We start from the raw sequence: 56,413 nt of genomic DNA, 5'->3' as shown, positions 1-56,413 counted from the left end.
CGGTGTTGGAGCCGCGCATGCCGAGCTTGTCGAGCTTCTGGGCGCAGGAGAAGCCGGGCATGCCTTTCTCGATCAGGAAGGCGGTGATGCCGCGCGGGCCGGCTTCGGGGTCGGTTTTGGCGTAGACCACCAGCGTGTCGGCCTCGGGGCCGTTGGTGATCCACATCTTCGATCCGTTCAGCACGTAGGTTGTGCCGCGCTTGTCGGCGCGCAGGCGCATCGACACCACGTCCGACCCGGCATTGGGCTCGGACATCGCGAGCGCGCCGACCTTGCGGCCGGAGACGAGGTCCGGCAGGTAGCGCGCGCGCTGGGCGTCGGTGCCGTTGAGGCGGATCTGGTTGACGCAGAGATTGGAATGCGCGCCGTAGGACAGGCCGACCGAGGCCGAGGCGCGGGAGATTTCCTCCATCGCCACGCAATGGGCGAGATAGCCCATGCCCGCACCGCCATATTGCTCCGGCACGGTGATGCCGAGCAGGCCGATGTCGCCCAGTTTCGCCCAGAGATCGGCCGGGAAATCGTTGTCGCGGTCGATCGCGGCGGCGCGGGGGGCGATTTCGGCCGCGGCGAAGCGGCGGACCGTCTCGCGCAGGGCGTCGATCTCCTCGCCGAGATCGAAATCGAGCATGGTGTGGCTATTCGCGCGCATGGATTTGTCCTTCTCCCCGGTCGAGGCGTGCCGGCATCGCGGCTTCGAGCCAGCCCAGAGGCCGAGGGCGGCGCCGACGATGCCTTCGGTGCCGTTGTAGTTGATGACGGCGAGGATGCCGAGGGCGGCACCCGCGATGCCGAGCGGGCGGCGCGCGAAGGCGAAGCCGAGCAGGCCGAGCAGCAGGGCGGGAAAGCCGAACAGGCGTTCGTATTGCAGCCAGAGCACGGCGTGGCGTGGGGCGCAGACCAGCGGGGCGTGGGCGCTCGCACAGAGGCCGACATAGGCGCGGGGCGCGATCGTCGCCATGCGGAAGCCGATCGCGGCGGCGGCGAGCGCGATCACCACCGCGATTCCGATCAGGTCGGCCCGTGCGAATCTTGCCCTCATGCCCCTTGCCTCGTAATGGTGCGTCGCGAAAACGACTGCGACAGACCCGGCTGCATATCACGGACCCATGCAAGACCAGAAACACGCCCTGAGCTTCCAGGATATCATTCTCGCGCTGCACCGGTTCTGGGCCCGGCAGGGCTGCGTGACCCTGCAGCCTTACGACATGGAAATGGGGGCGGGAACCTTCCACCCGGCGACCACGCTGCGCTCGCTCGGGCCGAAACCGTGGGCGGCGGCCTATGTGCAGCCCTCGCGCCGGCCCTCGGACGGGCGGTATGGCGAGAATCCGAACCGGTTGCAGCATTATTACCAGTATCAGGTGATCATGAAGCCCTCGCCGGCGGAGGCGCAGGAACTGCTGCTGGCGAGCTACCGGGAGATCGGGCTCGATCCGCTGCGGCACGATTTCCGCTTCGTCGAGGATGACTGGGAGAGCCCGACGCTGGGCGCCTGGGGGCTCGGCTGGGAGATCTGGTGCGACGGGATGGAGGTGGGGCAGTTCACCTATTTCCAGCAGGTCGGCGGGATCGCGGTGGATGTGCCGAGCTTCGAGATGACCTACGGGCTGGAGCGGCTGGCGATGTATGTGCAGGGGGTGGAGAACGTCTATTCGCTCCGCTTCAACGACGCCGAGGGGCCGCGCGCGCTGAGCTATGGCGATGTGTTCCTCCGGGCGGAGAAGGACTATTCGGCGCATAATTTCGAAGTCGCCGATACCGCGATGCTGATGCGGCATTTCGGGGACGCGGAGAAAGAATGCGGGGCGCTGGTGGGGCGGGGGCTGGCGCAGCCGGCCTATGACCAGTGCATCAAGGCGAGCCATCTCTTCAACCTGCTGGACGCGCGGGGGGTGATTTCGGTGACCGAGCGCGCCGCCTATATCGGCCGGGTGCGGGCGCTGGCGAAGGCGTGTGCGGAAGCGTGGGTGGCGGGGGAGAAGGAACATGGCTGAGTTCTTTCTGGAGCTTTTCTCCGAGGAGATTCCGGCGCGGATGCAGGCGGCGGCGGCGGAGCAGCTCGCCAAGCTGGTGGGCGCGCAGCTCGCGCCATTGTCGCCGCGGGATGTGGTTGCCTTTGGCGCGGCGCGGCGGATCGCGGTGACGGCGACGATCGCGGCCGAGGTGCCGGCATCGGCGAGCGAAGTGCGGGGGCCGAAGCTCGCCGCACCGCCGCAGGCGCTGGAGGGGTTCCTGCGCAAGAACGGGGCGGCGCGGGAAGACCTCGTCGAGGAGGACGGGTATTTCCTGCTCCGGCGGAACCTGCCGTCGCGGCCGGCGGGCGAGCTGATCGCCGAGGAATTCGCGCAGGCGCTGGCCGGGTTCGGCTGGCCGAAATCGATGCGCTGGGGGCAGAGCGGGGCGTTCACCTGGGTGCGGCCGCTGCGGCGGGTGGTGTGTCTGCTCGATGGCGCGGTGGTGCCGTTCACGCTTGGGCCGGTTGCGAGCGGCGATGAGAGCGAGGGGCACCGGTTTCTGGCGCCGGGCGCGTTCAGGGTGGCCTCCGCCGCGCAATGGCGGGAGGAGCTGCGGGCGCGGTTCGTGATCGTCGATGCCGATGAGCGGCGGGAACGGATCAGGGCGGGGCTGCGCGCGGCGGCCGGAGACAAAGGGCTCGGCGTTGCCGAGGATGCGGGGCTGCTGGACGAGGTCGCGGGGCTGGTGGAGTGGCCGGTCTGCCTGATCGGGGCGATCGATCCGGGGCAGATGGCGCTGCCGCCGGAGGTGCGCGAACTGTCGATGAAGGTGAACCAGCGCTATTTCGCGACGCGGGACGCGGCGGGGACTCCGGCGCCCTATTTCGCCTTCGTCGCCAATATCGCCGCGAATGATGGCGGGGCGGCGATCATCGCCGGCAATGAGCGGGTGCTGCGGGCGCGGCTCGCGGATGCGGAGCATTTCTGGGCGCAGGATCGCAAGCAGAGGCTGGAGTCGTGGCTGCCGAAGCTCGATGCGGTAACGTTCCATGCGAAGCTCGGCACCCAGCATGCGCGGGCCGGGCGGATCGAGGCGCTGGCGCGGGAGATTGCGCTGGCGCTGGGCGCGGATGCGGCGGCGGCGGATGCGGCGGCGCGGGCCGGGCTTCTGTGCAAGGCCGATCTGGTGAGCGGGATGGTCGGCGAGTTTCCCGAATTGCAGGGGATCATGGGCGGGTATTACGCCGAGGCGTCCGGCGAGGGCGACGCGATTGCCGGGGCGATCCGCACGCATTACCAGCCGAAAGGCCCGTCGGACGAGGTGCCTTCGGGGGTTGTGTCCGCCGCCGTGGCGCTGGCGGACAAGATCGATACGTTGCGGGAGTTCTTCCGTATCGGCGAGACGCCGACCGGGTCGGGCGACCCGTTCGCGCTGCGGCGGGCAGCGCTGGGGGTGATCCGCATCGTGCTGGAGACCGGGCTCAGGCTGAACCTGATGCCGCTGGTGGGTGCCGAGGTGTTCGACTTCCTGATCGAGCGGCTGCGGGTGAAGCTGCGCGGCGAGGGCAAGCGGTTCGACGTGCTGAACGCCGTTCTGGATGCGGCGCGGGATGACGACCTGACCCGGCTGATCGCGCGGACCGAGGCGCTGGGGGCGTTTCTCGCCAGCGAGGACGGGGCGAACCTGCTCGCGGCGTATCGGCGGAGTACAAACATCCTCAGGATCGAGGATGCGAAGGACGGGCCGCACGAGGGCACGATCGATCCCGGCTTGCTGGCCGAGCCGGCGGAGATCGCGCTCGCGGATGCGCTGGAGGCGGTGGACCTCGAAGCGCGGCGCCGGCTGGAAGACGAGGATTTCGCCGGCGCAATGCGGGGTTTCGCGGCGCTGCGCGCGCCGGTCGATGCGTTTTTCGATCATGTGACGGTGAATGCGGCGGGTGCGGAATTGCGCCGCAATCGTCTGCGACTTCTCGCCCGCCTGCGCGACGTGATGCATCGCGTCGCCGATTTCTCGAAACTGGAAGGGTAACGCCCCGATGAGCAAATACGTCTACAGCTTCGGCCCCGGCGCCAGCGACGGTTCGGCCGCGATGCGCAACCTGCTCGGCGGCAAGGGCGCCAACCTTGCGGAGATGGCGAGCATCGGCCTGCCGGTGCCGCCCGGGTTCACCATCACCACCGAGGTGTGCACCGCGTTCTATGACAATGACCGCGCCTATCCCGAGGGGCTGCGCGCGCAGGTGGACGCGGCGCTGGCGAAGGTCGAGGGCGAGGTGGGGCGGCGCTTCGGCGACAAGCACAACCCGCTGCTGGTTTCGGTGCGCTCGGGCGCGCGGGTGTCGATGCCCGGCATGATGGATACCGTGCTCAATCTCGGGCTCAACGATGTGACGGTGCAGGGGCTGGCCGAGGGGGCGGGGGATTCGCGCTTCGCCTGGGATTCGTATCGGCGGTTCATCCAGATGTATGGCTCGGTGGTGCTGGGTGTGGCGCATCACCGCTTCGAGGAGATCATCGAGAACGTGAAGCTCGATGAAGGGGCGACCGAGGACACCCAGCTTTCGGCGCAGGACTGGCACCGCGTGGTCGAGGCCTACAAGGAGGTGGTGCAGGCCGAGACCGGCAAGCCCTTCCCGCAGGACCCGCACGATCAGCTCTGGGGCGCGGTGGGCGCGGTGTTCGGCTCGTGGATGAACCAGCGGGCGATCACCTATCGGCGGTTGCACGAAATTCCGGCCGACTGGGGCACCGCGGTGAACGTGCAGGCGATGGTGTTCGGCAATATGGGCGAGGATTGCGCGACCGGGGTGTGCTTCACCCGCGACCCCTCGACCGGGGCGAACGAGTTCTACGGCGAATATCTGCCGAACGCGCAGGGCGAGGACGTGGTGGCGGGCATTCGCACGCCGCGCCCGCTGTCGAACGCCTATGCGAAGCCGGGCGAGATCAGCCTCGAACAGTCGATGCCGGCGGCCTATGCCGAGCTGGTGCGGGTGCGCGAGACGCTGGAGCGGCATTACCGCGACATGCAGGACATCGAATTCACCATCCAGCAGCAGAAGCTGTATATGTTGCAGACACGCAACGGCAAGCGGACGGCGCCGGCGAGCGTGCGGATCGCGGTGGAGATGGCGGAGCAGGGGCTGATCGACCGGCGCGAAGCGGTGACGCGGGTGAACCCGCAATCGCTCGACCAGCTGCTGCATCCGACCCTCGATCCGAAGGCGAAGAAGACGCTGCTGGCGCGCGGGCTGCCGGCCTCGCCGGGGGCGGCCTCGGGCATCGTCGTGTTCTCGGCCGACGAGGCGGAGATGCGCGCACAGAAGGGCGAGGCGGTGATCCTGGTGCGGATCGAGACCAGCCCGGAGGATATTCACGGCATGCACGCGGCGCGCGGCATTCTGACCACGCGCGGCGGCATGACCAGCCACGCCGCGGTGGTGGCGCGCGGCATGGGCCGGCCCTGCGTGGCCGGGGCGGGCGGCATTCATGTCGATTACGGCGCGAAGACGCTCGCCGCCGGTGGGGTGACGCTGCGGGCGGGCGACACGATCACGCTGGATGGCGCGACGGGCGAGATTTTCACCGGCTTCGTGCCGATGATCGAGCCGCAGCTTTCGGGCGATTTCGCCAGGCTGATGGGCTGGGCCGACGAGGTGCGCCGGCTGCGGGTGCGGGCGAACGCGGAGACGCCGCTGGATGCCGAGACGGCGCGCAAGTTCGGCGCCGAGGGGATCGGCCTGTCGCGCACCGAACACATGTTCTTCGATCCCGAGCGCATCGGCGCGGTGCGGCAGATGATCATGGCGCATGACGAGGCCGGGCGGCGGGCGGCGTTGGAGAAGTTGCTGCCCTATCAGCGGCAGGATTTCGTGGCGCTGTTCCGCATCATGGCGGGGCTGCCGGTGACGATCCGCCTGCTCGACCCGCCGCTGCACGAATTCCTGCCGCATGGCGAGGCGGAGCTGGAGGAGGTGGCGGCGGCGCTCGGCATGGGCGTCGAGGCGATGCGCCAGCGCGCGGCCGAGCTTTCCGAGGCGAACCCGATGCTCGGCCATCGCGGCTGCCGCCTCGGCATTTCGTTCCCCGAAATCTATGAGATGCAGGCGCGGGCGATTTTCGAGGCGGCGCTGGAGGTGGAGACCGAGACCGGCAAGGCGCCGGTGCCGGAGATCATGATTCCGCTGGTGGGGATGAAGCGCGAGCTGGACATCACCCGCGGGCAGGTGGAGCGGGTGGCCGCCGCCGTGTTCGACGAGGCGGGGCGGGTGCTGGATTACAGCATCGGCACGATGATCGAGCTGCCGCGCGCGGCGCTGACGGCGGACACGATCGCGCAGTCGGCCGATTTCTTCTCCTTCGGCACCAACGACCTGACGCAGACGGTGTTCGGCCTGTCGCGCGACGATGCCGGCAAGTTCCTGCCGAAATATGTCGAGAGCGGGATTCTGCCGAAGGACCCGTTCGTCTCGATCGATATCGAGGGGGTTGGCGGGATGATCCGCATCGCCGCCGAGCGCGGGCGGAGCACCAAGGGTGGGCTCAAGCTCGGGATTTGCGGCGAGCATGGCGGCGATCCGGCTTCGATCGCGTTCTGCGAGGAGATCGGGCTCGATTACGTCTCGTGCAGCCCGTATCGGGTGCCGGTGGCGCGGCTGGCGGCGGCGCAGGCGGCGATTGGCGCGGGCGGCGACCGGACGGCATAGCCGGACGGATTTTTGCTCCGGCCGACGGGCGCCGGGGCAAAAATCCGGGGCGAAAAGCCTGGCGGGTCAGGTGGCGATGCTGGCGAGGATGCGGCGGACTTCCGCGTTGAATTGGGCGCGGTCGTTTTCCGCGCCGAGGCGTCGCAGCCCGGCGTTTCGCATCGCGGTCCATTGCGTTTCGTTGCGGTAGAGCGACGCGATCTGTGACGCGAAGGCCTTGGCGTCGTTGCGGGGGACCGCGGCGATTTCCTTGCCCTGTTTCCAGCCGAGCTGGCGGCAGAGCAGTTCGGTGGCGACGCAGGGCAGGCCGTAGGAGACGGTTTCGTAGACCTTGTAGGGCGTGCCGGCGGCGAAGCGGGTGGGGGCGATGAACAGGCGGTGTTCGTCGAAGGCAGGGCGGAGATCGGCGACCATGCCGCGCAGCGCGAGTCCGGGGATGTCGTCGAGTTCGGCGAGGTCGAGATCCGGCGCGGTGTAGCCGATGAAGGTGAGGGTCGGCGGGTTGTCCATCACCTTGCGCAGGGCGGGGAGGATCTCGTCGCGATACCAGCGGAGGCTGTCGAGATTCGGGCTGTCCTCGCGGTGGATGCTGCCGATGAAGAGCAGGCCTTCGCGTTCGGCGAAGGGGCGGGGCGTGGGGTCGAGGTCGCGGATGGTGCCGAGCACGGAGACGCTCGGCAGCCCGACGCCGCGCAGCAAGGCGGCTTCGGCCTCGTTCACGGCGGTGAGGTGGCGGCAGACCCTGGCCTCGCCGATTTCGGCGTTGATGGCCGCGGTGAGGTCGAAGTCATTGTCGCCGCGCAGGGCGGCGGCCTCGGCCTCGCGCGTGGCGGCGACGGCCTCGGTGTCGAGCACGAAGGGGATTTTTGTCGGGTCGATCCCGGCTTCGGCGAGGATGGGGGCGATGCGGGTGAGGTTGTGGGCGCGGGAGATCCAGAGCGCGTCGTAGAAGCCGGGCCGGTCGGCGAGGAGGTCGGGCAGGGTCAGGATGGTCTGGTCGTGCAGCACCTCGGCGGTTTCGGGCAGGTCGCCGAACTGGCTCATCAGGTCGTGCCGGGCGCCGTTGATCGGCAGGACGGAGACCTGCCAGCCGGCGGCGGCGATGGCGTGGACGACATCGTTGGCGCGGACGAAGCCGGAGCCGAGATGGCGGACGGGCACGGTGTCCTCGATGAAGAGCAGGTGCTTGCCGGCGCCGTTGCGCGCGCGGGCGCGGACCTCGCTGCCGGGGGTTCCGGCGGTGAGCTGACGGCGCATGAATTCGGCGTGTTTGCCGACGAACACGCGGCGGCCGCGGCGCATCAGCCGGGAGGCCGCTTCGGTGTTGGCGGAGCTGCCGTATTCGAGGTGATGGATCGTCACGTCCGGATCGTAGATGATGCGGAAGCCGGCCTCGATCATCCGCACGCAGAGATCGACTTCCTCGTAATAGGCGGGCTTGTAGTCTTCGTCGAACCCGCCGAGGCGCTGGACCAGGTCGGTGCGGCAGAGGAGGAAGACGCCGGAGCAGAAATCGACGTCGCGGACGAAATTGGCTTCCGGGGCCAGCGGCGAGGCGTCGCGCAGATAGCCCTGGGTTGAGCCGTCCGCCCAGATGATGGAGCCGGCTTCCTGCAACCGCCCGTGGGTGCGGATGACCTTGCCGCCGACGGCGCCGATATCGGGGGCGGTGGCGAGGCGGCGCAGCGCGGTGGCGATGGCGGCGTAGCCGAGTTCGATGTCGTTGTTGAGATAGAGCACGGCCGGGGCGGTGACGTGGGCGAGGGCGCGGTTGCAGGCGAGCAGGAAGCCGGGATTTTCGGGATCGTGGATGACGTGCGCGCCGTGGATGAAGGTTTCGATCCGCGTGGTGGCGTCGGTCGAGCCGTTGTCGACCAGCACCAGCTCGATATTGCCGGCGAAATTGGCGCGCAGCGAGGCGAGGGCCTGCATGGTGAGGTCGAACTTGCCGTGCACCACCATGATCACCGAGACGTCCGGCGTGCCGGAGACGGTGAAATCGATCCGCTGGCGGGCGAAGAGGGCGGAGTGGTTGCGGGCGCGCAGCTCGAAGAGCTGGCGGGTGGCGCGCTCCGGCAGGTCGGGCACGCGCTCGGGCGGGCAGTGGCCGAGCCCCTCTTTCAGCCCGATCAGGCGCAGATGGGCGAAGGCGTCACGCACCGCGCCGGTTTCGAGGTCGCTGCGGACGCGGGCATGGGTGTCGCGGTAATAGACGAGGTCGATATCGGCGCGGGGGCGGCGCAGCTCGAGCGCGCCGTAGCGGAGGAAGTGGTGAAAGCCGCTGCGCAGCGCGCCGGCCTGCACGGCGGCGGCGATGTCGTCATAGGTGTCGAGATGGTAGCTCTCGGAGAATTCGGCGACCGGATCGAGACCGGCGGCCTCGCCCCTGGTGATGTAGTGGTGCAGCGCGTTGAGGGCGTGGCCCTGGGCGATGTCGTCGCGGGCGGTTTCGTGGGCCGCGAGATACCAGGCGGGGTCGAAATAGGGCGAGGTGGGCAGCTCCGCAGAGCCGCTCCAGAGCGTGTGGAGATAGTGGGTGAAGGCGCCGATCTCGTCGAGCCGGGCGAGATCGCCGCCGGCCTCCTCGACCCGCTGGCGATAGAGGCTGCCGTCGAACAGGAAATGGCTGATCCGCTGTTCCCGCTGGCCACATTTCAGCCAGTGGTCGTAGCGGCCGCGGATTTCGAACTTGTCGAGATTATCGAGCGCCATGTCGGGGTAGAGCTCGCCATAGAGCGTGTCGTCGAACAGCCAGTGCGGGTTGAGGCCGCGATGGCCGAACTGGCAGAAATGGTCGAAGCCGGAACGATAGGTCCCCTCGGCCACGAGAACGGCGACATCGGGGTTCTGCGCCAGGTAGAACGGCTCGGCGAAGAGCGGGTTCGGGCTGTGGCCCAGCCGCGCGCCGATGGCGAGATAATAGTCGAGCAGGGCGGCGGGATCGGGTCCGCAGGGAAGCCGGGGATGGACGCGGCCATACCATTCGGCATCGAAAAATGCCCAGGCGGGTCGTTCCGCGGCGGGCAGGCGCAATAAAATATCGGCGGCCTCTGCCATTTTTGAAAGCTCTCTTGTCTTAAATAAATAAAATACTGAATTCGTAATCAGGTCATAACAAACTGCAAAACCGGCGGCGATGCAAGCCGAGGGTAATTTCAGGGGGCGAGCGGATTGTGCCGTCGCGCGGCGAGGGCGGCCCAGGCGGTCGGGGCGAGGGCGGGGACCGGGTAGTAGACGAAGGCGTGGGCGCCGCGGCCGGGGCCGGTGGTGAGGCCGGTGGCGAGCGGCGCGGCGGCGGTGGTCGTGCGCAGGAACCCCGAGACGCCGCGCGCCGCGACGAGGGTGGCGGCGAAGCGCGACGCGGCGGCCTTGTGGCCGCCGGCGCGGCGCAGGGCGAGCAGGGCGAAGGCGGTGCCCTCGGTCCAGAGCGCCCGGCTGGCGGCGCTGAAGCCGATCCCGGCCGGGTGGGTCTGCGGGCGGCCGAGGACGGCGAGGGCGGCGGTGAGGCTGGCGGCGACGCCGTCCGGCGGCGCGAGGCCGGCGAGAATCGGCCAGAGAGTGGCGTCGGCGGCGACGAGGCGGTTGATCCGGCCATCCGGCAGCAGGCCGGCGGCGAACAGGCCGGTCGCGGGATCGCGCATCGCGCGGACGAAGCCGGCGGCGTGGGCGGCCTCCGCGCGCCGGCCGAGCCGGGCGAAGGCGACCGCGAGATCGGTGTTTTGCTCCGTGCTGGTCCAGCCCAGGCGTTGCGGGTGCGGCGGGAAGCCGTAGAGCCCGCCGGTGAAGCCGCGCGGGGCGGCGCAATCGGTGGCGATCCAGTCCGCCGCGCGCATCGCCGCCTGGCGGTAGCGCGTGGCGTTCACCCCGGCGCGGGCGAGGCTGGTCCAGAGCAGGGTGGCCCAGGCGATGGGGCCGGTTTCGCTGCCGATCTGGTAGGGGTCTTCGGCCCAGTGGCCGCCCGCCGCGTCCCACCAGCCGGGCAGGGGGACGGCGCCGTGGAGCAGGCGCATGGGCCCGGCGCGATAGGCGTTGCGCAGGCGGGGGGCGGCGCGGTCGGGGTCGTGCGCCTGGGCGAGGGCGAGAGCGTCGGCGATGCGGGCGGCGCGCGGCGCATCGCCCGCGGCGAGGAGGGCGAGGCCGGCGAGGGCGTTGTCATAGACATAGGCGACGCCGTCATTGGCGGGGAAGAAGGCGGGGAAATGGCGATTGGCCGCGCTGTCGGGGTAGCTCGGCAGCAAAGCGGGGCCGGCGGGAATCGAGTCGAGGGCAGTGGCGATGGCGGCGCCGGGAGATGGCGGCGCGGCGGCGCGGGCAGTGGTGTGGGTGAAGGCCGGGCTCGTGGCGAGCCCGGCGAGAAGGGCGCGGCGGGGGATCATCCGCGCCGCGCCCCGTTGTCAGCCCAGCGCCTCGACCAGCGCCTCGGCGGTGCGGCCATTGGCGATGGTGGCGGCGCGGCGGTCGAAATGCACGCCGTTGACGCGGGCGAAGGCGTGGTGGACGGCGGGATAGACATGCGAGGAGACCAGGGCGTTGCTCTTCGTCGCCGCCATCACCGCATCGCGCGCCTCTTTCGGGGCGAACTCGTCGAGCTCGGCCATGTGCATCACCAGCTTGCGGCCGATATTGCCGAATTCGGGGATCAGCTTGTCGAGCATGACGCCGTAATAGGAGATGTTCACATCGGCGTCCGACCGTGTGGCCATCATCACCGCGAGGCGACCGCCGAGGCAGAAGCCGACGGTGCCGACCTTGCCGTTGCAGCCGGGCAGGGCGCGGGCGGTGGCGAGGGTGGTTTTCAGATCCTCGATCCCCTTGTCCTGGTCGAAGCCGTTCATCAGCTCGAAGGCGCGCTTCCACTCGGCCTCGGACTTGTCGGTGAGGTCGACGCCGGGCTCCTGGCGCCAGAACAGGTCCGGCGCGATGGCGATGAAGCCCATTTCGGCGATTTCGTGGCAGGTCGCGCGCAGCGCGTCGTTCACGCCGAAGATTTCCTGGATCACCACGACGGCGCCGGTCGGCTTCACGGAGGGGGTGACGGTGTAGGCCTTGAACGCGCCCGAACCGTCGGCGGCCTTGATGTCGATGCTGCCGATGGTGGTGGTGATCTGGTCGGTCATGAAGCTCTCCCTGAGCGCTGGTTGCAACAACGCGCCGCCCGGACACCGGGCAGCGCGGCTGGCTTACAGATAGTGCTCTTCCGGCGGGAGAAAACCGTTGAACCCCTGGCTTGCGTAACTTGTCACGTAGGCGCCGGCATCGTGGATCAGCACGCGGTCGCCGGCGGCGAGGGATGCGGGCAGCGGGCAGGGCGTGTTGCGGTACATCACATCGACGCCATCGCAGCTCGGCCCGGCGAGCACGGCCGGCGCGTCGGCGCCGGCGACGCCGGGGGCGGTGATGCGGTAGCGGATCGCCTCGCCTTCGGTTTCGGCGAGGCCGCCGAAACGGCCGAGATCGAGATAGACCCAGCGGCGGCCCTCATCCTCGTGCCTTGCGCAGGCGAGCACCACCTCGCTCACCGCCACCCCGGCATCGCCGACGATGGCGCGGCCGGGCTCGATCAGCAGGTCCGGCAGGTTGTTGCCGAACGCCTGGCGCACGGCGTCCATGATCGCGGCGCCGAAATCGCCGAGCGGCGGGATGTCGTCGCGGTAGCGGGTGGGGAAGCCGCCGCCGAGATTGAGCAGCCGCAAATCGATCCCGCGCGCGCGCAAATCGGTGAACACGGCGGCGGCCTGGCCGATAGCGGTGCGCCAGGCGCCGACGCCGGTCTGCTGGCTGCCGACATGGAAGGAGACGCCCCAGGGGATGAGGCCGAGCGCCTCGGCGCGGAGCAGCAGGTCGCGCGCATGGGTGCCGCTGGTGCCGAACTTGCGCGAGAGCGGCCAGTCCGCCCCGTCCTGGCTGACGGCGAGGCGGCAATAGACCTTTGCTCCGGGCGCGGCCGCGGCGAGCTTGTCCAGCTCCTCGTCGGAATCGAAGGCGAAGAGATCGACGCCGCTTGCATGCGCTTCGGCGATGGCGGCGCGCTTCTTGACGGTGTTGCCGAAGCTGATCGCGGCGGGGGCGGCGCCGGCGGCGAGGCAGGCGCGCACTTCCTCGATGCTGGCGGCATCGAAGCGCGAGCCGAGGCCGACCAGGCGATCGAGCACCGGGGCGGCGGGGTTGGCCTTCACCGCGTAATAGATCGCGGCGTCGGGCAGGGCGGCGCGCAGGGCGGCGAAGTTCGCCGCCACGCGATCGAGATCGACGACGATGGCCGGCGTGGACACCATGCCGGAGTCGAGAAAACGGGCGAGCCTGGGGGTCATTGCCCTCTCCCTTGCAAGTCTCGGAGCCAGGCGCGCCCGGGAGGGCGCGCGCGGCGGGTTGCGAAACGGTCGAACGAACCAGCGACCAGACGGAACCGGCGCGGAGGCCGGCAGTTGCCAGAACGCTTGACGTCGTTGCGTAACCCCCGATGGGAGGCAGAGGCACGTGCGTTGCTGCGTGAGCCGCGACATAGGGCCATCGCCGTCCGGCTGCAAGTGAAATTTCGGCCGGGGCGGGGTTGCGGATTTGCGTAAGGAAATGCAACTTGGCCCCCAAGGCGAAACGAATTCGGCTATTGTAACAGCCATGGAGACGATGCCGCATATTCTGGTGGTCGATGACGATCACGATATTCGCGAGCTGCTGGCGCGGTTTCTCGAACGCCAGCGCTTCCGGGTCACCGCGGTGCGCGATGCGCGCGAGGCGCGGCGGGCCTTTCTCAACGGGCATTACCAGCTCGTCGTGCTCGACCTGATGCTGCCGGGCGAGCCGGGGATCGATTTCGCCCGCTGGCTGCGCGCGGAATCGCAGGTGCCGATCATCATGCTCACCGCGCTCGGCGAGGAGCCGGACCGGATCATCGGGCTCGAACTCGGCGCCGACGACTATGTGACCAAGCCGTTCAACCCGCGCGAACTGGTCGCGCGCATCCGCGCCGTGCTGCGCCGGGTGGGCGAGGGCGAGGCGCACGGGCATGAGACCTCGGCGCGGCTCTACCGCTTCGCCGGCTGGATGCTGGAGACCGCACGGCGAAGGCTGGTCGACCCCAAGGGGGTCGAGGTGCCGCTGACCGGCGGGGAATATGACCTGCTGCTCGCCCTGCTCGACCGGCCCAACCGGGTGCTGACGCGCGACATGCTGCTCGACCTGCTGCGCGGGCGGCAGGCGGGGCCGTTCGACCGGGCCATCGACGTCGCGATTTCGCGGCTGCGGCGCAAGCTCGAGGATGACGGCCGGCGCGCGCAGATCATCAAGACGGTGCGCGGCGGCGGCTATGTTCTGGCCGCGACCGTCGAGCGGTCATGAAAACAGGATGGTGGCGGCCCGGCCGGTTCTGGCCGGCGAGCCTCGCCTGGCGCACCGGGCTCACGCTGCTGCTCGGCTTCTCGATCATCCAGGCGGTCGGCCTTGGCATTCACGTGCTCAACCAGATCGACGTCAACCGGGTGGTGGCGGAGCGGGCGATCGCCTCGCGGGACGGGGCGATCTATCGCCGGGTGGCGAGCGCGCCGCCGGAGCGGCGGGCGGTGATCGTCGCCGCCATCAACGGCGAGGCGGGCGACCGGGTGAGCCTCGATTCGAGCCCGCCCTTCGCCGACAGTTTCACCCTGCCGCTGCCGACGCGGCAGATGATCCAGGGCTCGCTGCTCGCCTTTCCGACGCCGGAATTCCTCCAGCCGCGGCAGGTGATGATGCGCGGCAGCATGTCGCCCTCGACCCTGATCCTGAGCTTCCAGCTTCCCGACAGCCCGGACTGGCTGACGGTGCGCAGCCCGTTCCGGCCGAGCCCGCCCTGGGCGCAGCCGGGCTTCGCCAGCGCCTTCCTGGTGATGTTCGTGCTCGGCGGGCTGCTGATCTTCTGGGGGGTGGTCCGGCTGACGGCGCCGGTGCGGACGCTGGCGGCGGCGGCGGAGCAGCTCGGCCGCGACATCGCCCACGCGCCCGCGCTGCCGGAGCGCGGGCCGGTGGAGATCGCGACCGCGGCGGTGGCGTTCAATACCATGGCCGCGCGCATCCGCCGCTTCGTCGAGGACCGGACCTTCCTGCTCACCGCGATCGGGCATGATTTGCGCACGCCGATCACGCGGCTGCGGCTGCGGGCGGAATTCCTGGAGGACGACGCCCAGCGGGAGAAGATCCTCGCCGATCTTGCCGAGCTGGAGGCGATGCTGGCCGCGACCATCGCCTTCGGCCGCGACGTGGCGCAGACCGAGGCGTCGGTTCCGGTCGATCTCGCGATCCTGCTGCGCACGGTGATCGACGAGACCGCCGATATCGCGCCGGGGGCGGCGCGGCGGATGCGCTATCAGGGGCCGGATCATGTCACGATCCGCGGGCGGCCGCTGGCGCTCAAGCGGGCCTTCGCCAACCTGATCGGCAATGCGGTGAAATATGGCCATGCCGCGCGGGTGTCGTTGCAGAAGGCGGAGCGGCACACGATGCGGATCGATATCGAGGATGACGGGCCGGGCGTGCCGCCGGGCGAGCTGGAGCGGGTGTTCGAGCCGTTCCGCCGGCTGGAGATCAGCCGCAACCGCGAGACCGGCGGCTCGGGGCTCGGCCTCGCCATCGCCCGCAACGCCATTCGCGCGCATGGCGGCGACATCACGCTGGCGAACCGGCCGGGCGGCAAGGGGCTGGTCGCCAGCGTCTATCTGCCCGAATGAGGCACGGCGCCAGGGTCTTGGAGGCGGGCGCGGGGATGTTTTGATCGCTGCGGAACGATCAAGACCAATCAAGGCATGTTCGCGATGCCGTGATAAAAATGGCATGGATGCTGCATTTATTTCTTGAAGGCCGGGCGGGTGCGGCCATATCTGACCATGGTTATCGATCCGCCGGCGCCCGTTCGGGGCGCCTGATCCATTTGTCGCCGTTCGGCCCGGTTGCGGGTGTTCGGCGGGCTGGACGCCCCGTGGGGCGACCGGCGCCGGCATGACGCAACGCCGTCATCCCGGCCGCAACATATCCCCCGCCCGGCCCGCGCCGCGCCGCCCCTGACCGGGTGTGGCGGGGCATCGGCGTCGCGGGGGCAAGACAGCGAGGCCCGACATGTCGCAACCCACATCCGCCGCCGCCACACCCGCCCCTGCATCTGGGCGGCTCAAGCAGCACCACACACTCTCGCTCGGCAATCTCGGCGCCGGGACCATCGGCAATGTGCTGGAATGGTACGATTTCGGCCTTTACGGCTATCTCGCGCCGATGATCGGCAGCCTGTTCTTTCCCTCGACCGACAAGATCGCCTCGCTGCTCGGCGCCTATGGCGGGTTCGCCATCGGGTTCATGATGCGCCCGATCGGCGGGGTGATTTTCGGCCATCTGGGCGACCGGGTGGGGCGGCAGACCGTGCTGGTGACCTCGGTGGTGATGATGGGGCTGGCGACCACGGCGGTCGGGCTGTTGCCGACCTATCAGCAGATCGGCTTCTGGGCGCCGGTGCTGCTGCTGGTGGTGCGGCTGTTTCAGGGCCTGTCGGTGGGCGGGGAGTTCACCGGCTCGGTGTCGTATCTCGTGGAAACCGCGCCGGCGAACCGGCGGGGGTTCGCCGGCAGTTTCGCGAATTTCGGTTCGACCGGCGGCTATCTGCTCGCCGCCGGCTTCGCCGCGCTGACCACGCTGTTCGCCGGGCACGGCGCGGTGCAGGGCTGGGCCTGGCGGCTGCCGTTCCTCGCCGGCGGGGTGCTCGCGGTGCTGGCCTATCTGGTGCGCTCGCGGCTGAGCGATACCGGCTATGAGCCGGACCAGGCGGCGACGGATGGCGAGCTGCCGATCCGCCAGGCGTTCCGCCGCAGCCCGAAGGTGATGGTGCTGGCGATGCTGTTCACCTGGGGCTATGGCGTGGCGGATTATCTCACCCTGGTGTTCCTGCCCACGTTCGGGGCGAAGTTCGGCGCGATTTCGGACAGTCTGGCGCTGTAGATCGTCACCGTCACGCAGCTGTTCGTGCTGTTCCTGATTCCGCTGTCGGGCTGGCTGACGGATCACTGGATCTTGCGCCGCTCCTGGCTGATCGGCAGTTTCGGGCTGCTGCTGGTGCTCGCGCTGCCGTTCTTCGCGATGGCGGAGCACGCGATGACGCCCTTCGCCATCGCGCAGGTGGTCTCGGGCCTGCTGCTGGGGGCGATCATGGGGGTGGCGCCGGCGATGCTCTCCGAGCAGTTCCGCTCGGAATACCGGCTGTCGGGCTATTCGCTGGCGTTCAATGTCGGGCTCGGGATCGGCGGCGGCACCGCGCCGCCGATCGCCACCGCGCTGATCGGGCTGACCGGGTTCAAGCTCGCGGCCGGCGCCTATCTGCTGGTCGGCTGCGCGATGTCGGTGGTGGCACTCTGGATGCTGAAGGATCGCGGCCGCCAGCCCTTGCGCTGAACGCCGCGATCGGACAGGTTTCGGGCGAGGAATGTCATGAAACCTGCTCCATTCGATTATGTCCGTGCCGGGTCGGTCGCCGAGGCGATCGGCCTGCTTGCCGCCCGTGAGGGGGCGGTGCTGCTGGCCGGCGGGCAGAGCCTGCTGCCGGCGCTCAATTTCCGGCTGTCGGCGCCGGGGCTGTTGGTCGATATCGGCCGGATCGCGGAACTGCGGCGGATCGAGGTGACGGCGACGCATCTGCGGATCGGCGCCGGCTGCACCCATGCGATGCTGCTGGAAGCACCCGAGATCGCCGCCCATGCGCCGCTGATCGCAACCGCACTCGCCCATGTCGCGCATCCGGCGATCCGCACGCGCGGGACGATCGGCGGCAGCCTCGCCAATGCCGATCCGGCGGCGGAACTGCCGGCCTGCATGCTGGCGCTCGACGCGGTGATGATCGCCGAGGGGGCGCCGGGGACGCGGCGGATCGCGGCGGCGGATTTTTTCACCGGATTGTTCGGGACGGCGCTGGAACCGGGGGAGATTCTGACCGCGGTGGAGATTCCGCTGGTGAAGGGGCGGCGGCATGGCTTCGCCGAGCTGGCGCGGCGGCATGGGGATTACGCGCTGGTCGGGCTCGCCGCCGCGGTGGAGGGGCGCATCGTGCGGCTCGGGCTTTTCGCGGTCGGCCACGCGGCGCTGCGCGCGCCGGCGGCGGAGCGGGCGCTTGCGGACGGGTTAGCGGGGCTCGAGGCGGCGTGCGCGGCGCTGGACCATGATCTGCCGCCGCATGCGGATTCGGAGATTTCGGCGCCGGTGCGGCTGCACCTGGCGCGGGTGCTGCTGCGGCGGGTGATGAAGGAATGTCTGGCTCCATGACGGCGATTTCCCTGATCGTGAATGGCGAGCGCGTCGAGGCGGAGGTGCCGGCGCGGCTGCACCTCGCCGATTTCCTGCGCGAGCGGCTGGGCCTGACCGGCACGCATCTCGGCTGTGAGCACGGCGTATGCGGCGCCTGCACGGTGCGGCTGGACGGGGCGATCGTGCGCGGCTGCCTCGTGCTCGCGGTGCAGGCGGAGGGATGCGTGGTCGAGACCATCGAGGGCGTGTCGGATTCGGGCGAGGTGGCGGATTTGCAGGAGGCGTTCTGGCGGCGCAACGCGCTGCAATGCGGCTATTGCACCCCGGGGATGGTGCTGGCGGCGGCGGATTTCCTCGCCCATGCGCCCGATGCGACCGACCGCGCGGCGATCCGCGAACATCTTTCGGGCAATTACTGCCGCTGCACCGGGTATGAGGCGATCATCGACGCGGTCGAGGCGACGGCGCGGGCGCGGAGGGGGGCATGAACGGCGCGGACCGGCCGATCGGGCGGGCGATGGCGCGGCCGGATGCGCGGCGGCTGACGCAGGGGCGCGGGCTGTTTGCCAGCGACATCGCGCTGCCGCGCATGGTTCATGCGGCGTTCCTGCGATCGCCCTACGCGCATGCGCGGATCGGGGCGATCGACCTCGCGCCGGCGCGGGAGATGAGGGGCGTCGTCGGCGTGTTCGACGCGGCGGCGCTGGAGGGGTGGTGTGCGCCCTGGGTCGGCGTGCTGATGCATCTGCAAGGGTTGAAATCGGCGCCGCAATATCCGCTGGCGCGCGGGGTTGCGCGGTTCCAGGGCGAGCCGGTGGCGATGGTGGTGGCGGCGAGCCGGGCCGAGGCGGAGGATGCGGCGGAGCGGATTGTCGTGGACTACGATCCGTTGCCGCCGGTGGTCGATCCGCTGGCCGCCCTGGCACCGGGGGCGGCGGCGATCCATCCCGAGCTTGGGGACAATCTGGCCTTCGCGCGGACGATCGAGGCGGGCGGCGGGGCGGCGGCGATCGACGCGGCGGCGGAGTGCGTGGCGCTGGAGTTCGACTTCGCCCGCCATACCGGGGTGACGCTGGAGCCGCGCGCGCTGGTGGCGGACTGGAACGAGGGCGAGCAGCGGCTGACGGTGCATCTCGGCACCCAGGTGCCGCATATGTTCCAGACCGTGCTGGCGACGCTGCTCGGCCTCGCCGAGCGGCAAATTCGGGTGATCGGGCCGGATGTCGGCGGGTCGTTCGGGATCAAGATCCATGTCTATCCCGACGAGATGGCGGCGGTGGCGGCGAGCCGCATCCTGCGCCGGCCGGTGCGGTTCGTGGCCGACCGGCTGGAGAGTTTCACCGGCGACATCCATGCGCGCGGGCATGTGGTTTCGGCGCGGATCGGGGTGGCGGAAGACGGGCGGATCGAGGGATTCGCGGTGGATGACCTGACCGGGGTGGGGCCGTATTCGGCCTATCCGCGCACCTCGGCGGTGGAGGCGAACCAGGTGATCAATCTGGTCGGCGGGCCGTATGCGTTCGCGCATTACGCGGCGCGGGCGCGGGTGGTGTTCCAGACCAAGGCGATGATGTCGCAATATCGCGCGGTGGGGCATCCGATCGCGACCGCGGTGACCGAGGCGCTGGTGGACGAGGCGGCGCGGCGGCGGGGGATCGACCCGGTCGAGATGCGCCGGCGCAACCTGATCGCCGACGACGCCTATCCCTGCGTCTCGCCGGCGGGGATGAAGTTCGAGGCGCTGTCGCACCATGCGTGCCTCGACGAGCTGGTCCGGCTGATGGACTATGACGGGCTGCGGGCGGAGCAGGCGGCGCTGCGGGCGCGCGGGGTGTGGCGGGGCATCGGGATCGCGAGTTTCATCGAGATCACCAATCCGGGGGCGGCGTTCTACGGCGTCGGCGGGGCGCGGATCGCGGCACAGGACGGGGCGACGGCGCGGCTCGATGCCGCCGGCGACGTGGTGCTGCTCTCCGGCACCACCGAGCAGGGGCAGGGGACGACGACGATGCTCGCCCAGGTGACGGCCGCGGCGATGGGGGTGGACCCGGCGCGGGTGCTGGTGAAGCTCGGCGATACCGACGCGACACCCTATGGCGGCGGCACCTGGGCCTCGCGCGGGGCGGGGGTGGGCGGCGAGGCGGCGTTCCGCGCGGCATCGGCGTTGCGGGAGGGCGTGCTGGCGCTGGCCGCGAGCATTCTGCAGGCCGCCCCGGAGGCGCTCGATATCCGGGATGGCGTGATCGTGGATGCGGCGGGCGGGGCCGCGCGGATGAGCCTCGCCGAGCTGGCGCGCATCGCCCATTTCCGGCCCGACACGCTGCCGCATGGGGTGGAGCCGGCGCTGGTGGCGAGCCGGCATTACGTGCCGCGGGACTATCCCTTCGCCTTCACCAACGGGGTGCAGGCTTCGGTGGTGGAGGTGGACGCCGAGACCGGCTTCGTGCGGCTGCTGAAGCATTTCGTGGTCGAGGATTGCGGGACGATCATCAATCCGCTGCTGGTGGACGAGCAGATTCGCGGCGGCGTGGTGCAGGGGCTGGGGGCGGCGCTGTTCGAGGAATGCCGCTACGATTCCGAGGGGCAGATGCTGAACGCGACGATGGCGGATTATCTGGTGCCGATGGCCGCCGAGATGCCGGATATCGTGATCGGCCATGTCTGCACGCCGACGAAGGAAAGCCATATCGGGGCGAAGGGCGTGGGCGAGGCCGGCACCGCGGCGGCGGCGGCGGCGGTGCTGAACGCGGTGAACGATGCGCTGTCACCGCGCGGCGCGCGGATCACCGCGCTGCCGATCACGCCCGCGCTTGTGCTGGACGCCCTCGGCATCGGCTGACCGCGGCCAGAAAGAGGCTGGCCGCGGTCAGCGGCCGGGGAGACTCTGACGCGGTCAGCGGCCGGGGAGACTCTGACGCGGTCAGCGGCCGGTGAGAATCCGTTCGACGAGCTGCTTCACGGTGGGGATGAAGCCGTTGGAGTAGAACGGGTCGGTCGCGAAGCGGTAGCCGTTATGGCCGCTGAACATCAGGTTCTGGTCGACCGATTCGGGATCGTTATGGGTGTGGGCGATGTCCTGCAGGGTTTTCTGGATGCAGAAGCTGCGCGGGTCGGACTTTTTGCCGTTGGAGAAATCGGGCTCCTCCTGCGACCAGTTGGAGAAGCGGCACTGCGAGAGGCAGCCCATGCAGTTCACCTGGTCGCGCCGGATGTCCTCGGCGGCTTCGGGGGTTTCGAAGACGAGGGTGGAATCCGGGGTGCGCATCGCCTCGGTGAAGCCTTCGCGTTCCCAGGCGTGGACGTCCCTGAGGTCGGCCGGGGTGAGCCAGACCGGGCGCTTGCGCGGGCCGACGCCGTATTCCTCGGTATGCTCGCCGACCGGCTCGGTGGTGTAGGCGACCTGGCGCTCGTTGCGGGCGCGCAGGCCCTGGATGAAGCCGTTGTTCACCGCGCTGGAATAGAAGCCGGTGGGGGAGAAGCGGTTGAGATAGACATCGCCCTGTTTCAGGGTGAGCAGTTTCTGCTTCCAGACGTCGCTGATCGGGCTTTCCTTCGTCAGCAGCGGGCGGGTGCCGAACTGGAAGGCGACGGGGCCCAGCTCGGGATTGTCGATCCAGTCTTCCCATTCCTCGAGCCACCAGACGCCGCCGGCCATGATGATCGGGGTGTCGTCGAGGCCGAAGGCGCGCATCTGCCGGCGCAGCTCGATGACGCGGGCAGCGGGCTTTCGGGCTTCGTCGGGTCTTCGGAATTGGACAGGCCGTTATGACCGCCGGCGAGCCAGGGGTCTTCGTAGACGACGCCGCCGAGCAGTTCCTGCGCCTTGTGGTAGGCGCGGCGCCAGAGCGCGTTGAAGGCGCGGGCGGAGGAGACGATGGGGTAGTAGTGGATGTTGAATTTCGAGGCGATTTCCGAGAGCCGGTAGGGCATGCCGGCGCCGCAGGTGATGCCGTTCACCAGGCCCTTCGCCCCTTCGAGAATGCCGGTGATGACGCGCTCCGCACCGCCCATTTCCCAGAGGATGTTGGCGTGGATGCGGCCGGCGCCGCCGGATTCCTCGTGGGCGCGGCGGGCCTGGGCGATGCCGCCCTCGATCGCGTAGGCGACCAGCTCGTCGTGTCGGGCGCGGCGAGTGGTGCCGCGATAGACCTGCGGGATCGGGCGGCCGGAGTCGTCGTAGCTGTCGGCATTGACGGCGCTGAACGTGCCGACGCCGCCCGCGGCGGCCCAGCTTCCGGCGGACAACCCGTTGGAGACCGCCACACCCTTGCCGCCCTCGACCAGCGGGAGAACCTCGACGCCACCCATTCTGATCGCATTGATCGTCTTCATCGTCTCGCTAACCTGTGCGCCGCCCGTGCGGCGCTTGCGTGAGTTTCAACACCAACCGACGTCTTGCCGATGTCGCGATGCGGACCGCGGGCCTGGCGGACGGCCCGGCTCCGGCGGGAGATGCCGCCGGCGCGCCGGAGCGGCGTCCTGTCCCGGCCTGCGGTGCGGCGTCGCGACCGTCTGCACCACCCGGATACGTGATCATATCATCAAATGGATGCACGAGAAACAGCCGGAGGGCCCGAGGGTATGTGAAACTGTCACGAGCCGGTCACAAAAGCCGCCCGTCCGGCGCGCCAGCGCCGCCAGCCGGCGGCGCGCAGGTCGCAGGCCGGGCAGGCGCCGCAGCCATGGCCCCAGTCGTGCAGCGTGGCGCGCTCGCCGCGATAGCAGCTATGGCTGAGGGTGCGCAGCGCCTCGACCAGCGCGGCGCCGCCGAGGCTGGCGGCGAGGTCCCAGGTGGCGGCCTTGTCGCGATACATCAGCGGGGTTTCGACCGTGACGGCGCGGTCGAGCCCGAGGGTGAGGGCGAGCTGCATGGCCTGCATCGTCGTGTTCCGGCAGTCGGGGTAGCCGGAATAGTCGGTCTCGCACATGCCGCCGACCAGGGTGGGGATGCCGCGGCGATAGGCGAGGGCGGCGGCATAGGTGAGGAAGAGCAGGTTGCGGCCGGGGACGAAGGTGTTGGGCAGGCCGGAGGCGGTGGTTTCGATCTCGATGTCGGCGGTCATCGCGGTGGCGCCGAGCGTGGCGAGGGCGGCGCTGATGTCGAGCATCGTGTCGGCGCCGAGTGTGCCGCGCCAGGGGCGCAGGGCAGCGATGGCGGCGCGCAGCGGGGCGCGGCATTCCAGCTCGACCGCGTGGCGCTGGCCGTAGAAGAAGCCGATCGTCTCGACCCGGTCGTAGCGGTCGAGCGCCCAGGCGAGGCAGGTGCCGCTGTCCTGGCCGCCGGAAAAGAGGACGAGTGCCGCGCTGGCGGCTTCCTGGGGGGGCGTGGTCATCGGGAGAGGATGCCGGGCGGGGCGGTTGCGATCAAGCGGTGATCGGCGAGGTTGGTCGGGTAGAGCGGGCGCGGTGATCCGCGCCCTTGCGAAGGGCGGCGGGCGGTGCGATTTGACGCAGCATGGATCTGGATTTTACCGAAACCGAAATCGCGCGGTATTCGCGCCACATCCTGCTGCGCGAGGTGGGCGGCACCGGGCAGGCGCGGCTGCGCGCGGCCTCGGTGCTGATCGTCGGCGCGGGCGGGCTCGGCTCGCCGGCGGCACTCTACCTGGCCGCCGCCGGGGTGGGGCGGATTTCCATCGTGGATGACGACGTGCTGGAACTCTCCAACCTGCAACGCCAGATCGCGCATGGCGTGGCGTTTCTCGGCGCGCCGAAGGTGGAGAGTGCCGCGGCGACGATGCGCGGGCTCAACCCGGAGGTCAGCGTCAACCCGATACGCGCCCGGCTGGAGGCGGGGAATGTCGGCGAACTGGTCGCCGCGCACGACATCGTGCTCGACGGGACCGACAATTTCGCGACCCGGTTTCTCGTCGCCGATGCCTGCGTGGCGGCGCGGCGGACGCTGGTTTCGGCGGCGGTGCTGCGCTTCGAGGGGCAGATCTCCACCTTCAAGCCGCATGCGGGGCCGGATTGCCCCTGTTATCGGTGTCTCTATCCCGAGGCGCCGCCGGCGGGCATGGTGCCAACCTGTTCGGAGGCTGGCGTGCTCGGCCCGGTGACGGGGGTGATGGGGACGTTGCAGGCGACCGAGGCGATGAAGGAGATTCTGGGCATTGGCACCTCGCTGGCCGGGCGGCTGTTGCTGTGGGACGCGCTGGATGCGCGGTTCCGGACGATCGCGGTGCCGCGCGCGCCGGGATGCGGCGGCTGTGGCGGCGGCTAGAGGGCGGCTGCTGCCCGGCGCGGCGCTGGTGGCGGCGGCGCTGCTGCTCGGCGCCTGGCAGGCGCCGCCGGCGGGACCCGGGCCGGGGCCGGCCAAGGGATCGGCGACCGGCTGGCCGGTGCCGCGCTTCGAGAGTTTCCGCTCGAAGGAAATCTACATGCGGGCGGGGCCGGGCTTCCAGTATCCGATCGTCTGGGTCTATCACCGTTTCGACCTGCCGGTGGAGGTGACCGGCGAGTTCAACGTGTGGCGGCGCGTGGTGGCCCCCGATGGCGGCGATGGCTGGGTGCACGAGGCGCTGCTGCACGGGGTGCGCAGCTTCATCGTCACCGCGACGCGCGGCACGCTGCGGGCGGCGCCGCGACGGGACGCGGCGGCGGTGGCCTATCTCGACAAGGGGGTGATCGGCGTGATCCGGCGCTGCCGCGCGGGGGCGACGTGGTGCCGGGTCGAGGCCGGGCACCGGACCGGCTGGCTCCGGCGCGCCGCGTTCTGGGGCAGCTTCGCCGGCGAGGCGGTGAAATAGGCCGGCGCGGCGGGTTTTCCACAGAAATCTGGCCTGGGCGTCTCAACTAGATGTTGAGAACGATACGCCGCTCGGCTACAGAATGTTGTAGCAAAAGAGAGGGACAGGACAGGCCATGGAATGGACCGACGAGATCGTTTCCCGGCTCCGCCAGCTCTGGGACGAAGGGCTTTCGACCGCAGAGATCGGCCGGCGGCTGAATATTTCGAAGAATTCGGTCGTTGGCAAGGCGCATCGGCTCGACCTGCCGGCGCGGCCATCGCCGATCCGGCGCGATCCCTCGGGGCGGCGCCCGCGCGGCCGGCGCCGGCGCGGGTGACCGGGCCGACCCTGCCCTCGCTCGCGGTGCCGGCCGAGCCGGCCCCGGCCGCGATGCCGGTGGCGGAAGCGGCGCCGCCGGTTCGCCAGGCGGCGCCCGCGCGGGCCGTGCCGGCGCGGCCGACGCTGGTGTCCTCGCGCCCGGCGCAGCCGCAACCGCGGGCCGCGGCGCGCGCGCCCTCGTGCTGCTGGCCGATCGGCGAGCCGGGGACGCCGAGCTTCCGGTTCTGCGGCGATCCGGCGCTGGTGGGCAAGCCGTATTGCCAGCCTCATGCCGAGATCGCCTATGTCCGGGTGCGGGACCGCCGCGAGGACGTCGCCTGAGGCATTTTGCGGGTCCGGGTCACGATCCGGGCTTGCGCGGACGGCGGCCTGCCGCAGTGTCGGGGCAAGGGCGTCCGGGGAGGCGCGGTGATGGGGTGTCGTGCGCTTCCGGCGGGGGCGCGCGGGGCTCGGTGCCGCGGCGATGCGGACGGCAGCAGCGACAGGAGCGGTCTGCGGGTATGAGCGAAGCATATAATGACGCGCCGGGCACCGTGGATGCGGAGGGGCTGGCGCGCGGGTCGTCGCTCGATGCGGATGCCGTGCGGGCGGCGTATCGCCGCTGGGCGGGCGTGTATGACCGGGTGTTCGGCGCGGTGTCCGCCCCGGCGCGGCGGGCGGCGGTTGCCGCGGTGAACGCGGCCGAGGGGGTCGAGGTTCTCGAAGTGGGGGTCGGCACCGGGCTGGCGCTGCCGCATTATCGCCCGGAGAAGCGGATCACCGGGATCGACCTGTCGACCGAGATGCTGGAGCGGGCGCGGGCGCGGGTGGCGCGCGAGGGGTTGGGCAATGTGCGCCAGCTGCTGGAGCTGGACGCCGAGGCGACCGGGTTCGAGGATCACCGTTTCGATATCGCGGTGGCGATGTTCGTCGCCTCGGTGGTACCGAATCCGCGCCGGCTGGCGGCCGAGCTGCGGCGGGTGGTGCGGCCGGGCGGGCTGATTCTGTTCGTCAATCATTTCGCCGCCGAATCGGGGCCGATGGCGCTGGTCGAGCGGGCGCTGGCGCCGGCCTCGCGGGCGCTGGGCTGGCACCCGGATTTCGCCATCGAGCGGCTGATTCCGGCGGAGCAGCGCAAGGCGGCGAGCGCGGTGCCGATGTGGCCGTTCGGCCTGTTCCGGCTGGTCTCGCTGAGCAACCCTGATTCTGCATCGGCGCGGCCGGGTTAATGACACGGACGGCTTGATCGCGGGGTGGGGGTGTTATATCCAGTTTGTTGAATGCGCGTGAACCGGGCGTAATCCGCTCCGTGTGCGCCATGGCTTGTTTTTGACCCAACTGACCTAGACGGTCGCGCTGAACGCGGCCCGAGCACACGGAATTGGCGGAGCTGATGAAACGATCCAATCAATATCTGTTCATGGGCCTGATCGGCCTCGCGGTGGCGATCGCCGCGACGCAGCCGGCGCTCGCTGACGCGAAGAACGCGGTGGGCTTTCCGGTCCACGCGCCGCGGCCGTGGGAGTGGTGGTTCCAGCCGGCGGGCAGCCCGATCCAGAAGAGCATCGACTGGCTGATGCAGTTCGTGCTCTGGATCATGGCGGGCGTGGTCGGGCTGGTTGGCGTGCTGCTGGTCACGGTGATGGTGCGGTTCCGCGCCTCGAAGAACCCGGTGGCCTCGACGACGACGCACAACACGCTGATCGAGGTGATCTGGACGGTGGTGCCGGCGCTGCTGCTGATCGTGATCTTCGTGCCGTCGCTCAACCTGATCTACGAGCAGTCGAACTACAAGCACGCTTACATGACGGTGAAGGTGACCGGGCACCAGTGGTATTGGGAATATGACTATCCCACCGCCAAGGGGGTCGATTTCACCTCGTATCCGGTGCCGGACAACCAGATCAAGCCGGGGCAGATCGCGCGGCTTTCGGTGGATCATCCGCTGGTGGTGCCGGCGAACGAGAAGATCGTGTTCAAGATCACCAGCGCCGACGTGCTGCACTCGTTCTTCATTCCCTCGCTCGGCGTGCAGCGCTATGCGATTCCGGGGCAGTACTGGCGGCAATGGACGCAGATCGACGCGCCGGGTGTTTATTATGGGGAATGCAACCAGATATGCGGCATGAATCACGATAACATGCCGATCGAGATCGTTGCCCTGCCGATGAAGGAATTCCAGGCGTGGCTGGCCGAGGCGAAGGCCGACGCCGCCCAGGGCAATGTGCCGCCTGTGCACAAATACGAGGTGCTGGCCATGAAGGCGGCGGCGCAGAAGGCCGCCTCGGCCGGCAATACGGGGATCGCGCTGGCGAGCGCGGCTCCGGCTGAAACCGCGCGATAAACTGTAGTCGGCGACCATCAGGAGCATATGACAATGTCCGCGACCGCACTGCACGATGCCCATGGTGAGCATGCCCACCACCAGCCCGGCTTCTTCCGCCGCTGGGTGATGAGCACGAACCACAAGGATATCGGCACTCTCTACATTACCTGGGCTGTGATCGCCGCGATCGAGGGGGGTGTCCTCTCGATGATCATGCGCGCGCAGCTCGCGCATCCGAACAACACGCTGGTCACCTCGGGCCAGGCGTGGAACGCGATCGTCACGGCGCACGGGCTGCTGATGATCTTCTTCTTCGTGATGCCGGCGCTGATCGGCGGGTTCGGCAACTGGATGGTGCCGATGATGATCGGCGCGCCGGACATGGCCTTCCCGCGGCTCAACAACATGAGCTTCTGGTTCCTGTTCATGGCGTTCATCTTCGTCAATCTGGGGCTGCTGGTCGGCGCCGGGTCGGGCGTGGGCTGGACGCTGTATCCGCCGCTGTCGGACATCACCTACCAGCCGGGGGTGGCGACGGATTTCACGCTGTTCTCGCTGCATCTGGCCGGCATTTCCTCGCTGCTGGGGGCGATCAACTTCATCGCCACCATCCTGAACATGCGCGCGCCGGGCATGACGATGCACAAGATGCCGCTGTTCGTCTGGTCGATGCTGGTGACGGCGTTCCTGCTGCTGCTGGCGATTCCGGTGCTGGCCGGCGCCATCACCATGCTGATCATGGACCGCAATTTCGGCACCTCGTTCTTCGAGCCGGCCGGCGGCGGCGACCCGGTGCTGTTCCAGCATCTGTTCTGGTTCTTCGGTCATCCGGAAGTGTACATCATGATCCTGCCGGCCTTCGGCGTGATCAGCCATGTGGTGTCGACCTTCTCGAAGAAGCCGATCTTCGGCTATCTCGGCATGGTGTACGCGATGGTGGCGATCGGGTTCGTCGGCTTCGTGGTCTGGGCGCACCACATGTTCGTCTCCGGCATTTCGGTGGACAGCAAGGTGTATTTCGAGGCGGCGACGCTGGTGATCGCGGTGCCGACCGGGGTGAAGGTGTTCTCGTGGATCGCGACGATGTGGGGCGGCTCGATCGAGCTGAAGACCCCGATGATCTGGGCGATCGGGTTCATCTTCATGTTCGTGATGGGTGGCGCGACCGGCGTGGTGCTGGCCAATGCCGGCCTCGATACCGAGCTGCACAACACGTATTTCGTGATCGCGCACTTCCATTACGTGCTGTCGATGGGTTCGGTCTTCGCGATCTTCGCCGGTTTCTACTACTGGATCGGCAAGATGTATGGCCAGCCTTATCCCGAGGCGGCGGCGAAGCTGCATTTCTGGATGTTCTTCATCGGCGTCAACCTGACCTTCTTCCCGCAGCACTTCCTCGGCCTCGCCGGGATGCCGCGCCGCTACCCGGACTATCCGGTGGCCTTCGCGGGGTGGAACTATGTGTCGTCGGTCGGCGCGATGATCTCGGGGCTGAGCACGCTGGTGTTCTTCTACATCCTGTTCAAGATCTTCACCGGCCGGCAGACCCTCGCCGCGAATTACTGGGGCGAAGGGGCGACGACCCTGGAGTGGACGGTGCCCTCGCCGGCGCCGCACCACACCTTCGAAGACGTGCCGGTGATCCGCTGACGCGGATCGCCCGGACATGGCAGGGGCGGCGGGGTGTCTCCGAGGGAGGGGCCCCGCCGCGCATGACACCGGCAATACCGGCCGCGGCGACGCCGTGCCGGCAGGATTGATGGAATGAGCGATACCATCCTGCGGACCTCCGCGTCCGCCTCGCCCGACCCCGTGCTGCTCGACCAGTCGATTCTCGGGGCGACGGCGGGCGACTGGCTGGCGCTGCTGAAGCCGCGGGTGCTGTATCTCGTGGTGTATTCGGGCGCCGCGGGGCTGCTGGTGGCGCCGGGCGGGATCAATCCGGTGCTGGGGTTCAGCGCGGTGCTGTGCATCGCCATGGCCGCGGGCGCGGCCGGCGCGATCAACATGTGGTATGACCGCGACATCGACGCGGTGATGCGGCGGACCGCGCGGCGGCCGATTCCGGCCGGGCGGATCGCGCCGGAAAGCGCGCTGGCCTATGGCGTGGCGCTGTCGGCGCTGTCGGTCCTGCTCATGTGGATGTCGACCAACCTGCTGGCGGCGATGTTGCTGGCCGGCTCGATCGGGTTCTATGTGTTCATCTACACGATGTGGCTGAAACGGCGCACGCCGCAGAACATCGTGATCGGCGGGGCGGCGGGCGCGTTTCCGCCGGTGATCGGCTGGGCGGCGGTGACCGGGCATGTCGGGCTGCTGCCGCTGGTGCTGTTCGCCATCATCTTCTTCTGGACGCCGCCGCATTTCTGGGCGCTGTCGCTGTTCGCCTCGGGCGACTACGCCAAGGCCGGCGTGCCGATGCTGCCGGTGGTGGCGGGGCAGAAGGCGACGCGGCTCGCGGTGATGCGCTACACGCTGTGGCTCGTGCCGCTCTCGCTGCTGCCCTACGTGCTGCACCTGACCGGGCCGGTCTATGGCGCGAGCGCGATGGCGCTGGGGCTGATGTTCATCTGGTATTCATGGCGGGTGCTGCGCGACCGCCAGGACGAGCAGGGCAACAGCCTGACCCGCGACGCGCCGGCCAAGGCGGCGTTCAAGTTTTCGATCCTCTACCTGTTCCTGATGTTCGGCGCTCTGGTGGTGGACCACCTGGTATGACCGAGCCGCGGCACGTGACCAGCAAGGACTGGAGTGAAGAGGAACGGCGCGAATTCTATCGCCGCCGGCGGGGCAGGAACTGGGCGCTGCTCGCCGCGCTGGTCGGGCTGTGCGGGCTGATTTACGCGGTGGCCGTCGTGAAGCTATATCACGCCGGGCAGATGTGGTGAAACATACTGGGGCCATAGCGGCCGGCTTCTATCGGGAGAGAGTGTCTCATGAGCGCTGAAAGTCATACTGCCGAAGGGCAGATCGCGGGTCGGGTGCCCCACCCGTATCATCTGGTGGAGCCGAGCGTCTGGCCGCTGACGGGTGCGATGTCCGCCATCCTGATCGCGACCGGGATCATTTTCGTCGCGCATTTCAACGATTACTGGTTCCTGATCGCCGGCTTCCTCGGCGCGGTCAGCACGATGTTCGTGTGGTGGCGCGACGTGGTGCGGGAAAGCCGCACGCCGGGGCTGCACAAGCTCGTCACCCAGATCGGCCTGCGCTACGGCATGGCGCTGTTCATCTCCTCCGAGGTGATGTTCTTCGTCTCGTTCTTCTGGGCGTATTTCAACTTCTTCTTCTACCCGCGCACCAGGGCTACATGCATCAGCCGGTGTGGCCGCCGGCGCATATCACGACGATCGATCCGTTCGCCGTGCCGCTGTTCAACACCATGGTGCTGCTGCTCTCCGGCACGACGATCACCTGGGCGCATCACGCGCTGATCGAGGGCGATCGGCGCGGGCTGATCCAGGGGCTGGGGGTGACCGTTCTGCTCGGCCTCGCCTTCCTTTGCGGGCAGACCTACGAATACACGCACTCGCCGTTCAACTTCTATCATGGCGGGATCTTCCCCTCGGTGTTCTTCATCGCCACCGGGTTCCACGGGTTCCACGTGATCGTCGGCACCACCTTCCTGATCGTGAATTTCTTCCGCGCGCTCAGGAACCAGTTCACCCAGAAGCGGCATTTCGGCTTCGAGGCGGCGGCGTGGTACTGGCACTTCGTTGACGTGGTGTGGCTGTTCCTGTTCGTCTGCATCTATTATTTCGGCCGCAGCGCCATTACCGCCGCCTGACGCATGACCGGTCAGGCTCTGCCGCGCACGCGCTGGCGGCGCCTGATCGGGATGGGCGTGTTCAGCCTGGTGATGCTGGTGCTGCTGATCGCCCTCGGCGTCTGGCAGGTGCATCGCTGGCATTACAAGGACCGCATCCAGCGGGAAATCCGCGCCGCCCAGCTGCGCGCGCCGGTGCCGCTTGGGCCGAAACCCTCGCCTTATGAGAAGGTCGCACTGCGCGGGGCCTGGATCGCCGGCAAGGCTGCGTTCTATGGCGACCAGATCCGCAATTCCCCGAAGGGCCCGTTGCAGGGCGGGCAACTGATCGTCCCGTTCCGGAGCGAGGACGGGGTTGTCGTGCTGGTCGATCTCGGCTGGGTGCGGGGGCAGGCGCCGCGCGCGGTGCCGCTGCCTGAGGGGCCGGCGGTGGTGTCGGGCTATGTGCAGGCGCCGCAGAAATTCGGGCCCTTCGCGCCGGCGCCGAACCTCGCGCGGAGGGTGTTCTACACGCTCGATCCCGCGGCGATCGGGGCGGCGCTGGGGTTTCGCCGCGTCGCGCCGTTCACGCTGGTGGCGGTGGGGCCGAAGCCGGTGGCGGGCGGGCCGATTCCGGCGCCGAGCCTGCCGCTGCCGCCCAACAATTCCGAGCAATACGCGCTGACCTGGTTCGGCCTCGCGCTCGTCGTCGTGTTCGAATACATTTTCTATGTCCGTAAAGTGTTGCTGGAGCCCGCGTGAACGAACTTTCCGTGATGTCGGCGTATGGGCGGCTGGAAGCCCGGTTCGGGCGGATGGCGGTCGTTGAGGAGGCGAGCGCCATGCTGGGCTGGGACCAGGCGGCGGTGATGCCGGAGGGCGGCGCGCCGGCGCGCGGCGACCAGCTCGCGACGCTGGCGGGGATCGCGCATGAGATGCTGGTCGCACCGCAGACCGCGGCCGATCTGGACGCGGCGGCGATGGCGCCGCCGGCCGATCCGCTGGCGCGGCGCAACCTTGAGCTGATGCGCCGCGCGCACCGGCGGGCCACGGTGCTGCCGGCATCGCTCGTCGAGGCGCTGGCGCGGGAGGCGGCCGCCTGCGAGGCGGCCTGGCGCGGGGCGCGGCGGGAGGCGGATTTCGCCGCGGTGAAGGCGCCGCTCGCCCGGCTGCTCGGGCTGGTGCGCGAACAGGCGGCGGCGCTGTCGGGCGCGCTCGGGCTTTCGCCCTATGACGCGCTGATCGACGCCTATCAGCCGGGCGTGACCTCGGCGGAGATCGCGCCCGTGTTCGCCCGCTACGAGGCGTTTCTGCGGGAGAACCTGCCCGCCGCCGAGGCGCGGCAGCGCCGCGCGCCGGCGCCGGGCACGCCGCCTTTCGCCGAGGCGGCGCAGGAGGCGCTGTGCCGCCAGCTTGCCGCGCGAGCGGGGCTCGATTTCACCGCGGCGCGGCTCGACCGCTCGCTGCACCCGTTCTGCGGCGGCACGCCGAGCGACATTCGGATCACCACCCGCTATGACGAGGGGGATTTTGCCTCGGCGCTGATGGGCGTGCTGCACGAGACCGGGCATGCGCTGTATGAGGCGGGGCTGCCGAAGGACTGGGCGCGCCAGCCGCTCGGGGCGGCGGCGGGGATGGCGGTGCATGAGAGCCAGTCGCTGATCATCGAGTTGCAGGCGGCGCGGTCGGACGCGTTTCTCGCCTGGCTCGGGCCGCGGCTGGCCGAGGCGTTCGGCCAGGCGGCGGCGGATTTCGCGCCGGCGCGGCTGGCGGCACGGCTGCAACGGGTGGAGCGGAGCTTCATCCGCGTCGAGGCGGACGAGATGACCTATCCCGCCCATGTGATCCTGCGGTTCCGGCTGGAGGCGGCGATGGTGGCGGGCGACCTCGCCGTGGCGGACCTGCCGGGGGCGTGGAACGAGGGGATGCGGGCGCTGCTCGGCATCGTGCCGCCGGACGACGCCAAGGGGTGCTTGCAGGACATTCACTGGTATGCCGGGCTGTTCGGCTATTTTCCCTCGTATACGCTGGGGGCGATGGCGGCGGCGCAGCTGATGCGGGCGGCGCGGCGGGCGCGGCCGGAGATCGACCCGGCGCTCGGCCAGGGGGATTTCACGCCGCTGCGCGACTGGCTGCGGGCCAATGTGCATGGGCACGGGGCGCGGTTCGGCTTCAACGAGCTGCTGGTGGAGGCGACCGGCAAGACGCTCGACCCCGCCGATTTCGAGGCGCATCTGCGGGCGCGCTATCTCGACTGAGGCGGTCCCGTTCGGGATATGATCAGGCGGCGTCCCGCCGGGGGTGTGACTATGCGGCGTCGCGCCGGGGGTGTGACTATGCGGCGTCCCGCCGCAGGCCGGCCTTGAGCGAGGCGCGCGAGGTGGCGAGATGGGTTTCGAGCCCCTGGCGGGCGCGCGGCATGCTGCCGGCGCGCAGGGCGTCGAGCACGGCCATGTGCTCGGCGATGGCGACCGCGGTGCGCTCGATCTCGTGATGCCGGTCCCACTGGTAGTGATAGTGGAACAGGAAGGACACGATATCGTAGAAATCGTGGGCGAAGCGGTTGTTGAGAAAGCCGATGATCCAGAGGTGGAAATCGCGGTCGAGAGCGGCGAATTCGGTGTGGCGGCGGGCGATGGCGGCCTCGATCTCGCGGTGGCGGAGGATCAGCGCCTCGGCGGCCTCGGCGATGGCGGGGTCGCCGCCGCGGGGCATGCGGGCGAGGGCGGCAAGCTCGATCAGCTCGCGCATGTCCGCCACCTCGGCGGCGAAGCCGTCGTGGAATTCGCGCAGCACCCAGCCGCCGCGCGGCTGCTTGGCGATCAGGCCGAAGCGGGAGAAGCCGATCAGGAATTCGCGCACCGAGACGGTGCTGGCGTTGCTGTCGCGCGCGAGTTCGGCCTCGGAGAACATGTGGCCGGGCCGCCAGTCCCCGAGCAGGACGCGCTGCATGAAGACGCGCTCGATCTGGTCCTGCGGGCCGTCGGTTTCGGATTCGGCGTAGTAGTCGGTGCGGTCGGGGCGGCGCAGCACTTCCAGCCCCTCGGCCCCGCGGGCGAGGATGCCCTGGGCGATCATCGCCTCGACGGCGGCGCGGACGGTGGTGCGGCTCACCCCGAAATGGCGGGCGAGGGCGCTGTCGGAGCCGAGCGACGTGTCGCCCGTATCGAGTGTGGCGATATGATCGAGCAGGGCGTTGCTCGTTCGTTTCAGCAGCGTATTCGGTTTGGCCATTCCGCTCCGGCTTGTCCCCTTGTCGGTGTGGCCGGCGGGGATGCCGCCGGCCCATCCGTCATGTGATCGTAATTTATTTTGTGGCGAGCTTCGCCGCGTTGGCAAGCCCGGACTCGTAGATTCCGGAGATCGCCTTGATCGCGGTGGCGTTGTCCTCGCCCTTTTTCGGGTGGGCGGAGAGGTCGAGCCGGCGGAAATGACCGCTCCAGACCAGCTTCGTCTCGTCGGCGCCGAGGCGGTGGACCGAGATGGTCGAGACATAGTCGCGCACCGGCAGGATTTTCATGTTGTTGGCGGTGTGCTGGATTTCGTAGGTGTAGTTGGTGTGTTTCGGGTTGTAGTGCAGGAGCTGCTCGGTGAGGACCGGGCCGCCGAGATCGAGATGGCGGACCGAGCCGGGGTGGTTGCCCTTGCTCGCCTTGCTGCTCTTGACCGCGGGAACCCAGGTGAGATCGCCGAAATTGTGGACGACCGACCAGACCTTCGCCGCCGGCGCCTTGATGACGACGCTGCGGGTGACGTGAAGGACGGGCGCCTTGGCCTGGGCGGGGGTGGCGAGGAAGGCGGCAAGGGCGAGGGGCAGGCCGGCCAGGGCGGCACGGCGGGCGATCTGGATTTTCAAGACATTCCTCCTGTTGACGGTCCGGTTATGCCGGACGTAACGATCTACACGCAGGCGTGATGCAATGCCATAGCGACAACAGTGTACAAATTTTTCGCGGTCGCGACATTTTCGCCCGCAAGACCCGTCGGCGGGACGGGGCGGAGCCAGACCGGGACCATGACCCTCGAACAGTTGCGGATCTTCATTGCGGTGGCCGAGCGCGAGCACGTGACGCGGGCGGCGGAGGCGCTGGGGCTGACGCAGTCCGCCGCGTCGGGGGCGGTTGCGGCGCTGGAGCGGGAATTCGGCACCAGGCTGTTTCACCGGGTGGGGCGCGGCATCGCGCTGACCGAGGCGGGGCATGTGTTCTTCGCCGAGGCGCGGGCGATCCTGAACCGGGCGGAGCAGGCGGCGCTGACGATGCGCGAGATTGCCGGGCTGGCGCGCGGGCGGCTCGCGATCAAGGCCAGCCAGACCATCGCCAATCATTTCCTGCCGCTGCGGCTGGTGGCGTTCCATGCCGCCTATCCGGGGATCGGGCTTGCAGTGTCGATCGGCAATTCGGCCGAGGTGGCGCGGGCGATTCTGGAGGGGGATGCGGAGCTGGGTTTCGTCGAGGGGCCGGGCGAGACGCTGATCCAGCCGCTTCTGGCGGCCGAGCCGATCGCGCAGGACCGGCTGGTGATGGTGGTCGCGCCCGATCATCCCTGGGCGGGGCGGCGCGGGCTGCGGCCGGCCGAGCTCGCCGCCGGCAGCTGGGTGCTGCGCGAGGACGGTTCGGGGACGCGCGCGGTGCTTTTCGAGGCGCTGGCCGGGCTCGGGATCGACCAGGCGGCGGTGGATGTCGCGATCGAGCTGCCGGCGAACAATTCGGTGCTGACCGCGGTGAGCGGCGGCGCGGGGGCGACGATCCTGTCCGAGCTGGTCTGCGCCGACGCGCTGGCGGCGGGCAAGGTGGTGGAGGTGCCGGTGAAGCTGCCGCGGCGGACCTATTTCGCGGTGCAGCACCAGGACCGCACGCGGACCCGCGCGGCGGCGGCGCTGCTGGCGCTGCTGCGCGAGGCCCCGCCGCCGGAGGGCGGCCATAGCTGCCGCCGGAGGGCGGCCATAGCTGCCACCGGAGGGCGGCCATAGCTGCCGCCGGAGGGCGGCCATAGCTGCCGCCGGAGGGCGGCCATAGCTGACGCCGGAGGCCGGCCGCGACTGACGCCGCGGCCGGCCTCGGATTTCAGGCGGCGTCGAGATCCTTCATCGTTTGCACGATGCGGCTGACCATGCCGTAGGTGATCGCCTCGTCGGCACCCATCCAGTAATTGCGGTCGGTGTCCTTCTCGACGCGGGCGTAGTCCTGCCCGGTTTCGCGGGCGATGATGCGGTTGATCCGCTCGCGCATCTTGATGATCTCGCGGGCCTCGATGTCGATATCGGTGGCCGGGCCGCGCACGCCGCCATCGGCTGGTGCAGCAGGAAGCGGGTGTTGGGCAGGCAGAAGCGGCGGTCCTTGTGGCCGGCGAGGTAGATCAGCGCGCCGGCGCTGGCCACCCAGCCGGTGCCGATGATGCGGACCGGGGCGGTGGCGTCGACGAAGCGGATGACGTCGTGGATGGTGTCGCCGCTCTCGACATGGCCGCCGGGCGAGTTCACGAAAACGTCGATCGGCGCGTCGCTCGCGCCGGCGAGGGCGAGGAGCTGGCCGGTGACGGCGCGGGCGATGCGGTCGTGGATTTCGCCGAAGATCAGCACCTTGCGCTGTTTGAACAGCCGGTTCTCAAGCTCGCCACCCTTGGCCGCGCGGCCAGTGTCCGGCGTTTCGGTCTCGGGGGTTTCCGTTTCCGGCGCGTCCTCGTCATCCGCGGTGATGGCGATGCGGTTGCTGCTGTCGGGTGTCATGCCTGCTCCTCAAATCCGGTTGCCTTATTGTGGTGTATGCGGCCCTCGCTGTCGAGACGAGGGGCGGCGCAAGGCTGGCGTCTTGACAGCGCGGCCCGCACATGGTGCGAGCTTGGCAGACCGGCATCACGATTGTGGCATAATTGCCGCTTTGTAAGGATACGGTGCGACACAATATTTCCGAACATGGGGGGCCAGGATGGCGCCCGGTGTTGAACGAGGGGATGGACAATATGCGTCTTGCGGTTTTGAAGGAGCGCCTGCCGGGCGAGACCCGCGTCGCCGCCGTGCCGGATTCGATCAAGAAGCTGAAGGCACTCGGGCTTGACGTGGTGATCGAGGCGGGGGCCGGCGAGCGGGCTTCGGTGTCCGACGCGGCGCTGCGCGAGGCCGGCGCCGAGATCGCGCCGGATGCGGCCTCGGCGCTCAAGGGCGCCGGGATCGTGTTCACGGTGCAGCCGCCCGGCGACGAGATTCTCGGCCAGATCGAGCGCGGCGCGCTGCTGGTCGGCACGCTCGGCGCGATGGGCAATCAGGAGCGGGTGCAGGCCTATGCGAAGGCCGGGATCGACGCCTGCTCGATGGAGCTGCTGCCGCGAATCACCCGCGCGCAGTCGATGGACGTGCTGTCGAGCCAGGCGAATCTCGCCGGGTATCGCGCCGTGATCGAGGCGGCGGAGGCGTTTCCGCGCGGCTTCGCGATGATGATGACGGCGGCCGGCACCGTGCCGCCGGCGCGGGTGTTCGTGGTCGGCGCCGGGGTTGCCGGGTTGCAGGCGATCGCCACCGCCCGCCGGCTCGGCGCCATCGTTTCGGCGACCGATGTGCGGCCGGCGGCGAAGGAGGAGATCAAGTCGCTCGGCGCCACGTTCATCGGCGTCGAGGACGAGGAGAGCAAGGCGCAGACCGGCGCCTATGCCAAGGAAATGAGTGCGGAGTTCCGCGCCAAGCAGGCGGCGCTGATCGCCGAGACGGTGGCGAAGAACGACATCGTGATCTGCACCGCGCTGGTGATGGGCCGCAAGGCGCCGATCATCGTCACCGCCGACGCGGTGGCGAAGATGCGGATGGGCAGCGTGATCGTGGATATCGCGGCGGATGCCGGCGGCAATTGCGAGGCGACGGTGCCGGGCGAGCGGATCGTGACGGAGACCGGCGTGATCGTGCTCGGGCACCGGAACTGGCCGTCGCGGATCGGCGTCGCCGCCAGCACGCTCTATGCGCGCAACCTCTCGACCTTCCTGACCGGGTTCTGGGACAAGGAGGCCGGGCGGCCGAAACTGCCCGCCGATGACGACATCGTGAAGGGCGTTCTGCTCACGCGGGACGGCGCCATCGTCCATCCGAACTTCCAGCCGCAAGCCGCTGCCTAGGAGCCTCATCATGACCCCTGCACAACTCGCGGACCAGGCCGCAGCACTGGCCCACAAGGCCACGATCCTCGCCCAGAACGCCGCCGGCTTCGCCGCCCAGGCGGCGGCGCACGCGCCGCACGGCGCGCCGCTGATCGACCTGTTCGCCATTTTCGTGATGGCGGTGTTCGTCGGCTATTACGTGATCTGGAGCGTCACCCCGGCGCTGCACTCGCCGCTGCTGGCGGTGACCAACGCCATCTCGTCGGTGATCATCGTCGGCGCCATGCTCGCGACCGGGCTGAAGGGCGGCTATGCCGCGCATGCCTTCGGCTTCATCGCGGTGCTGCTCGCCAGCGTGAACATCGTGGGCGGCTTCCTCGTGACCCAGCGCATGCTGGCCATGTTCAAGAAAAAAGCGAAGTAAGGGCGGCGCGACAATGAATTACGCAACTGATCCCGGGATCACGCTCGCCTATCTGGTGGCGGCCGTCCTGTTCATCCTGGCCCTGCGCGGGCTTTCGCATCCCGAAACCGCGCGGCGCGGCAACCTGCTCGGCATGGCCGGCATGGCGATCGCGGCGCTGGCGACGCTGGCGCATCCGGCGATGCTGCTTTCGGGCGTGGGGCTCATCGTGCTCGGCGTCGTCATCGGCGGTGCGATCGGCGCCGTGGTGGCGCGGCGGGTCAACATGACCGCGCTGCCGCAGCTCGTCGCCGCGTTCCACTCGCTGGTGGGTCTTGCCGCCGTGTTCGTCGCCGCCTCGGCGCTGAACGCGCCGCAGAGCTTCGGCATCGGCACGCCGGGGCACCTGCATCTCGAAAGCCTGATCGAGATGTCGCTCGGCCTGTCGATCGGCGCGGTCACCTTCACCGGCGCGGTCATCGCCTTCGCCAAGCTGCAGGCGCTGATGAGCGGCGCGCCGATCAACTTCCCCGGCCAGCACAAGCTCAATCTCGGCCTCGGCATCCTGCTCGTGGTGCTGATCATCGCCTTCGTCGCCTCGGGCGGCTCGCAGATGCTGTTCTGGCTCATCGCGGCGCTGGCGCTGGCGCTCGGCGTGCTGCTGATCATCCCGATCGGCGGCGCGGACATGCCGGTGGTGATCTCGATGCTGAACTCGTATTCCGGCTGGGCGGCCGCGGGCATCGGCTTCACCATCAGCAATATCGCGCTGATCGTGACCGGCGCGCTGGTCGGCTCGTCGGGTGCGATTCTCTCCTACATCATGTGCAAGGGGATGAACCGCTCGATCATCAACGTGCTGCTCGGCGGCTTCGGCACCGATGCCGCCGCCGCGGCGGGTCCGGCGGGCGCCGCCGGCGACAAGGCGGTGAAGATCGGCTCGGCCGAGGATGCGAGCTTCATCATGAGCAACGCCTCGAAGGTGATCATCGTGCCGGGCTACGGCATGGCGGTGGCGCAGGCGCAGCACGCGGTGCGCGAGATGTCCGACCTGCTGAAGGGCGCGGGCGTCGAGGTGAAATACGCGATCCATCCGGTCGCCGGCCGCATGCCGGGGCACATGAACGTGCTGCTCGCCGAGGCGCAGGTGCCCTATGACGAGGTGTTCGAGCTGGAAGAGATCAACAACGAGTTCTCGACCGCCGACGTGGTCTATGTGATCGGCGCCAATGACGTGACCAACCCGGCGGCCAAGACCAATGCGGCGAGCCCGATCTATGGCATGCCGATCCTCGAGGTCGACAAGGCGAAGACGGTGCTGTTCGTCAAGCGCTCGATGGCCTCGGGCTATGCCGGCGTCGACAACGAGCTGTTCTTCCGCGACAACACGATGATGCTGTTCGGCGACGCGAAGAAGATGACCGAGGAGATCGTGCAGTCGCTCGGCAAGTAAGCCGGGCGCGCGCGGGACGATCGGGCGGCGGGGCCACTGGCTCCGCCGCTTTCGTTTGGGGGCGTCCTTGCCAGCGGCGGGAAATTCGGCCATAGGCGAGGGAGGTAAGGCCGTCGCGCTGCGAGTTTCGCACCGCGGCGCGTTTTTCGTTGATGGAGCGGGTTGCGATGTTTGACGCCCTGTCGGGCAAGCTCGGGGATGTTTTCGACCGGTTGCGCCGGCGCGGCGCGCTGTCCGAAAGCGATGTGATCGAGGCGATGCGGGATATCCGCCTCGCCCTGCTCGAAGCCGACGTCGCCTTGCCGGTGGTGCGGGACTTCATCGCCAAGGTGCGGTTGCAGGCGGTGGGCGCCGAGGTGCTGCGGGCGGTTTCGCCGGGGCAGCAGGTCGTCAAGATCGTCAACGACGCGCTGGTGGACGCGCTTGGCGGCGAGGGGGCGGTGCCGCTCAACCTCAACGCGGCGGCACCCATTCCGTTCCTGATGGTGGGGTTGCAGGGCTCGGGCAAGACCACGACCTCGGGCAAGATCGCGCTGCTGCTCAAGGAGAAGCAGCGCAAGAAGGTGCTGGTGGCGAGCCTCGATACCCAGCGCCCGGCAGCGCAGCTGCAGCTCGCGCAGCTGGCCGAGCGCGCCGGGGTGGCGAGCCTGCCGATCGTGCCGGGGGAGACGCCGGTGCAGATCGCGCGGCGGGCGATGGAGACGGGGCGGCGCGAGGTCTTCGACGTCGTCATCCTCGACACCGCCGGGCGGCTCGCGATCGACCAGGCGCTGATGGACGAGGTCAGGGCGATCCGCGACGTGGCGGCGCCGGCGGAGACGCTGCTGGTGGTCGACGCGATGACCGGCCAGGACGCGCTCGCCACGGCGACGGCGTTCAACGAGGCGGTGAGCATCACCGGCATCGTCATGACACGGCTGGATGGCGACGCGCGCGGCGGCGCCGCGCTGTCGATGCGGGCGGTGACGGGCGCGCCGATCAAGCTGATGGGCATGGGCGAGAAGCTCGATGCGCTGGAGCCGTTCCACCCCGAGCGCATCGCCGGGCGCATTCTCGGCATGGGCGACATTGTCAGCCTGGTCGAGAAGGCGGCGGAAAACGTCGATCAGCAGAAGGCCGAACAGCTCGCCAGGAAGATGGCGCGCGGCAAGTTCGACCTTGAGGATTATGCCGAGCAGCTCAAGCAGATCACCAAGATGGGTTCGCTCTCGGGCATCATGGGCATGCTGCCGGGCGTGGGCAAGATCAAGCAGCAGCTCGCCGAGGCGGATCTCGACACCTCGATCCTGAAGCGGCAGGCGGCGATCATCTCCTCGATGACCAAGGCCGAGCGCGCCAATCCGGACATCATGAAGGCGAGCCGGAAGAAGCGGGTGGCGGCGGGCTCGGGCACCTCGGTGCAGGAGGTCAACCGGCTGCTCAAGCAGTTCGAGCAGATGAAGGACATGATGAAGCGGGCGCAGAAGCTGGGCCAGAAGGGCCTCGCGCGCGGCGGGCTCGCCGCGCTGCTGCCGCAGGGAGGCGGGCGCCGCCCGTTCTGAGGCGGGGGGTTTTTGCTCGTTTTGAGACTGCGGGCTTCGGCCCGGACTGAAATAATGGGCTTCGGCCCGGAGTGAAATAACGGGCTTCGGCCCGGACTGACACCACGGCGGCCGGGCTGGCCGCCATCGTGACTACTGACCAGGAGACAATGGAATGTCGTTGAAGATCAGACTGGCCCGCGCGGGCGCGAAGAAGCGGCCGTTCTACCATATCGTCGTCGCCGACTCGCGCAGCCCGCGCGACGGCAAGTTCATCGAGCGGATCGGCACCTACAACCCGATGCTGCCGGCCGATCACGAGGATCGCATCCGCCTCGTGTCCGAGCGGGTGACGCACTGGCTGAGCCAGGGCGCGCAGGCGACCGACCGCGTCGCCCGCTTCATCGGCAAGGCCGGTCTCGGGCCGATGCCGGCGTTCCGCGAGCAGCCCGTGCAGTCGGCGCCGAAGAAGAAGGCGCAGGAGCGGGCCGCCGAGCGCGCCAAGGCCGCCGAGGCCTGATCTCGCGGCTGAACGATGGATGATCGCCTGATCCTGATGGGCGTGATCGGCCGGCCCCACGGTGTGCGCGGGGCCGTGCACGTGACCGCCTATTCGCCGGACCCGGAGGGGCTGGCCGAGCTGCCGTTGCGCGACGAGCGCGGCCGGCGGATCGGGCTGGCCTGGACCGGGGCGGGGATCGCGCGCGTCACCATCGGCGAGGGTGACGAGGCCGCCGCGATCGCCGATCGCGATGCCGCGGCGAAGCTGACCAACCTGAAGCTCTATGTGCGCCGGGACGACCTGCCGCCGCCCGAGGACGAGGACGAGTTCTATTTCGCCGACCTCATCGGGCTGCATGCCGTAGCGCCGGATGGCGCGGCGCTCGGCACGATCCGCGCGGTGCATGATTTCGGCGCCGGCGCGAGCATCGAACTCTCCGACGGCTCGCTGCTGCCCTTCACCCGCGCGGTGGTGCCGGAGATCGACCTGCACGGCGGCCGCGCCGTGGTGGTGCGGCCGGCCGAGGTGGAGATGCGGGAATGAGCTTCCGCGCCACGATCATCACCCTGTTCCCCGAGATGTTTCCGGGGCCGCTCGGCCAGTCGCTGGCCGGACGCGCGCTGGAGGCGGGGATCTGGGCGCTGGACTGCGTGAACCTGCGCGATTTCGGCCTCGGCCGGCACCGCGCGGTGGACGACACGCCGTTCGGCGGCGGCGCGGGCATGGTGCTGCGGCCGGATGTGCTGGATGCCGCGATCGGCCGGGCACGGGACGAGCGGCCGCTGTTGGCACTCACCCCGCGCGGCGCGCCGCTGACCCAGGCGCGCATCCGCCGGCTCGCCGAAGGACCGGGTGCCGTGCTGCTCTGCGGCCGCTTCGAGGGGTTCGACCAGCGCGCCCTCGACGCCAACGCGGCCGAGGAGATCAGCCTTGGCGATTTCGTGCTCTCGGGCGGCGAGATCGCGGCGCTCGCGCTGCTCGATGCCACCATCCGCCTGCTGCCGGGCGTGATGGGGGCGGCGGAGAGCGCGGAGGAGGAAAGCTTCTCGGACGACACGCTGCTCGAATATCCGCACTATACCCGTCCGGCCGTGTGGCAGGGGCGGGCGGTGCCGGAGGCGCTGCTCTCCGGCCATCATGCCGCCATCGCCGCCTGGCGCCGCGCCGAGGCCGAGGCCGTGACCAGGCGGCGCAGACCAGATCTATGGGCCCGGCACATTGCCAGCCAGCCGGCTCTTCCGTAAATGAACTCCCCCGAAAGGATGCCAGACATGAACGTGATCCAGACCATCGACGCCGAGCAGATCGGCAAGCTCGCGGAAGCCCGCGCCGTGCCGGACTTCAAGCCGGGCGACAATCTCCGCGTTTCGGTCCGGGTGACCGAGGGCGAGCGCACCCGTATCCAGGCGTTCGAGGGCGTGTGCATCGCGCGGTCGAACCGCGGCATCAACTCGAACTTCACCGTGCGCAAGATTTCGTATGGCGAGGGCGTGGAGCGCGTGTTTCCGCTGTATTCGCCGAACGTGACCGAGATCGCCGTTACCCGCCGGGGCGTGGTGCGCCGGGCGAAGCTGTATTACCTGCGCGGCCGCCGCGGCAAGTCCGCCCGCATCGCCGAGGCCGCGCGCGAGACCAACGCCGACTGACGCGCCGGGGGAGGGCCAGGGGGCTGCGCGCCCCCTGCAATCCCCGCCGGGCGGCGCACCGCCCGCGCGGCATGGTTTCAGCCGGAGGGGCATCACGCGGGCGCGTTTGCGTCTGCCGCCCGATGCCGCTCTGACCGAAACCCCGAAAGTGTCAGGGCCCGCGCGCTCATGCCTTGTGCGGAGCGAGGATCCGGCCCGTGCCGACACTTCGAGCATCAATATGATAGAGCACTACATCCGATCCAATCGGATCGGAAAGTGCTCTAGACCCGGAGGACGCACGCATGGCTTCGACATTGTTCGACAAGATCTGGGCGGCGCATGTCGTCGATCGCATGCCGGACGGCACGGCGGTTCTCTATATCGACCGGCATCTCGTCCACGAGGTGACCAGCCCGCAGGCCTTCGAGGGGCTGCGGATGGCCGGGCGCAAGGTGCGGCGGGTGGACGCGACCATCGCGGTCGCCGACCATAACCTGCCGACCGAGGACCGCGCCGCCGGCATCGCCGAGCCGGAAAGCGCCTTGCAGGTCGCCACCCTCGAACAGAACGTCGCCGCGTTCGGCGTGCCCTATATCCCGGTGACCGACGCCCGGCAGGGCATCGTGCACGTGATCGGGCCGGAGCAGGGGATTTCGCTGCCGGGGATGACGATCGTCTGCGGCGATTCCCACACCTCGACGCATGGCGCGCTGGGCGCGCTGGCCTTCGGCATCGGCACCTCCGAGGTCGAGCACGTGCTGGCGACGCAGACGCTGTTGCAGAAGCCGGCGAAGAACATGCTGGTGCGGGTGGACGGCGCGCTGCCGCCGGGCTGCTCGGCGAAGGACATCGTGCTGGCGATCATCGGCGAGATCGGCACCGCCGGCGGCACCGGGCATGTGATCGAATATGCCGGCGCGGCGATCCGCGCGCTCGACATGGCGGGGCGGATGACCGTCTGCAACATGTCGATCGAGGCTGGGGCGCGGGCCGGGCTGATCGCGCCGGACGAGACGACGTTCGCGTATGTGCGCGGCCGGCCCTATGCGCCGAAGGGCGAGGCGCTGGAGCGGGCGATCGAATACTGGAAGACGCTCGCCTCCGACGAGGGCGCGCAGTACGACCGGGTGGTGACGATCGACGCGTCCGCCCTCGTGCCGCAGGTGACCTGGGGCACCAGCCCGGAGACGGTGGTGCCGATCACCGGCCATGTGCCCGACCCCGCGGCCGAGCCGGATGCCGGCCGGCGGGCGCAGATGGAGCGCATGTTGCAATATATGGATCTCGCACCGGGGCAGGCGCTGAAGGGCACGAAGATCGACGCGGTGTTCATCGGCTCCTGCACCAATTCGCGGATCGAGGATCTGCGGGTGGCCGCCGGGATCGTGCGGGGCAGGCAGGTTGCCGGCCACGTGCGGGCCATGGTGGTGCCGGGCTCCGGCCTGGTGAAGGCGCAGGCCGAAGCCGAGGGGCTGGCGCAGGTGTTTCTCGATGCCGGGTTCGAATGGCGCGAGGCGGGGTGTTCGATGTGCCTTGGCATGAACCCCGACAAGCTGAAGCCGGGCGAGCGTTGCGCGAGCACCTCGAACCGGAATTTCGAGGGCCGGCAGGGGCCGGGCGGACGCACCCACCTGGTGTCGCCGGCCATGGCGGCGGCCTCGGCGATTACCGGCGCGCTCGCCGATCCACGGGAGATGGCATGATGGACAGGTTCGAACGGCTGGAGGCGGTCGCCGCCCCGCTCAGGATGGCGAATGTCGATACCGACAAGATCATCCCGGCGCGCTTCCTCAAGACGATCAAGCGCTCGGGGCTGGGCAAGCACGCCTTCGCCGGGCTGCGCTACAACGAGGATGGCAGCGAGACCCCCGATTTCGTGCTGAACCGCGAGCCCTACCGGCACGCGCAAATCCTGGTCGCCGGGGAGAATTTCGGCTGCGGCTCGTCGCGCGAGCACGCGCCCTGGGCGCTGCTGGATTTCGGCATCAAATGCGTGATCGCGCCGAGCTTCGCCGACATCTTCTTCAACAATTGCTTCAAGAACGGCATCCTGCCGATCGTGCTGCCCAGCGCGCAGTGCGAGGCGCTGATGGAGGATGCGGAATCGGGGGCGAACGCGCGGATCATCGTCGATCTCGCGGCGCAGACCGTCTCGCGGCCGGATGGCGAGGCCTATGGGTTCGAGATCGATCCGTTCCGCAAGCGCTGCCTGCTGGAGGGGCTCGACGATATCGGCCTGACGCTGGAGAAGGCGCCCTCGATCGACGCCTATGAGGCGAAGCTGGATGGCGCCGCCTGGCGGCCGCGGATCGAGGCGGTCTGACCCGCCCGCCATCCGGCGAGACGACATTCTGCAAGCGACCCCAAGGGAGAGACGATCATGATTGCGAACCGGAAACTGCTGCTCCTGCCGGGGGACGGCATCGGCCCCGAGGTGATGGCGGAAGCCCGCCGGGTGATCGACTGGCTGGCGCGCAGCGGCCGGGCGCGGTTCGAACTCGCCGAGGATCTGGTCGGCGGCGCCTCGATCGAGGCGACCGGCAAGCCGATCACGGAGCCGGTGATCGGGCGGGCGCTGGAGGCCGATGCCGTGCTGTTCGGCGCGGTGGGCGGGCCGCAATGGGATTCGCAGCCCTTCGACAACCGGCCGGAACTCGCCATTCTCGAACTGCGCAAGCGGCTCGGCCTGTTCGCCAATCTGCGTCCGGCGCCGGTGTTCGACGCGCTGATCGACGCGAGTCCGCTCAAGCCGGAGATCGTGCGCGGGCTCGATATCATGATCGTGCGGGAATCGACGGGCGGGATCTATTTCGGCGAGCCGCGCGGGGTCGAGACGCTGGCGGACGGCACGAAGCGCGGGATCAACACCGAGGTCTATACCACGCCGGAGATCGAGCGGGTGGCGCGCGTCGCCTTCGAGCTGGCGCGCAAGCGGCAGGGACGGCTGACCAGCGTGGAGAAGGCGAACGTGATGGAATCCGGCCTGCTCTGGCGGCAGACGGTGGCGGCGCTCGGCGCGGCGGAGTATCCGGACGTGCAGCTCTCGCACATGTATGCCGATAATTGCGCGATGCAGCTGGCGAAGAATCCGCGCCAGTTCGACGTGATCGTGACCGGCAACCTGTTCGGCGACCTGCTCTCCGACCTCGCCTCGATGCTGACCGGCTCGCTCGGCATGCTGCCTTCGGCCACACTCGGGGCGCCGGATGCGGCGGGGCGGCGGCATGCGCTCTACGAGCCGATCCACGGTTCGGCGCCGGACATCGCCGGCAAGGGCATCGCCAATCCGCTAGCGCAGATTCTCAGCCTGGCGATGCTGCTGCGCTATTCCTTCGACATGCAGGAGGATGCGGCGGCGATCGAGGCCGCCGTCTCGAACGTGCTGGCCAGCGGCATGCGCACCGCCGATATCGAGCAGAAGGGCACGGCGCGGATCGGCACCCGCACGATGGGCGATGCGGTGCTGCGCGAGCTGGACCGCATCGGCGGCTGATCCGGCCGGAAAATGGCCGGGGCGGCAGGTTTCGCGCCTGCCGCCCCTTTTTTGTGCGCGATGCGAAACCCTGGCCGTCAGTCGCCGGCGGCGGTGCGGGCGCTGATCGGCATGCGGGAGCGGGGGAGAATGGACGCCTGCCGGACCGGCAGGGCCTGCCGCGCCGTGCCGGGAAGGGCGGCGATGACCGAGACCGAGACCGAGGCGAGATAGGGCAGGGACTGGGTCAGCAGCACCACGCACCAGAGGCGGCATTCCGGCGTTGCCCAGTGATGGCTGAAGCCGACGCCGAGCAGCGCGCCCCAGGTGAGGACGAGAAGGGCGAGTTCCTCGCGCACCATGAACAGGCCCTGCACCAGCGCGGGCGCGTTCTCCATTTTCGGGGTGCGGATGAAGGGCAGGCGGTTGGTGAACAGGCCCTTCCAGACCGCCTTGCCGATGCTGTGCGAGAGCGCGAGGCCGGCGATGGCCGCCCCCAGCCGGTCGGCCGGGCCGCAGGGCACGCGGGCGGCGTAGAGGGCGAAGATCTGCACGATCTTGAAGGCGAACAGGCCGATCGATGGCAGCATGAACAGGATGATCGGGAATTCGAAGCGCACCGGGTCGAGGATCAGCCCGGCCGACCAGGCGAGGCCGAGCAGCACGAAGGCGAGACCCAGCGCATCGCCGATCCAGGGCAGCCAGCCGGTGACGAAGTGCCAGCGCTGGCCGATCGTCAGCGTGCGGTCGAAGGGCGAGAGGAACGCCTTCCAGTGGCGGCGGGAAATCCGCATCGCGCCATAGGCCCAGCGGTAGCGCTGCTTGCGGAAGGCGTTGAAATCGTCCGGCATCACGCCGCGGCCGAAGCTGCGGCTGGAATAGACCGCCTCGAACCCCTCGCGGAACAGGCGCAGGCCAAGCTCGCTGTCTTCGGTGATGCACCATTCGGCCCAGCCGCCCTCGGCGGCGAGCGCCGCCTTGCGGATCAGCGTCATCGTGCCGTGCTGGATGACGGCGTTGCGCTCGTTGCGGTTGACCATGCCGATATGGAAGAAGCCGGCATATTCCCAGAACATCATCCGCTTGAAGAGCGAGCCGTCATTGTCGCGGTAGTCCTGCGGCGACTGGGTGAAGCCGATTTTCGGATCGGCGAAGGCGGGAACCATGCAGCGCAGCCAGTCGGGATCGACGATGTAGTCGGAGTCGATGATGCCGACGATCTCGGCGTCCGGCGCGGTTTCGCGCAGGGCGAAGTTCAGCGCGCCGGCCTTGTAGCCGGGGTACTGGCCGAGGGTGAAGAAGCGGAAATGCTCGCCGAGCCGGGCGCAATGGGCGGCGACGGGCTCCCACATCGCCGGATCGTGCGTGTTGTTGTCGATCACCAGCACCTCGAAATTCCCGTAATCGAGGGCGGCGAGGGCGTTGAGCGTCTGTTTCACCATCTCGGGCGGTTCGTTGCAGATGGCGACGTGCAGCGAGACCTTGGGCAGCTTCGCGCCCTGAGGGGCGGGCACCGGCTCGAAATGGCGCATCCGCACCCGGCCGAACAGGGTTTCGACCAGGTCGAAACTGTCGGCGACGAGCAGGAGGAGCAGCAGCGCCTGGCCGGCGGCGAGCGTCGCCCAGACGGCGGCGGCGGACCAGGAGAGGTAGGTTTCGCCCATCGTCATCAGCAGCGACGCGAGGGCGGCGCCGAAGCCCTGCACCAGGGCGGCGAAGAGGAGCTTGCCGGGCCAGCGCAGATCGGGCCGGGTGCGGAGCATCAGCAGGGTGACGAGGGCGCCGAGCAGGGTGGAGCCGAGCGCCCAGGCGAGCCAGGCGCGGTTCTGCTGCACCGGGCCGGTGAGCGACCATTTGGCCTGGCGGTTGAGCGACCACATGCCCCAATAGCCGGCGGCGCGGCCCTCGAAGCTGGTTTTCCATGGCTGGTCGAACGCCTCCATCACGAAATAGTCGAGATGCTGTTTCTGCGCGATGTTGAAGAAGTCGCGCAGGAAGCGCGCCTGCAGGACGCGCGAGGCGCGGGCGGCGCCGATATCGATGCCGTCCGACGGCCAGCCGATCTCGCCGATGACGACCTTCTTGCCGGGGAAGCGCTTCTCGACCTCGTGCAGCCGCATCAGCGCGTAGTTCACCGCGTCCTTTTCCGGAACGCCCTCCCAGTAGGGGAGGAGATGCACGGTGATGAAATCGACCGATTTCGCAAGTTCGGGGTGGTGCAGCCAGACATGCCAGGGCTCGGCGGTGGAGACCGGCACATGCACGCGCTGCTTGACGTAATTGATGTCGGCGGCGAGTTCGGGGACGGTGAGGTTGCGGCGCAGGATCACCTCGTTGCCGACCATGACGGATTTCACGTCGGCATTGGCGTTGGCGACCTTGACGACCTTTTTCAGCTCGGCCGCGTTGGCTTTCGTGTGCTGGTCGAGCCAGGCGCCGAGGGTGACGTTGAGATGATAGGGGGCGGCGAGGGCGGGAATTTGGCCGAGATCGCCCTCGACCGTGTAGGTGCGGATGTCGTGCGTGTGTTTCGCGACGAGGGCGAGATCGGCGCGGATCTGGGCGACCGAGGGATAGACGCCGCTTTGCGGGCTCTGCCCGGCGCGGAAGGGCGAGAAGGCGAAGCCGCCGATCTCGCCGCGATAGGCGGGAATGTTGGTGGCGGGGCGGTTGAGTACGGCCCATATGCCGAACGCGGCGGCGCCGGTGGCGATGGCGGCGAGCCAGGCGCCGGCATGGCGCCAGCCGCCGGCGGTCCGGCGCGGGCTGGTGCGAGGCGACAGGGGGCTGATCCGCGCGAGATGCGTCATGAGCGATCGTCCGGTTGAGCCGCGGAAGAAGTCCGCGGTGGTCCGGTTCTGATGGCGCAGTGCGGCAACGCGTCGGCTGGATTATGGCCAAAGAAAGGCGTGTGGTTCGCGGCGCGCGTGTCGGCTATGCTGGGTTGGGGGAGATCGTTGCGGGGGTGGCACCGGTTTTCCTTTCACCGGAACTGAAGGATCGCATGCACGTTATTGTTCTGGTTATGATCTTGACCTTGCTCATTCTGCTGAACGCGGGATTCGCGCTGGCGGAGATGGCGCTGGTCTCGTCGCGCAAGGCGGCGCTGGCGCTGTTCGCGCGGAAAGGTGTCGGCGGGGCCGCGCGGGCCCGCGCGCTGGCGGAGACGCCGGAGCGCTTCCTGCCCACCGTTCAGGTCGGGATCACCGCGATCAGCGTGCTGACCGGCGTGGTGGGCGGCGCGCAGCTCGCCCAGTCGCTGGCGCCGGCGATCGCGCTGATCCGCCCGCTGGCGCCGCTGGCCAATACGCTGGCGCTGGCGATCACGGTGGTGGGCGTGACGCTGCTGACGCTGGTGTTTGGCGAGCTGGTGCCCAAGCAGCTGGCGCTGCGCAATGCCGAGCGGATCGCCTGCCTCGTCGCCTGGCCGATCGACATGTTCGCCCGCGCCGCCGCCCCGCTGGTCTGGCTGCTGGGGGCGACCTCGGACCTGGTGTTGCGGCTATTCGGGCCGGTCGATCCGCACCGGCGGGCGATCAGCGAGGAGGAGCTGAAGGCGATCCTCGCCGAGGGGACCGAGTCGGGCATGCTGGAATACGAGGAGCGGGACATGATGGAGCGGGTGATGCGGCTGGCCGACAAGCCGGTGCGCGCGATCATGACGCCGCGGCAGGACATCGCCTGGCTCGACCGCACGGCGCCGCGCGGGCAGGTGATCTCGGCGCTGAAGGCGGCGCCGCATTCGCGTTTCGTGGTGTGCGACCGCAGCATCGACAACGTGGTCGGCATCGTCCAGGCCAAGGACATTCTCGACCGGATGCTGGATGGCAAGGACATCTCGATCGCCACCGCGCTGCGCCAGCCGCTGGCGGTGCCGGACGCGGTCTCGGCGCTGGATGCGCTGGAGCGGCTGAAATCGGACCCGCTCGGGGTGGCGTTCGTGCTCGACGAATATGGCAGTTTCGAGGGGATGGTGACGGTGGGCGACCTGCTGGAGGCGATCGTCGGCGATGTCGAGGAGGCGGCGTATGGCGAGGTCGGCGAGCCGGCGCCGGACCGCTACGAGCTGGACGGGCTGGAGCCGATCGACGAGGTGGCGCACCGTTTCGGGCTGGAAAGCCTGCCGGCGCATGGATCGTATCATACGCTCGGGGGGTTTCTGCTGGCGCTGCTCAAGCGGGTGCCGCGGCAGGGCGACGCCATCGCCTATGGCGGGTGGCGGTTCGAGGTGCTGGAGATGAACGGGCGGCGGGTGGAGCATGTGCGGATCAGCCGCGACCCGACGGCGGCGCCCTGAGTTTGAATAATTTAGACTTTTGTTAACGCGCTCCTGATATCTCGATGGCTTGGGTCTTTATGCAAAGGACCTGTCTGGCGAGAGGAGCCTGGCCGATGAAGTCCGATCCCGTCACGTTTCTGGGCGCACGCGGCGTGCGGGCGCTGGCGTCGTGATCATCGGGACGCTGGCGGCATGCGCCGTGGTGGCCGCGGCGGCGGTGGCGATCATGGGGCGGCTGTTCGCCGTCAGGATCGGGCGCCTGGCTGCCGACCTGCACGCGGTGGCGCAGCATGCCGCCGAGTCGCAGCGGGACATGACGGCGCAGAACGGGCTCGACCGCAATATCGACGCGCTGCGCAGCCGGCTGGCCGAGCTTGGCGAGCCGCGGATCGAGGATGACAGCCTGTGGTTCGGCGGATACCGGATCAATGGCGATGAGAGCATCGTCGATGACATCAAGGCGCGGTTCGGCGGCACGGTGACGATCTTCATGCGCGACCTGCGGGTGGCGACCAATGTGCAGAAGCCGGAGGGCGGCCGGGCGGTGGGCACGCGGCTGGCGCCGGGGCCGATTCATGACGCGGTGCTCGGCAAGGGCATCACCTATCGCGGCGAGGCGGAGATTCTGGGTGAAAAATATTTCTCCATCTACGAGCCGGTGATCGCCAATCACGAGACGATCGCGATCATCTATGTCGGCGTGAAGAAGCTCGCCGTGCCGCAGGATCGGGTGCTGCGCCGGGCCGGGAGCTTCGCGCGCATGCGGGCCGATATCGAGGTGCTGAAGACGGTGCTTGCCGGGCAGGTGACGACTGCCGGCGAGGCCGTGGCGCAGCGGCAGGCGGCCGATGATACGCGCCGCGCGCTCGATGCCGAGCGGATCGAGCGCGCCCGCCAGCAGGCGCAGGCGATCGAGGCGCTCGGGAACGGGCTCGAACGCCTGGCGGGCGGCGACCTGCTGTTCCAGCTCAACCGGCCGCTTGCCGCCGAGTACGAGAAACTGCGCCACGATTTCAACGGCGCGACCAGTCAGCTGCACGACGTGATGGTGATGATCGCGCGCAACGCCGATGCCGTGCGGTCGGGGGCGCATGAAATCACCGCCGCCTCGGACGATCTGGCGCGGCGGACCGAGCAGCAGGCGGCGACGCTGGAGGAGACGGCGGCGGCGCTGGAGCAGATCACCGCCACGGTGCGGCGCACCGCCGAGGGCACCGGCGAGGCGAAGAAGCTGGTGGGCGGCGCACGGTCGGAAACCGACCACTCTGACGATATCGTGCGCAAGGCGGTGCAGGCGATGAGCGCGATCGAGGCGTCGTCACGCGAGATCGGGCAGATCAGCGGGCTGATCGACGAGATCGCGTTCCAGACCAATCTGCTGGCCCTGAATGCCGGGGTCGAGGCGGCGCGGGCGGGTGATGCGGGCCGCGGCTTCGCGGTGGTCGCCACCGAGGTGCGCGCCCTGGCCCAGCGCTCGGCCGCGGCGGCGCGGGAAATCCAGGGGCTGATCGCTACCTCCGATCGGGAAGTGTCGGCCGGCGTGCAGCTCGTGGGCGAGACCGGCTCGGCCTTGCAGCGCATTGCGCGGCAGGTTTCCGCGCTCGATGGGCTGGTCGCGGAGATCGCCGCGTCGTCGCAGGAACAGTCGACCGGGCTGGCCGAGGTCAATCTCGCGGTCAGCCAGATGGATCAGGTGACGCAGCAGAACGCGGCGATGGTGGAGGAAACCACGGCGGCGAGCCATAGCATGTCGTCCGAGGCGGCATCGCTCGCGGAATTGCTGGGCCAGTTCCGCATCGCCGCGGACGCGAACGTTCAGCTTCTGCCGGCCCGGATGGCCTGAGCGGCAGAGCGGCGCGCGGCCCGGCGGGACCGGACCGCGTTCCGCGGTTCCGGCCTGACGCGGCCGGGCGGCTCAGGCGTGGATGAGCGTGCCGATGCCGCCTTCGGTGAAGAGTTCGAGCAGGCAGGCATGGGGAACGCGGCCATCGAGGATGGTGGCGCCCTTGACGCCGTGGCGGACGGCGTCGATGCAGGTTTCGACCTTCGGGATCATGCCGCCGGAGATCGTGCCATCGGCGCGCAGCGCCTCGATTTCGGGGATCGACAGGTCGGGGATCAGCGCGCCGCCGCGGTCGAGCACGCCGGGGACATCGGTCAGCATCAGCAGCCGGTTGGCGCCGAGCGCGCCGGCGATGGCGCCGGCCACCGTGTCGGCGTTGATGTTGTAGGTTTCGCCATCGTCGCCGACGCCGACCGGGGCGACGACGGGGATGAGCCCCGCGCCGGTGAGCGCGTGGATCACCCGCACATCGACATGCGCGGGTTCGCCGACGAAGCCGAGATCGAGCGCGCGCTCGATCGCGCCATCCGGGTCGCGCGTCGTCCGCGTCAGCTTGCGGGCACGGATCAGCCCGCCATCCTTGCCGCAGATGCCGACGGCGAGGGCGCCGGCCCGGTTGATCAGCCCGGCGACCATCTTGTTCACCGTGCCGGCGAGAACCATTTCGACGACCTCGACCATCGCCGCGTCGGTCACGCGCAGGCCATCGACGAAGGTGGACTGGATCGCCAGCCGCTTGAGCATGGCGTTGATCTGCGGCCCGCCGCCATGCACCACCACGGGGTTGATGCCGACCTGCTTGAGCAGGGCGATGTCGCGGCCGAATTCCTCGGCGAGCGAGTCCTCGCCCATGGCATGGCCGCCATATTTCACCACGATCGTCGCGCCGGCATAGCGGCGCAGATAGGGCAGGGCGAGGGCGACGATGCGGGCCTGTTCGGCGGCGTCGGCGTGGCGGTCGGAAATCGTCATGACGGCAGGATCTTCCCTTGCTGTTCCGGCTGTCTATGAAGGCGGGCGCGGGCGGTCAAGCCAGCAGGCTGTTGATCGCCGCGCGCAGTTCGGCGATGCCGGCGCCGGTTTCGCCGGAGGTGAGGAACACCTCGTTCAGCGCCGCCGGATGGCGCCGGGCGATCGTCTCGATCGCGGCGCGCTTGGCGGCGAGCGCCTCGGGCTTCATCTTGTCGGCCTTGGTCAGCACGACCTGGAAGGAGACGGCCGCCTGGTCGAGCAGTTCCATCACCGCGTGGTCGGCCGGCTTGTCCTCGATCCGCGCGTCCATCAGCAGCAGCACGCGGCGCAGGTTGGGCCGGCCGCGCAGGTAGCGGAACATCAGGCCCTGCCAGTCCCGCTTCACCGCCTTGGGGGCGGCGGCGTAGCCATAGCCGGGCATGTCGACGATGGTCAGCGGTCCGTCGCCGATGCGGAAGAAGTTGAGCTGGCGCGTGCGGCCGGGCGCCTGGGCGACGCGGGCGAGGGCGACCTGGCCGGTGATCGCGTTGATCAGCGTCGACTTGCCGACATTCGAGCGGCCGGCGAGGGCGATTTCGATGCCTTCCGGCTCGGGCAGGCCCTCGGCGGTTTGCGCGGCGTGGAAGAACCGCGCCCCGCGGGCGAAGAGTTTCCGCCCGTCCTCGATCGGGTCGATCGCGTCGGTCGGGTCTTGCGCCGCGGGTGCTTCGGTTTCGTCCATGAACGCGCGCTCAGCCCTTGGCGTTGGCGTTGGCGGCGGCGCGCGGGGCGGCGTTGGTGCTGCGCATGATCGTCCATTGCTGGATGATCGTGAGCGTGTTGTTCACGCAGTAATACAGCACGAGGCCGGCGGCGAAGCGGCCGAGCATGAAGGTGAAGATCACCGGCATGAACTGCATCATCTTCGCCTGGGTCGGGTCCGGCGGCGGCGGGTTCAGCCGCTGCTGGCCCCACATGGTGATGCCCATGATGATCGGCAGGATGCCGAGATGCAGGAAGGGCGAGAGCGTGCTCGGGTGGAACGGGATGAGGCCGAAGAGGTTGAAGAGGTTGGTCGGGTCCTCGGCCGAGAGATCGTGAATCCACAGCGCGAAGGGCGCGTGGCGCATGCCGATGGAGATGAAGATGACCTTGTAGAGCGAGAAGAAGATCGGCACCTGCGGCAGCATCGGCAGGCAGCCGGCGGCGGGGTTGACGCCCTCGGCCTTGTAGAGCGCCATGATCTCCTTCTGCTGCTGCATCTGGTCGTCCTTGTAGCGCTCGCGCAGCGCCTGGACCTTGGGGGTGATCGCGCGCATCCGCGCCATCGAGCGGTAGGAGGTGCGGACCAGCGGGAACAGGACCAGCTTCAGCCCGATGGTGAAGACGATGATCGCCACACCCATGTTGCCGAACGCGGCGGCGAGATAGTCGAGGGCGATGAAGATCGGCTTGGTGAGGAAGAAGAACCAGCCGAAATCGATCGCCCGCTCGAACAGCGGGATGCGATATTGCGTTTCGTAGTGGCTGAGGATGCTGAGCACCTTGGCGCCGGCGAAGACATGTGTGGTGGCCGAGGCGGTGGCGCCGGGGGCGGCGTCCACCGGTTTCGCGGTCATGTAATCGACCTGATAGGCGCCGTGATCGGTCTTGCCCGGGGTCGCGAGGTAGCGATAGGCGCCGATCGACTCGCGGCCCTGGCTCGGGATCAGCGCGGTCAGCCAGTATTTGCCGGTGATGCCGGCCCAGCCGCCGAGATTGGTGGTCTGGTAGGCGGTGCCGGGCGCCTCGCCGGCATTCGGGTGCTTGCCGCCGGATTTCACCCCCTCATAGCCCATCTCGTGCAGCGTGCCGTGGAACACGCCGATCGGCCCCTTGTGCAGGGTGAAGGAGCCGGGCTCCTGCGGCAGGAAGTCGCGGCGGATGCGCGACCAGGGATAGACCTCGATTTGCGCCGTGCCGTGATTGATCACGCGCTGCTGGACGGTGAACATGTATTGCCGGTCGACCGCGAGGAGAAGTTCGAAGGTGACACCGGCGCCGTTGCTCCAGGAGAGGGTGACCGGATGGCCGGGCGAGAGATCGCCGCCGGAGCTGGTCCAGACCGTCTGCGGGCCGGGCACCTTGAGGCTGCTGCCGGGGGCGGCATCCCACCCGAACTGCACGTAGTAGGATTTCGCGCTGCCGGCGCGGGAGAGCAGGCGCACCAGCGGCGAGGTTTTCTGCACCGTTTCGTGATAGC

General features: G+C 69.1%; 47 protein-coding genes and 3 pseudogenes (1 of these 50 cut by a window edge). 36 read left to right on the top strand and 14 right to left on the bottom strand.

The window, feature by feature from the left end:
* On the bottom strand, window positions 1-652 hold the 5' portion of the coding sequence (locus ACIDOCELLA78_RS92620; protein ID WP_201729285.1) for an isovaleryl-CoA dehydrogenase. Its footprint begins 521 nt before the window's first position; only the first 652 of its 1,173 coding nucleotides appear in the window; it begins with the start codon at window positions 650-652; its stop codon lies off the left edge, out of view.
* A gap of 457 nt (window positions 653-1,109) precedes the next feature.
* Here ACIDOCELLA78_RS92620 and ACIDOCELLA78_RS92615 point away from each other — a divergent pair, with 457 nt between their 5' ends.
* From ACIDOCELLA78_RS92615 to ppdK, 3 genes are read left to right on the top strand one after another with little or no spacing between them, the layout of a single operon-like run.
* Window positions 1,110-1,997, top strand: a complete 888-nt coding sequence (locus tag ACIDOCELLA78_RS92615; RefSeq protein WP_201729284.1) for a glycine--tRNA ligase subunit alpha — start codon at window positions 1,110-1,112, stop codon at window positions 1,995-1,997.
* Window positions 1,990-3,990 (top strand): glycine--tRNA ligase subunit beta, encoded by a 2,001-nt coding sequence (glyS, locus tag ACIDOCELLA78_RS92610; RefSeq protein ID WP_201729283.1) that lies wholly within the window; start codon window positions 1,990-1,992, stop codon window positions 3,988-3,990. The genes ACIDOCELLA78_RS92615 and glyS overlap by 8 nt, the downstream gene beginning before the upstream one ends.
* Before the next feature lie 7 nt (window positions 3,991-3,997).
* On the top strand, window positions 3,998-6,667 hold the full coding sequence (ppdK, locus tag ACIDOCELLA78_RS92605) for a pyruvate, phosphate dikinase (protein ID WP_201729282.1): 2,670 nt from the start codon (window positions 3,998-4,000) through the stop codon (window positions 6,665-6,667).
* 66 nt (window positions 6,668-6,733) lie between these two features.
* Here ppdK and ACIDOCELLA78_RS92600 read toward each other — a convergent pair whose 3' ends face one another.
* The 4 genes from ACIDOCELLA78_RS92600 to ACIDOCELLA78_RS92585 all read right to left on the bottom strand — a co-directional run bounded on the left by ACIDOCELLA78_RS92600 (window position 6,734) and on the right by ACIDOCELLA78_RS92585 (window position 12,978).
* Entirely contained in the window at window positions 6,734-9,724 is a 2,991-nt protein-coding gene (locus ACIDOCELLA78_RS92600) for a glycosyltransferase (RefSeq protein WP_201729281.1), read from the bottom strand.
* Window positions 9,725-9,822: 98 nt separating this feature from the next.
* Window positions 9,823-11,043, bottom strand: a complete 1,221-nt coding sequence (locus ACIDOCELLA78_RS92595) for a hypothetical protein (RefSeq protein WP_201729280.1) — start codon at window positions 11,041-11,043, stop codon at window positions 9,823-9,825.
* An 18-nt stretch (window positions 11,044-11,061) separates the two neighbouring features.
* Window positions 11,062-11,784, bottom strand: a complete 723-nt coding sequence (locus tag ACIDOCELLA78_RS92590) for a dienelactone hydrolase family protein (protein WP_201729279.1) — start codon at window positions 11,782-11,784, stop codon at window positions 11,062-11,064.
* A 63-nt stretch (window positions 11,785-11,847) separates the two neighbouring features.
* Window positions 11,848-12,978 (bottom strand): type III PLP-dependent enzyme, encoded by a 1,131-nt coding sequence (locus ACIDOCELLA78_RS92585; RefSeq protein ID WP_201729278.1) that lies wholly within the window; start codon window positions 12,976-12,978, stop codon window positions 11,848-11,850.
* Window positions 12,979-13,285: 307 nt separating this feature from the next.
* On the opposite strand from ACIDOCELLA78_RS92585, the gene ACIDOCELLA78_RS92580 reads away from it, so the two are divergent.
* From ACIDOCELLA78_RS92580 to ACIDOCELLA78_RS92550, 7 genes are all read left to right on the top strand, one after another.
* Complete coding sequence (locus ACIDOCELLA78_RS92580) at window positions 13,286-14,005, top strand: response regulator (RefSeq protein WP_201729277.1); 720 nt, start codon at window positions 13,286-13,288, stop codon at window positions 14,003-14,005.
* Window positions 14,002-15,366, top strand: coding sequence for an ATP-binding protein (locus tag ACIDOCELLA78_RS92575; RefSeq protein ID WP_201729276.1), 1,365 nt, complete (start codon window positions 14,002-14,004; stop codon window positions 15,364-15,366). Before ACIDOCELLA78_RS92580 ends, ACIDOCELLA78_RS92575 begins: the two co-directional genes overlap by 4 nt.
* Window positions 15,367-15,751: 385 nt before the next feature.
* A complete protein-coding gene (locus tag ACIDOCELLA78_RS92570; RefSeq protein ID WP_249676320.1) occupies window positions 15,752-16,621 on the top strand; it encodes an MFS transporter in 870 nt (289 codons plus the stop codon).
* Complete coding sequence (locus ACIDOCELLA78_RS92565) at window positions 16,622-17,071, top strand: MFS transporter (RefSeq protein WP_307850929.1); 450 nt, start codon at window positions 16,622-16,624, stop codon at window positions 17,069-17,071.
* Window positions 17,072-17,107: 36 nt separating this feature from the next.
* On the top strand, window positions 17,108-17,935 hold the full coding sequence (locus tag ACIDOCELLA78_RS92560) for a xanthine dehydrogenase family protein subunit M (protein ID WP_201729275.1): 828 nt from the start codon (window positions 17,108-17,110) through the stop codon (window positions 17,933-17,935).
* On the top strand, window positions 17,932-18,405 hold the full coding sequence (locus ACIDOCELLA78_RS92555; RefSeq protein WP_201729274.1) for a (2Fe-2S)-binding protein: 474 nt from the start codon (window positions 17,932-17,934) through the stop codon (window positions 18,403-18,405). The genes ACIDOCELLA78_RS92560 and ACIDOCELLA78_RS92555 overlap by 4 nt, the downstream gene beginning before the upstream one ends.
* A complete protein-coding gene (locus ACIDOCELLA78_RS92550) occupies window positions 18,402-20,756 on the top strand; it encodes a xanthine dehydrogenase family protein molybdopterin-binding subunit (RefSeq protein WP_201729273.1) in 2,355 nt (784 codons plus the stop codon). The genes ACIDOCELLA78_RS92555 and ACIDOCELLA78_RS92550 overlap by 4 nt, the downstream gene beginning before the upstream one ends.
* 81 nt (window positions 20,757-20,837) lie before the next feature.
* Here ACIDOCELLA78_RS92550 and ACIDOCELLA78_RS92545 read toward each other — a convergent pair.
* A pseudogene (locus ACIDOCELLA78_RS92545) lies at window positions 20,838-22,249 on the bottom strand (NAD(P)H-dependent flavin oxidoreductase).
* A 260-nt stretch (window positions 22,250-22,509) separates the two neighbouring features.
* Window positions 22,510-23,250 (bottom strand): 7-cyano-7-deazaguanine synthase QueC, encoded by a 741-nt coding sequence (queC, locus tag ACIDOCELLA78_RS92540; protein ID WP_201729272.1) that lies wholly within the window; start codon window positions 23,248-23,250, stop codon window positions 22,510-22,512.
* A 122-nt stretch (window positions 23,251-23,372) separates the two neighbouring features.
* On the opposite strand from queC, the gene ACIDOCELLA78_RS92535 reads away from it, so the two are divergent.
* From ACIDOCELLA78_RS92535 to ACIDOCELLA78_RS92480, 12 genes and pseudogenes are all read left to right on the top strand, one after another.
* Window positions 23,373-24,140: a molybdopterin-synthase adenylyltransferase MoeB gene (locus ACIDOCELLA78_RS92535; protein ID WP_201729271.1), complete on the top strand. Its 768-nt coding sequence runs from the start codon at window positions 23,373-23,375 to the stop codon at window positions 24,138-24,140.
* Complete coding sequence (locus ACIDOCELLA78_RS92530) at window positions 24,127-24,666, top strand: SH3 domain-containing protein (RefSeq protein WP_249676314.1); 540 nt, start codon at window positions 24,127-24,129, stop codon at window positions 24,664-24,666. The genes ACIDOCELLA78_RS92535 and ACIDOCELLA78_RS92530 overlap by 14 nt, the downstream gene beginning before the upstream one ends.
* Window positions 24,667-24,781: 115 nt before the next feature.
* A pseudogene (locus ACIDOCELLA78_RS92525) lies at window positions 24,782-25,308 on the top strand (GcrA family cell cycle regulator).
* Window positions 25,309-25,487: 179 nt separating this feature from the next.
* Complete coding sequence (locus ACIDOCELLA78_RS92520; RefSeq protein ID WP_201729269.1) at window positions 25,488-26,195, top strand: class I SAM-dependent methyltransferase; 708 nt, start codon at window positions 25,488-25,490, stop codon at window positions 26,193-26,195.
* Window positions 26,196-26,359: 164 nt separating this feature from the next.
* Window positions 26,360-27,310: a cytochrome c oxidase subunit II gene (gene coxB / locus ACIDOCELLA78_RS92515; RefSeq protein ID WP_201729268.1), complete on the top strand. Its 951-nt coding sequence runs from the start codon at window positions 26,360-26,362 to the stop codon at window positions 27,308-27,310.
* 33 nt (window positions 27,311-27,343) lie between these two features.
* Window positions 27,344-28,942, top strand: a complete 1,599-nt coding sequence (gene ctaD / locus ACIDOCELLA78_RS92510; protein WP_201729267.1) for a cytochrome c oxidase subunit I — start codon at window positions 27,344-27,346, stop codon at window positions 28,940-28,942.
* A gap of 114 nt (window positions 28,943-29,056) precedes the next feature.
* Entirely contained in the window at window positions 29,057-30,010 is a 954-nt protein-coding gene (locus ACIDOCELLA78_RS92505; protein WP_201729266.1) for a heme o synthase, read from the top strand.
* Window positions 30,007-30,180: a hypothetical protein gene (locus ACIDOCELLA78_RS92500; protein WP_201729265.1), complete on the top strand. Its 174-nt coding sequence runs from the start codon at window positions 30,007-30,009 to the stop codon at window positions 30,178-30,180. The genes ACIDOCELLA78_RS92505 and ACIDOCELLA78_RS92500 overlap by 4 nt, the downstream gene beginning before the upstream one ends.
* A 48-nt stretch (window positions 30,181-30,228) precedes the next feature.
* On the top strand, window positions 30,229-30,726 hold the full coding sequence (locus ACIDOCELLA78_RS92495) for a cytochrome c oxidase subunit 3 (RefSeq protein WP_307850926.1): 498 nt from the start codon (window positions 30,229-30,231) through the stop codon (window positions 30,724-30,726).
* Window positions 30,657-31,079: a cytochrome c oxidase subunit 3 gene (locus ACIDOCELLA78_RS92490; protein ID WP_307850925.1), complete on the top strand. Its 423-nt coding sequence runs from the start codon at window positions 30,657-30,659 to the stop codon at window positions 31,077-31,079. The genes ACIDOCELLA78_RS92495 and ACIDOCELLA78_RS92490 overlap by 70 nt, the downstream gene beginning before the upstream one ends.
* A gap of 3 nt (window positions 31,080-31,082) precedes the next feature.
* Complete coding sequence (locus ACIDOCELLA78_RS92485) at window positions 31,083-31,799, top strand: SURF1 family protein (RefSeq protein WP_201729264.1); 717 nt, start codon at window positions 31,083-31,085, stop codon at window positions 31,797-31,799.
* Between the two features lie 14 nt (window positions 31,800-31,813).
* A complete protein-coding gene (locus tag ACIDOCELLA78_RS92480) occupies window positions 31,814-33,295 on the top strand; it encodes a carboxypeptidase M32 (RefSeq protein WP_201729288.1) in 1,482 nt (493 codons plus the stop codon).
* A 76-nt stretch (window positions 33,296-33,371) separates the two neighbouring features.
* On the opposite strand, the gene ACIDOCELLA78_RS92475 is transcribed toward ACIDOCELLA78_RS92480, so the two are convergent.
* Together ACIDOCELLA78_RS92475 and ACIDOCELLA78_RS92470 are read right to left on the bottom strand one after the other, a co-directional pair.
* Entirely contained in the window at window positions 33,372-34,271 is a 900-nt protein-coding gene (locus ACIDOCELLA78_RS92475) for a GntR family transcriptional regulator (protein ID WP_201729263.1), read from the bottom strand.
* A gap of 73 nt (window positions 34,272-34,344) precedes the next feature.
* Complete coding sequence (locus ACIDOCELLA78_RS92470) at window positions 34,345-34,893, bottom strand: SRPBCC family protein (protein WP_201729262.1); 549 nt, start codon at window positions 34,891-34,893, stop codon at window positions 34,345-34,347.
* A 159-nt stretch (window positions 34,894-35,052) separates the two neighbouring features.
* Between ACIDOCELLA78_RS92470 and ACIDOCELLA78_RS92465 the strand changes: the two genes are divergently transcribed.
* The gene (locus ACIDOCELLA78_RS92465) at window positions 35,053-36,009 is read left to right on the top strand and encodes a LysR family transcriptional regulator (RefSeq protein WP_201729261.1); all 957 of its coding nucleotides are present in this window, start codon (window positions 35,053-35,055) and stop codon (window positions 36,007-36,009) included.
* A gap of 94 nt (window positions 36,010-36,103) precedes the next feature.
* Here the strand turns inward: ACIDOCELLA78_RS92465 and ACIDOCELLA78_RS92460 are convergent.
* Window positions 36,104-36,765 (bottom strand): annotated as a pseudogene (locus tag ACIDOCELLA78_RS92460) (ATP-dependent Clp protease proteolytic subunit).
* A 233-nt stretch (window positions 36,766-36,998) separates the two neighbouring features.
* On the opposite strand from ACIDOCELLA78_RS92460, the gene ACIDOCELLA78_RS92455 reads away from it, so the two are divergent.
* The 11 genes from ACIDOCELLA78_RS92455 (at window position 36,999) to leuB (ending at window position 47,119) form a co-directional block, all read left to right on the top strand.
* On the top strand, window positions 36,999-38,138 hold the full coding sequence (locus ACIDOCELLA78_RS92455; RefSeq protein WP_201729260.1) for a Re/Si-specific NAD(P)(+) transhydrogenase subunit alpha: 1,140 nt from the start codon (window positions 36,999-37,001) through the stop codon (window positions 38,136-38,138).
* A 10-nt stretch (window positions 38,139-38,148) separates the two neighbouring features.
* Entirely contained in the window at window positions 38,149-38,544 is a 396-nt protein-coding gene (locus ACIDOCELLA78_RS92450; RefSeq protein ID WP_174503876.1) for an NAD(P) transhydrogenase subunit alpha, read from the top strand.
* Between the two features lie 13 nt (window positions 38,545-38,557).
* The gene (locus tag ACIDOCELLA78_RS92445; RefSeq protein ID WP_201729259.1) at window positions 38,558-39,976 is read left to right on the top strand and encodes an NAD(P)(+) transhydrogenase (Re/Si-specific) subunit beta; all 1,419 of its coding nucleotides are present in this window, start codon (window positions 38,558-38,560) and stop codon (window positions 39,974-39,976) included.
* Window positions 39,977-40,143: 167 nt separating this feature from the next.
* A complete protein-coding gene (gene ffh / locus ACIDOCELLA78_RS92440; protein WP_201729258.1) occupies window positions 40,144-41,517 on the top strand; it encodes a signal recognition particle protein in 1,374 nt (457 codons plus the stop codon).
* Between the two features lie 154 nt (window positions 41,518-41,671).
* Window positions 41,672-42,016, top strand: coding sequence for a 30S ribosomal protein S16 (gene rpsP, locus ACIDOCELLA78_RS92435; RefSeq protein WP_201729257.1), 345 nt, complete (start codon window positions 41,672-41,674; stop codon window positions 42,014-42,016).
* 15 nt (window positions 42,017-42,031) lie between these two features.
* Window positions 42,032-42,541: a ribosome maturation factor RimM gene (gene rimM / locus ACIDOCELLA78_RS92430; protein ID WP_201729256.1), complete on the top strand. Its 510-nt coding sequence runs from the start codon at window positions 42,032-42,034 to the stop codon at window positions 42,539-42,541.
* The gene (gene trmD, locus ACIDOCELLA78_RS92425; RefSeq protein ID WP_201729255.1) at window positions 42,538-43,242 is read left to right on the top strand and encodes a tRNA (guanosine(37)-N1)-methyltransferase TrmD; all 705 of its coding nucleotides are present in this window, start codon (window positions 42,538-42,540) and stop codon (window positions 43,240-43,242) included. The genes rimM and trmD overlap by 4 nt, the downstream gene beginning before the upstream one ends.
* A 27-nt stretch (window positions 43,243-43,269) precedes the next feature.
* Window positions 43,270-43,644 (top strand): 50S ribosomal protein L19, encoded by a 375-nt coding sequence (rplS, locus tag ACIDOCELLA78_RS92420; RefSeq protein WP_012039844.1) that lies wholly within the window; start codon window positions 43,270-43,272, stop codon window positions 43,642-43,644.
* 284 nt (window positions 43,645-43,928) lie between these two features.
* On the top strand, window positions 43,929-45,329 hold the full coding sequence (gene leuC / locus ACIDOCELLA78_RS92415) for a 3-isopropylmalate dehydratase large subunit (protein WP_201729254.1): 1,401 nt from the start codon (window positions 43,929-43,931) through the stop codon (window positions 45,327-45,329).
* The gene (gene leuD, locus ACIDOCELLA78_RS92410) at window positions 45,329-45,949 is read left to right on the top strand and encodes a 3-isopropylmalate dehydratase small subunit (RefSeq protein WP_201729287.1); all 621 of its coding nucleotides are present in this window, start codon (window positions 45,329-45,331) and stop codon (window positions 45,947-45,949) included. Before leuC ends, leuD begins: the two co-directional genes overlap by 1 nt.
* A gap of 57 nt (window positions 45,950-46,006) precedes the next feature.
* Window positions 46,007-47,119, top strand: coding sequence for a 3-isopropylmalate dehydrogenase (gene leuB / locus ACIDOCELLA78_RS92405; protein WP_201729253.1), 1,113 nt, complete (start codon window positions 46,007-46,009; stop codon window positions 47,117-47,119).
* A 77-nt stretch (window positions 47,120-47,196) separates the two neighbouring features.
* On the opposite strand, the gene ACIDOCELLA78_RS92400 is transcribed toward leuB, so the two are convergent.
* The gene (locus ACIDOCELLA78_RS92400) at window positions 47,197-49,908 is read right to left on the bottom strand and encodes a glycosyltransferase (RefSeq protein WP_201729252.1); all 2,712 of its coding nucleotides are present in this window, start codon (window positions 49,906-49,908) and stop codon (window positions 47,197-47,199) included.
* Window positions 49,909-50,102: 194 nt separating this feature from the next.
* On the opposite strand from ACIDOCELLA78_RS92400, the gene ACIDOCELLA78_RS92395 reads away from it, so the two are divergent.
* Window positions 50,103-51,395, top strand: a complete 1,293-nt coding sequence (locus ACIDOCELLA78_RS92395) for a hemolysin family protein (protein ID WP_201729251.1) — start codon at window positions 50,103-50,105, stop codon at window positions 51,393-51,395.
* 151 nt (window positions 51,396-51,546) lie between these two features.
* Window positions 51,547-53,220, top strand: a complete 1,674-nt coding sequence (locus ACIDOCELLA78_RS92390; protein ID WP_249676299.1) for a methyl-accepting chemotaxis protein — start codon at window positions 51,547-51,549, stop codon at window positions 53,218-53,220.
* Between the two features lie 72 nt (window positions 53,221-53,292).
* On the opposite strand, the gene argB is transcribed toward ACIDOCELLA78_RS92390, so the two are convergent.
* The 3 genes from argB to yidC form a co-directional block, all read right to left on the bottom strand.
* Window positions 53,293-54,192: an acetylglutamate kinase gene (gene argB, locus ACIDOCELLA78_RS92385; protein WP_201729250.1), complete on the bottom strand. Its 900-nt coding sequence runs from the start codon at window positions 54,190-54,192 to the stop codon at window positions 53,293-53,295.
* A gap of 55 nt (window positions 54,193-54,247) precedes the next feature.
* A complete protein-coding gene (yihA, locus tag ACIDOCELLA78_RS92380; RefSeq protein ID WP_201729249.1) occupies window positions 54,248-54,913 on the bottom strand; it encodes a ribosome biogenesis GTP-binding protein YihA/YsxC in 666 nt (221 codons plus the stop codon).
* 10 nt (window positions 54,914-54,923) lie between these two features.
* Window positions 54,924-56,413: membrane protein insertase YidC (gene yidC / locus ACIDOCELLA78_RS92375; protein ID WP_201729248.1), on the bottom strand; the 1,490-nt coding region annotated here is incomplete at its 5' end.

The organism is Acidocella sp. C78, from assembly GCF_907164655.1.
The sequence above is the reverse complement of the archived record's forward strand: the minus strand, read 5'-3'. Positions and strand labels throughout refer to the sequence as shown.

Excerpts from the sequence above, each read along its gene's own strand:
- ACIDOCELLA78_RS92615 (WP_201729284.1), top strand. The coding sequence starts at position 1,110 with ATGCAAGACCAGAAACACGCCCTGAGCTTCCAGGATATCATTCTCGCG.
- glyS (WP_201729283.1), top strand. The coding sequence starts at position 1,990 with ATGGCTGAGTTCTTTCTGGAGCTTTTCTCCGAGGAGATTCCGGCGCGG.
- ppdK (WP_201729282.1), top strand. The coding sequence starts at position 3,998 with ATGAGCAAATACGTCTACAGCTTCGGCCCCGGCGCCAGCGACGGTTCG.
- ACIDOCELLA78_RS92600 (WP_201729281.1), bottom strand. The coding sequence starts at position 9,724 with ATGGCAGAGGCCGCCGATATTTTATTGCGCCTGCCCGCCGCGGAACGA.
- ACIDOCELLA78_RS92595 (WP_201729280.1), bottom strand. The coding sequence starts at position 11,043 with ATGATCCCCCGCCGCGCCCTTCTCGCCGGGCTCGCCACGAGCCCGGCC.
- ACIDOCELLA78_RS92590 (WP_201729279.1), bottom strand. The coding sequence starts at position 11,784 with ATGACCGACCAGATCACCACCACCATCGGCAGCATCGACATCAAGGCC.
- ACIDOCELLA78_RS92585 (WP_201729278.1), bottom strand. The coding sequence starts at position 12,978 with ATGACCCCCAGGCTCGCCCGTTTTCTCGACTCCGGCATGGTGTCCACG.
- ACIDOCELLA78_RS92580 (WP_201729277.1), top strand. The coding sequence starts at position 13,286 with ATGGAGACGATGCCGCATATTCTGGTGGTCGATGACGATCACGATATT.
- ACIDOCELLA78_RS92575 (WP_201729276.1), top strand. The coding sequence starts at position 14,002 with ATGAAAACAGGATGGTGGCGGCCCGGCCGGTTCTGGCCGGCGAGCCTC.
- ACIDOCELLA78_RS92570 (WP_249676320.1), top strand. The coding sequence starts at position 15,752 with ATGTCGCAACCCACATCCGCCGCCGCCACACCCGCCCCTGCATCTGGG.
- ACIDOCELLA78_RS92560 (WP_201729275.1), top strand. The coding sequence starts at position 17,108 with ATGAAACCTGCTCCATTCGATTATGTCCGTGCCGGGTCGGTCGCCGAG.
- ACIDOCELLA78_RS92555 (WP_201729274.1), top strand. The coding sequence starts at position 17,932 with ATGACGGCGATTTCCCTGATCGTGAATGGCGAGCGCGTCGAGGCGGAG.
- ACIDOCELLA78_RS92550 (WP_201729273.1), top strand. The coding sequence starts at position 18,402 with ATGAACGGCGCGGACCGGCCGATCGGGCGGGCGATGGCGCGGCCGGAT.
- queC (WP_201729272.1), bottom strand. The coding sequence starts at position 23,250 with ATGACCACGCCCCCCCAGGAAGCCGCCAGCGCGGCACTCGTCCTCTTT.
- ACIDOCELLA78_RS92535 (WP_201729271.1), top strand. The coding sequence starts at position 23,373 with ATGGATCTGGATTTTACCGAAACCGAAATCGCGCGGTATTCGCGCCAC.
- ACIDOCELLA78_RS92520 (WP_201729269.1), top strand. The coding sequence starts at position 25,488 with ATGAGCGAAGCATATAATGACGCGCCGGGCACCGTGGATGCGGAGGGG.
- coxB (WP_201729268.1), top strand. The coding sequence starts at position 26,360 with ATGAAACGATCCAATCAATATCTGTTCATGGGCCTGATCGGCCTCGCG.
- ctaD (WP_201729267.1), top strand. The coding sequence starts at position 27,344 with ATGTCCGCGACCGCACTGCACGATGCCCATGGTGAGCATGCCCACCAC.
- ACIDOCELLA78_RS92505 (WP_201729266.1), top strand. The coding sequence starts at position 29,057 with ATGAGCGATACCATCCTGCGGACCTCCGCGTCCGCCTCGCCCGACCCC.
- ACIDOCELLA78_RS92500 (WP_201729265.1), top strand. The coding sequence starts at position 30,007 with ATGACCGAGCCGCGGCACGTGACCAGCAAGGACTGGAGTGAAGAGGAA.
- ACIDOCELLA78_RS92495 (WP_307850926.1), top strand. The coding sequence starts at position 30,229 with ATGAGCGCTGAAAGTCATACTGCCGAAGGGCAGATCGCGGGTCGGGTG.
- ACIDOCELLA78_RS92485 (WP_201729264.1), top strand. The coding sequence starts at position 31,083 with ATGACCGGTCAGGCTCTGCCGCGCACGCGCTGGCGGCGCCTGATCGGG.
- ACIDOCELLA78_RS92480 (WP_201729288.1), top strand. The coding sequence starts at position 31,814 with ATGTCGGCGTATGGGCGGCTGGAAGCCCGGTTCGGGCGGATGGCGGTC.
- ACIDOCELLA78_RS92475 (WP_201729263.1), bottom strand. The coding sequence starts at position 34,271 with ATGGCCAAACCGAATACGCTGCTGAAACGAACGAGCAACGCCCTGCTC.
- ACIDOCELLA78_RS92465 (WP_201729261.1), top strand. The coding sequence starts at position 35,053 with ATGACCCTCGAACAGTTGCGGATCTTCATTGCGGTGGCCGAGCGCGAG.
- ACIDOCELLA78_RS92455 (WP_201729260.1), top strand. The coding sequence starts at position 36,999 with ATGCGTCTTGCGGTTTTGAAGGAGCGCCTGCCGGGCGAGACCCGCGTC.
- ACIDOCELLA78_RS92450 (WP_174503876.1), top strand. The coding sequence starts at position 38,149 with ATGACCCCTGCACAACTCGCGGACCAGGCCGCAGCACTGGCCCACAAG.
- ACIDOCELLA78_RS92445 (WP_201729259.1), top strand. The coding sequence starts at position 38,558 with ATGAATTACGCAACTGATCCCGGGATCACGCTCGCCTATCTGGTGGCG.
- ffh (WP_201729258.1), top strand. The coding sequence starts at position 40,144 with ATGTTTGACGCCCTGTCGGGCAAGCTCGGGGATGTTTTCGACCGGTTG.
- rpsP (WP_201729257.1), top strand. The coding sequence starts at position 41,672 with ATGTCGTTGAAGATCAGACTGGCCCGCGCGGGCGCGAAGAAGCGGCCG.
- rimM (WP_201729256.1), top strand. The coding sequence starts at position 42,032 with ATGGATGATCGCCTGATCCTGATGGGCGTGATCGGCCGGCCCCACGGT.
- trmD (WP_201729255.1), top strand. The coding sequence starts at position 42,538 with ATGAGCTTCCGCGCCACGATCATCACCCTGTTCCCCGAGATGTTTCCG.
- rplS (WP_012039844.1), top strand. The coding sequence starts at position 43,270 with ATGAACGTGATCCAGACCATCGACGCCGAGCAGATCGGCAAGCTCGCG.
- leuC (WP_201729254.1), top strand. The coding sequence starts at position 43,929 with ATGGCTTCGACATTGTTCGACAAGATCTGGGCGGCGCATGTCGTCGAT.
- leuD (WP_201729287.1), top strand. The coding sequence starts at position 45,329 with ATGGACAGGTTCGAACGGCTGGAGGCGGTCGCCGCCCCGCTCAGGATG.
- leuB (WP_201729253.1), top strand. The coding sequence starts at position 46,007 with ATGATTGCGAACCGGAAACTGCTGCTCCTGCCGGGGGACGGCATCGGC.
- ACIDOCELLA78_RS92400 (WP_201729252.1), bottom strand. The coding sequence starts at position 49,908 with ATGACGCATCTCGCGCGGATCAGCCCCCTGTCGCCTCGCACCAGCCCG.
- ACIDOCELLA78_RS92395 (WP_201729251.1), top strand. The coding sequence starts at position 50,103 with ATGCACGTTATTGTTCTGGTTATGATCTTGACCTTGCTCATTCTGCTG.
- argB (WP_201729250.1), bottom strand. The coding sequence starts at position 54,192 with ATGACGATTTCCGACCGCCACGCCGACGCCGCCGAACAGGCCCGCATC.
- yihA (WP_201729249.1), bottom strand. The coding sequence starts at position 54,913 with ATGGACGAAACCGAAGCACCCGCGGCGCAAGACCCGACCGACGCGATC.